General features: G+C 59.7%; 53 protein-coding genes (2 of these 53 running past the window's edge). 18 read left to right on the plus strand and 35 right to left on the minus strand.

Annotated elements, in window-relative coordinates; genetic code table 11:
* From ispH to ACWGKN_RS06710, 13 genes are all read right to left on the minus strand, one after another.
* A protein-coding gene (gene ispH / locus ACWGKN_RS06650; RefSeq protein ID WP_452094909.1) for a 4-hydroxy-3-methylbut-2-enyl diphosphate reductase crosses the window boundary here: on the minus strand, positions 1–69 show its 5' end (the start). The gene continues 876 nt to the left of window position 1, outside the view; 69 of the gene's 945 nt are visible here — the first part of the coding sequence; it begins with the start codon at positions 67–69; its stop codon lies off the left edge, out of view.
* Positions 70–118: 49 nt separating this feature from the next.
* On the minus strand, positions 119–610 hold the full coding sequence (locus tag ACWGKN_RS06655) for a universal stress protein (protein WP_424253424.1): 492 nt from the start codon (positions 608–610) through the stop codon (positions 119–121).
* Between the two features lie 172 nt (positions 611–782).
* A complete protein-coding gene (locus ACWGKN_RS06660; RefSeq protein WP_035227615.1) occupies positions 783–2,138 on the minus strand; it encodes a sigma-54-dependent transcriptional regulator in 1,356 nt (451 codons plus the stop codon).
* Positions 2,139–2,141: 3 nt separating this feature from the next.
* Positions 2,142–4,022 (minus strand): sensor histidine kinase, encoded by a 1,881-nt coding sequence (locus ACWGKN_RS06665; protein ID WP_424253422.1) that lies wholly within the window; start codon positions 4,020–4,022, stop codon positions 2,142–2,144.
* A gap of 96 nt (positions 4,023–4,118) precedes the next feature.
* Positions 4,119–5,714 carry an imidazole glycerol phosphate synthase HisHF gene (locus tag ACWGKN_RS06670; protein ID WP_035227613.1) on the minus strand — a complete coding sequence of 532 codons (1,596 nt, stop codon included), beginning with the start codon at positions 5,712–5,714 and terminating at the stop codon, positions 4,119–4,121.
* Between the two features lie 82 nt (positions 5,715–5,796).
* Positions 5,797–6,390 carry an FmdE family protein gene (locus ACWGKN_RS06675; RefSeq protein ID WP_035227612.1) on the minus strand — a complete coding sequence of 198 codons (594 nt, stop codon included), beginning with the start codon at positions 6,388–6,390 and terminating at the stop codon, positions 5,797–5,799.
* A 54-nt stretch (positions 6,391–6,444) separates the two neighbouring features.
* Positions 6,445–6,966, minus strand: coding sequence for a cob(I)yrinic acid a,c-diamide adenosyltransferase (gene cobO, locus ACWGKN_RS06680; protein ID WP_424253419.1), 522 nt, complete (start codon positions 6,964–6,966; stop codon positions 6,445–6,447).
* Positions 6,959–7,738 (minus strand): precorrin-4 C(11)-methyltransferase, encoded by a 780-nt coding sequence (gene cobM / locus ACWGKN_RS06685; RefSeq protein ID WP_035227610.1) that lies wholly within the window; start codon positions 7,736–7,738, stop codon positions 6,959–6,961. Before cobM ends, cobO begins: the two co-directional genes overlap by 8 nt.
* Positions 7,738–8,982 carry a precorrin-6y C5,15-methyltransferase (decarboxylating) subunit CbiE gene (cbiE, locus tag ACWGKN_RS06690; RefSeq protein WP_452094910.1) on the minus strand — a complete coding sequence of 415 codons (1,245 nt, stop codon included), beginning with the start codon at positions 8,980–8,982 and terminating at the stop codon, positions 7,738–7,740. The genes cobM and cbiE overlap by 1 nt, the downstream gene beginning before the upstream one ends.
* Before the next feature lie 6 nt (positions 8,983–8,988).
* Positions 8,989–10,080 carry a cobalt-precorrin-5B (C(1))-methyltransferase CbiD gene (cbiD, locus tag ACWGKN_RS06695; protein WP_035227604.1) on the minus strand — a complete coding sequence of 364 codons (1,092 nt, stop codon included), beginning with the start codon at positions 10,078–10,080 and terminating at the stop codon, positions 8,989–8,991.
* Between the two features lie 219 nt (positions 10,081–10,299).
* Positions 10,300–10,572 carry an HU family DNA-binding protein gene (locus ACWGKN_RS06700; RefSeq protein ID WP_424253415.1) on the minus strand — a complete coding sequence of 91 codons (273 nt, stop codon included), beginning with the start codon at positions 10,570–10,572 and terminating at the stop codon, positions 10,300–10,302.
* 267 nt (positions 10,573–10,839) lie between these two features.
* Entirely contained in the window at positions 10,840–11,646 is an 807-nt protein-coding gene (locus ACWGKN_RS06705; RefSeq protein WP_452094911.1) for an ATP-dependent sacrificial sulfur transferase LarE, read from the minus strand.
* Positions 11,633–12,808: a homocysteine biosynthesis protein gene (locus ACWGKN_RS06710; protein WP_035227599.1), complete on the minus strand. Its 1,176-nt coding sequence runs from the start codon at positions 12,806–12,808 to the stop codon at positions 11,633–11,635. The genes ACWGKN_RS06705 and ACWGKN_RS06710 overlap by 14 nt, the downstream gene beginning before the upstream one ends.
* Positions 12,809–13,021: 213 nt before the next feature.
* Between ACWGKN_RS06710 and pheA the strand changes: the two genes are divergently transcribed.
* Entirely contained in the window at positions 13,022–14,122 is a 1,101-nt protein-coding gene (gene pheA, locus ACWGKN_RS06715; RefSeq protein WP_035227597.1) for a prephenate dehydratase, read from the plus strand.
* On the opposite strand, the gene moaA is transcribed toward pheA, so the two are convergent.
* On the minus strand, positions 14,105–15,151 hold the full coding sequence (moaA, locus tag ACWGKN_RS06720; protein ID WP_035227595.1) for a GTP 3',8-cyclase MoaA: 1,047 nt from the start codon (positions 15,149–15,151) through the stop codon (positions 14,105–14,107). The two genes, pheA and moaA, sit on opposite strands and share 18 nt — an antisense overlap.
* Before the next feature lie 172 nt (positions 15,152–15,323).
* On the opposite strand from moaA, the gene tsaD reads away from it, so the two are divergent.
* Genes tsaD through rsmA form a run of 3 tightly spaced genes read left to right on the plus strand, consistent with a single transcriptional unit; the run spans position 15,324 to position 17,784 of the window.
* Complete coding sequence (gene tsaD, locus ACWGKN_RS06725; protein WP_452094912.1) at positions 15,324–16,328, plus strand: tRNA (adenosine(37)-N6)-threonylcarbamoyltransferase complex transferase subunit TsaD; 1,005 nt, start codon at positions 15,324–15,326, stop codon at positions 16,326–16,328.
* An 11-nt stretch (positions 16,329–16,339) separates the two neighbouring features.
* Positions 16,340–16,840 (plus strand): DUF2062 domain-containing protein, encoded by a 501-nt coding sequence (locus tag ACWGKN_RS06730; protein ID WP_452094913.1) that lies wholly within the window; start codon positions 16,340–16,342, stop codon positions 16,838–16,840.
* A gap of 47 nt (positions 16,841–16,887) precedes the next feature.
* On the plus strand, positions 16,888–17,784 hold the full coding sequence (gene rsmA, locus ACWGKN_RS06735; protein ID WP_424253408.1) for a 16S rRNA (adenine(1518)-N(6)/adenine(1519)-N(6))-dimethyltransferase RsmA: 897 nt from the start codon (positions 16,888–16,890) through the stop codon (positions 17,782–17,784).
* A gap of 282 nt (positions 17,785–18,066) precedes the next feature.
* Here rsmA and ACWGKN_RS06740 read toward each other — a convergent pair whose 3' ends face one another.
* From ACWGKN_RS06740 to ACWGKN_RS06750, 3 genes are all read right to left on the minus strand, one after another.
* Positions 18,067–18,438, minus strand: a complete 372-nt coding sequence (locus ACWGKN_RS06740) for a hypothetical protein (protein WP_052159746.1) — start codon at positions 18,436–18,438, stop codon at positions 18,067–18,069.
* Positions 18,439–18,570: 132 nt separating this feature from the next.
* Positions 18,571–19,086 carry a nitroreductase family protein gene (locus ACWGKN_RS06745; protein WP_035227587.1) on the minus strand — a complete coding sequence of 172 codons (516 nt, stop codon included), beginning with the start codon at positions 19,084–19,086 and terminating at the stop codon, positions 18,571–18,573.
* Between the two features lie 149 nt (positions 19,087–19,235).
* A complete protein-coding gene (locus tag ACWGKN_RS06750) occupies positions 19,236–20,687 on the minus strand; it encodes an NAD-dependent succinate-semialdehyde dehydrogenase (protein ID WP_452094914.1) in 1,452 nt (483 codons plus the stop codon).
* Positions 20,688–20,857: 170 nt separating this feature from the next.
* On the opposite strand from ACWGKN_RS06750, the gene ACWGKN_RS06755 reads away from it, so the two are divergent.
* On the plus strand, positions 20,858–21,088 hold the full coding sequence (locus tag ACWGKN_RS06755; protein WP_035227584.1) for an RNA-binding S4 domain-containing protein: 231 nt from the start codon (positions 20,858–20,860) through the stop codon (positions 21,086–21,088).
* A gap of 293 nt (positions 21,089–21,381) precedes the next feature.
* Entirely contained in the window at positions 21,382–22,410 is a 1,029-nt protein-coding gene (locus ACWGKN_RS06760) for a hypothetical protein (protein WP_452094915.1), read from the plus strand.
* Positions 22,411–22,501: 91 nt separating this feature from the next.
* On the opposite strand, the gene ACWGKN_RS06765 is transcribed toward ACWGKN_RS06760, so the two are convergent.
* Positions 22,502–23,431 (minus strand): manganese-dependent inorganic pyrophosphatase, encoded by a 930-nt coding sequence (locus ACWGKN_RS06765; RefSeq protein ID WP_035227580.1) that lies wholly within the window; start codon positions 23,429–23,431, stop codon positions 22,502–22,504.
* Between the two features lie 297 nt (positions 23,432–23,728).
* On the opposite strand from ACWGKN_RS06765, the gene ACWGKN_RS06770 reads away from it, so the two are divergent.
* The 4 genes from ACWGKN_RS06770 (at position 23,729) to ettA (ending at position 29,157) form a co-directional block, all read left to right on the plus strand.
* On the plus strand, positions 23,729–24,727 hold the full coding sequence (locus ACWGKN_RS06770; RefSeq protein WP_452094916.1) for a hypothetical protein: 999 nt from the start codon (positions 23,729–23,731) through the stop codon (positions 24,725–24,727).
* Positions 24,728–24,763: 36 nt separating this feature from the next.
* Positions 24,764–25,771 carry a TIGR00266 family protein gene (locus tag ACWGKN_RS06775; protein ID WP_452094917.1) on the plus strand — a complete coding sequence of 336 codons (1,008 nt, stop codon included), beginning with the start codon at positions 24,764–24,766 and terminating at the stop codon, positions 25,769–25,771.
* A 150-nt stretch (positions 25,772–25,921) separates the two neighbouring features.
* Positions 25,922–27,232, plus strand: a complete 1,311-nt coding sequence (locus ACWGKN_RS06780) for a M18 family aminopeptidase (protein ID WP_452094918.1) — start codon at positions 25,922–25,924, stop codon at positions 27,230–27,232.
* Positions 27,233–27,471: 239 nt separating this feature from the next.
* Entirely contained in the window at positions 27,472–29,157 is a 1,686-nt protein-coding gene (gene ettA, locus ACWGKN_RS06785) for an energy-dependent translational throttle protein EttA (RefSeq protein ID WP_452094919.1), read from the plus strand.
* Between the two features lie 7 nt (positions 29,158–29,164).
* On the opposite strand, the gene ACWGKN_RS06790 is transcribed toward ettA, so the two are convergent.
* Together ACWGKN_RS06790 and purD are read right to left on the minus strand one after the other, a co-directional pair.
* Positions 29,165–29,800, minus strand: coding sequence for an L-threonylcarbamoyladenylate synthase (locus ACWGKN_RS06790; RefSeq protein WP_424253787.1), 636 nt, complete (start codon positions 29,798–29,800; stop codon positions 29,165–29,167).
* Positions 29,769–31,544, minus strand: a complete 1,776-nt coding sequence (gene purD, locus ACWGKN_RS06795; protein ID WP_035227570.1) for a phosphoribosylamine--glycine ligase — start codon at positions 31,542–31,544, stop codon at positions 29,769–29,771. The genes ACWGKN_RS06790 and purD overlap by 32 nt, the downstream gene beginning before the upstream one ends.
* Before the next feature lie 188 nt (positions 31,545–31,732).
* Here purD and ACWGKN_RS06800 point away from each other — a divergent pair, with 188 nt between their 5' ends.
* Positions 31,733–32,365: a TetR/AcrR family transcriptional regulator C-terminal domain-containing protein gene (locus ACWGKN_RS06800; protein WP_052159745.1), complete on the plus strand. Its 633-nt coding sequence runs from the start codon at positions 31,733–31,735 to the stop codon at positions 32,363–32,365.
* A gap of 112 nt (positions 32,366–32,477) precedes the next feature.
* On the opposite strand, the gene greA is transcribed toward ACWGKN_RS06800, so the two are convergent.
* The 4 genes from greA to ACWGKN_RS06820 form a co-directional block, all read right to left on the minus strand.
* Positions 32,478–32,963 carry a transcription elongation factor GreA gene (greA, locus tag ACWGKN_RS06805; RefSeq protein ID WP_035227703.1) on the minus strand — a complete coding sequence of 162 codons (486 nt, stop codon included), beginning with the start codon at positions 32,961–32,963 and terminating at the stop codon, positions 32,478–32,480.
* Positions 32,964–33,034: 71 nt separating this feature from the next.
* Positions 33,035–37,054 (minus strand): tetratricopeptide repeat protein, encoded by a 4,020-nt coding sequence (locus ACWGKN_RS06810; RefSeq protein ID WP_424253781.1) that lies wholly within the window; start codon positions 37,052–37,054, stop codon positions 33,035–33,037.
* Positions 37,055–37,123: 69 nt separating this feature from the next.
* Positions 37,124–38,308, minus strand: a complete 1,185-nt coding sequence (locus tag ACWGKN_RS06815) for a DegT/DnrJ/EryC1/StrS family aminotransferase (RefSeq protein ID WP_452094920.1) — start codon at positions 38,306–38,308, stop codon at positions 37,124–37,126.
* Positions 38,309–38,372: 64 nt separating this feature from the next.
* On the minus strand, positions 38,373–39,368 hold the full coding sequence (locus ACWGKN_RS06820; RefSeq protein ID WP_035227565.1) for a sigma-70 family RNA polymerase sigma factor: 996 nt from the start codon (positions 39,366–39,368) through the stop codon (positions 38,373–38,375).
* A 265-nt stretch (positions 39,369–39,633) separates the two neighbouring features.
* Here ACWGKN_RS06820 and lepA point away from each other — a divergent pair, with 265 nt between their 5' ends.
* Together lepA and ACWGKN_RS06830 are read left to right on the plus strand one after the other, a co-directional pair.
* Complete coding sequence (lepA, locus tag ACWGKN_RS06825) at positions 39,634–41,430, plus strand: translation elongation factor 4 (RefSeq protein WP_035227563.1); 1,797 nt, start codon at positions 39,634–39,636, stop codon at positions 41,428–41,430.
* 120 nt (positions 41,431–41,550) lie between these two features.
* Positions 41,551–41,715 carry a helix-hairpin-helix domain-containing protein gene (locus ACWGKN_RS06830; RefSeq protein WP_424253776.1) on the plus strand — a complete coding sequence of 55 codons (165 nt, stop codon included), beginning with the start codon at positions 41,551–41,553 and terminating at the stop codon, positions 41,713–41,715.
* A gap of 66 nt (positions 41,716–41,781) precedes the next feature.
* On the opposite strand, the gene ACWGKN_RS06835 is transcribed toward ACWGKN_RS06830, so the two are convergent.
* Positions 41,782–42,693, minus strand: coding sequence for a DMT family transporter (locus ACWGKN_RS06835; RefSeq protein ID WP_035227561.1), 912 nt, complete (start codon positions 42,691–42,693; stop codon positions 41,782–41,784).
* Positions 42,690–43,589 carry a DMT family transporter gene (locus tag ACWGKN_RS06840; protein ID WP_052159744.1) on the minus strand — a complete coding sequence of 300 codons (900 nt, stop codon included), beginning with the start codon at positions 43,587–43,589 and terminating at the stop codon, positions 42,690–42,692. Before ACWGKN_RS06840 ends, ACWGKN_RS06835 begins: the two co-directional genes overlap by 4 nt.
* 331 nt (positions 43,590–43,920) lie before the next feature.
* Here ACWGKN_RS06840 and ACWGKN_RS06845 point away from each other — a divergent pair, with 331 nt between their 5' ends.
* Entirely contained in the window at positions 43,921–46,629 is a 2,709-nt protein-coding gene (locus ACWGKN_RS06845; protein ID WP_035227558.1) for a cation-translocating P-type ATPase, read from the plus strand.
* A 70-nt stretch (positions 46,630–46,699) separates the two neighbouring features.
* Here the strand turns inward: ACWGKN_RS06845 and ACWGKN_RS06850 are convergent, their stop codons facing one another.
* Genes ACWGKN_RS06850 through ACWGKN_RS06860 form a run of 3 tightly spaced genes read right to left on the minus strand, consistent with a single transcriptional unit; the run spans position 46,700 to position 48,128 of the window.
* Positions 46,700–47,341 carry a LysE family translocator gene (locus ACWGKN_RS06850; protein WP_035227700.1) on the minus strand — a complete coding sequence of 214 codons (642 nt, stop codon included), beginning with the start codon at positions 47,339–47,341 and terminating at the stop codon, positions 46,700–46,702.
* Positions 47,342–47,343: 2 nt separating this feature from the next.
* Entirely contained in the window at positions 47,344–47,712 is a 369-nt protein-coding gene (locus ACWGKN_RS06855; RefSeq protein WP_424254043.1) for a translation initiation factor Sui1, read from the minus strand.
* A 44-nt stretch (positions 47,713–47,756) separates the two neighbouring features.
* A complete protein-coding gene (locus tag ACWGKN_RS06860) occupies positions 47,757–48,128 on the minus strand; it encodes a 5-carboxymethyl-2-hydroxymuconate Delta-isomerase (RefSeq protein WP_035227554.1) in 372 nt (123 codons plus the stop codon).
* A gap of 296 nt (positions 48,129–48,424) precedes the next feature.
* Between ACWGKN_RS06860 and nadA the strand changes: the two genes are divergently transcribed.
* The 4 genes from nadA to ACWGKN_RS06880 all read left to right on the plus strand — a co-directional run bounded on the left by nadA (position 48,425) and on the right by ACWGKN_RS06880 (position 51,349).
* Positions 48,425–49,483, plus strand: coding sequence for a quinolinate synthase NadA (gene nadA, locus ACWGKN_RS06865; RefSeq protein WP_035227552.1), 1,059 nt, complete (start codon positions 48,425–48,427; stop codon positions 49,481–49,483).
* A gap of 135 nt (positions 49,484–49,618) precedes the next feature.
* Complete coding sequence (locus ACWGKN_RS06870; protein WP_424254048.1) at positions 49,619–49,756, plus strand: hypothetical protein; 138 nt, start codon at positions 49,619–49,621, stop codon at positions 49,754–49,756.
* 270 nt (positions 49,757–50,026) lie between these two features.
* A complete protein-coding gene (locus ACWGKN_RS06875) occupies positions 50,027–50,845 on the plus strand; it encodes a pyruvate, water dikinase regulatory protein (protein ID WP_035227551.1) in 819 nt (272 codons plus the stop codon).
* The gene (locus tag ACWGKN_RS06880) at positions 50,846–51,349 is read left to right on the plus strand and encodes a YchJ family protein (RefSeq protein ID WP_452094921.1); all 504 of its coding nucleotides are present in this window, start codon (positions 50,846–50,848) and stop codon (positions 51,347–51,349) included.
* 24 nt (positions 51,350–51,373) lie between these two features.
* Here ACWGKN_RS06880 and coaBC read toward each other — a convergent pair whose 3' ends face one another.
* From coaBC to ACWGKN_RS06910, 6 genes are all read right to left on the minus strand, one after another.
* The gene (coaBC, locus tag ACWGKN_RS06885) at positions 51,374–52,603 is read right to left on the minus strand and encodes a bifunctional phosphopantothenoylcysteine decarboxylase/phosphopantothenate--cysteine ligase CoaBC (protein WP_452094922.1); all 1,230 of its coding nucleotides are present in this window, start codon (positions 52,601–52,603) and stop codon (positions 51,374–51,376) included.
* Between the two features lie 102 nt (positions 52,604–52,705).
* Positions 52,706–53,413 carry a Bax inhibitor-1/YccA family protein gene (locus tag ACWGKN_RS06890; protein WP_035227547.1) on the minus strand — a complete coding sequence of 236 codons (708 nt, stop codon included), beginning with the start codon at positions 53,411–53,413 and terminating at the stop codon, positions 52,706–52,708.
* Between the two features lie 111 nt (positions 53,414–53,524).
* Positions 53,525–54,934, minus strand: a complete 1,410-nt coding sequence (locus ACWGKN_RS06895) for a sugar transferase (protein ID WP_452094923.1) — start codon at positions 54,932–54,934, stop codon at positions 53,525–53,527.
* 33 nt (positions 54,935–54,967) lie between these two features.
* Positions 54,968–55,942, minus strand: a complete 975-nt coding sequence (locus tag ACWGKN_RS06900; RefSeq protein WP_035227545.1) for a glycosyltransferase family 2 protein — start codon at positions 55,940–55,942, stop codon at positions 54,968–54,970.
* A gap of 27 nt (positions 55,943–55,969) precedes the next feature.
* Positions 55,970–56,794, minus strand: a complete 825-nt coding sequence (locus ACWGKN_RS06905) for a glycosyltransferase (RefSeq protein WP_052159743.1) — start codon at positions 56,792–56,794, stop codon at positions 55,970–55,972.
* A 10-nt stretch (positions 56,795–56,804) separates the two neighbouring features.
* A protein-coding gene (locus ACWGKN_RS06910) for a glycosyltransferase family 2 protein (RefSeq protein ID WP_452094924.1) crosses the window boundary here: on the minus strand, positions 56,805–57,310 show its 3' end. 541 nt of this gene lie beyond the right edge of the window; the window shows 506 of its 1,047 coding nt (coding positions 542–1,047); its start codon lies beyond the right edge, outside the window — the gene reads right to left on this strand; the stop codon is at positions 56,805–56,807.

Genomic DNA, 57,310 nt, shown 5'->3' on the forward strand with positions numbered 1-57,310 from the left:
CTCGACCCCGGCGCAGAAGCCACGGGGTTGAGCGAGGATGATCTCTATCGGGCCGGTTGATCCGTTCATTGCAATCGCCCCATTTCCGGTCGGGATCCTGGAGCAGCCATCACTGCCATCAGATATTCGGGACGATGAGGATCGGCACCTTGGTCAGACGGGCCACCCGTCTGGCCGAAGAACCCATGACCTTGCTCCCCATGACCTTTTTCGACGACTGGCCCATGACGATCATGTCGGCATTGTATTTTTCGGCCGCCAGCAGGATCTCCTCGCTCGGTCGTCCGGCAACAACAATGATATCCTGCAGCGGAATCTGTTCCCATCCCGCTCCATCGCACTCCTCGTCACAGAATTTTTTCACCCGCTCCTTCATCGTGGCGATGATGTTCTTCATCCCGTCCTTCTGTATCTCTTCGATCGCCGTTTCCGGCATATACCCGGCGATGATGGCCCTGGCGGTCTCGGTCAGCGGTTCGACGACATTGAGCATGATGATCTTGGCCTTATGGACGTTGGCATGGGCGATTGCCTGTCTGAATACCGGTCTGGTAAACTTACCGAGATCGGTCGCGTACAGAATTGTCTTGATCTGCGGGATGTTGTTCATCGTGATGCTCCTGTTCATTGAGGTATGGGGGAACTGCCTGCTGCAATGGCGTGTTCATGCGTCAACGCTGCGTACGAACAATATTGTATGGCCGGATTGGCGAAAAAACCATACCCTGATGAGCAAAATCCGTTAAAAACCCGAAAGATTCTGAAGCGAAAGTCGATGCCGCTCACTTATAGTCCCTTTTCTCCAGCCCGTGCTTGCGCATCTTGTCGTAGAGGGTCTTGCGCGGAATCGCCAGGGCCTCCATGACATCCTTGATGCTGCCGTTGCTTGCAACCAGGGCCTGTTCGATGAGACTGCGCTCGAAACAGTCCACCTGCTGCGGCAGGCTCCTTTTCTGGCCGATCTCGATCCCGGAAAGCAGTTTCTCCAGCGACCATTCATACTGGCTCCCCAAAAGGACATACCTCTCCGCCAGATTACGCAGTTCACGGACATTACCGGGCCACGAATAGGCCATCAGGGAATTGAGCTGGGACGCCACCGGCAGCGGCACTTCCTGCTGATACCGATGACCGGCGACGAGCAGGAAGTGATGAAACAGCAGTGGGATGTCCTCCCGCCGCTCCCGCAAGGGCGGGATCTCGAGGCACACCACGCCGAGGCGATAGTACAGGTCCTTCCTGAACTCCCCCGCCTCCGCCAGCTGGCGGAGATCGACCTTGGCGGCGGCCACGATCCGCAGGTCGAGGGGGATCAGTTCGTTCGAGCCGAGTCGCTCCAGCGACCGCTCCTGCAGCACCCGGAGCAGATGGATCTGGATCCGCAGCGGCATCGACTCGATTTCATCCAGCAGCAGCGTCCCGCCGTTGGCATGTTCGAACTTGCCGATCCGCCGGGTTCTGGCGTCGGTAAAGGCGCCGGCCTCGTGGCCGAAGAGCTCGCTCTCGATCATCGTCTCCGAGACGGCGCCGCAGTTGACGGCGACAAAATTGCGAGTCCGCCGCTTGCTGTGCTCGTGCAGCGAGCGGGCCACCAGTTCCTTGCCGGTCCCGGTCTCGCCCATGATGAGCACATCGGCGCCGGTATCGGCGACCTGGGCGATCATCGACCGCAGGTGTTCCATGGTCGGCGTCTTGCCGAGTATCCGGGGACCCGGGGCGCTGTGGGCCTCGAGTTCGCGCCGCAGGCTGCGGTTTTCCAGGGTCAGGGCCCGTTTCTCCAAGGCTCGCTGGACCGTCTTGACGAGCCGTTCCGAGGAATACGGTTTTTCGATGAAGTCATAGGCGCCGTCGCGCATGGCCTGAACCGCCGTCGAGATATCGCCATGACCGGTGATCAGGATGACGGGGAGGTTGGGATCGATCTTCTGGGCCCGGACGAGAAATTCCAGGCCATCCATGTTCGGCAGCCGGATATCGCAGACCACCACCCCCGGCCATTCGGTGGACAGGACCGGCAGGGCGTCTTCGGCGCAATCATGACAGGTTACCGCCAGATCCGCCAACTCCAGGGTCTGCTTGTTGGCCTGGCGGATATGCTTTTCATCATCGATGAAGACAACCTGGTTCAATGCTTCCATGTTTCAGGCCTTCTCGAGGGTAATTTGGAATCGTGCGCCGCGCCGGGTGTTGACCGCGGTAATCTTGCCATTCATATCAAGCAGGATCCGGTCGCTGATGGTCAGTCCCAGCCCCAGACCCTGGCCTGATTTTTTGGTCGTATAGAATGGTTCGAAGATGTGGGGGAGATGCTCCGGCGGAATCCCGGCACCGCAGTCCTCGAACACGATCGTGACCATAGCCGCTTCGAGTTTCGCCTCGATGGTGATCTCTTTCCTGTCGCCCTCCTCCATCGCCTGGATGCCGTTGCTGATGACATTGACCAGCACCTGCTGGAGCAGGACATTGTTGGCCTTCACCCGCAGATCCTCGGGAACGATCCGCACCTGGACCGTGACCCCCGATTTCTTGATCGCCGGGCCGAGAATCTCCAGGGTCCCATCCATCACCCCATGGACCGGCACCACGGTCATCTGCCCGCTCGACTTCCGCGAAAACAGCTTGAGCTGATTGCCGATCTGGGCCATTCTCTCGGTGAGTTCCCCGATCTGCTCGAGATTCCATCGGGTATCGGCAAGCCGCCCCTTGTCGAGCAGCTGGCAGCCGTTTTCGGCATAGCTGCGGATGGCGGCGAGCGGCTGGTTGATCTCGTGATTGATTCCGGCCGACATCTGCCCGAGGGCGGCCAGTTTGGCCGCATGGATCAGCTCGGAACGGGTTTTTTTGAGGGCGATTTCAGTCTTCTGCCTGTCGGCTATCTCCTTGCGCAGCAGCAGGTTGGTCTCGGTCAACTCCCGGGTCCGGTCGAGAACGCGCGATTCCAGCTGCTCGTTGGCCTCTTCCAGATTCCGGCGGGCAGCCTCCTCAATCCGGTTCAGTTCCCGCAGGCGATGCTGCCGTTGCGAGAACAGCAGGAGCAGAAAAAAGGCCAGGAACAGACCGGAACAGGCAAGAATGTTGTTGATCAGGATGTCCCGCTTCAAGCTTTGGATATCAGTGAGAATGTTGACATTCCATTGCGCTTCCGGCATGAAGTGGAATTGCCGCAGATACGTTTTGGGCTCACTCTCCTGGGGCGGAGTGAGCCTGATGATCTGGCGGCTCTTTTCGATCACCCCCCGGTCAGTACTCAGCGCCTCGAAGCGGGTGTTGGGGTAACGTTTGCTCTCGATGATCTTTTTCTGTACCGCCGGTTCAAGCGGATCGATGGTCCGATAGCGCCACTCGGGGGTCGAGGTGATGAAGATCACCCCGTCGGGATCGGATATGAGGTAGCTTTCATCGCGATGGGCCCAGTTCCGCTCCACCGTGTCGATATTGACCTTGACCGCAACCACGCCGAGTATCCTGATTTTGTCCCGCACCGGAAAGGCAAAATAATAGCCGCGCTTGGACGAGGTCGTGCCGAGGGCGTAATATCGGCCGAGGCGGCCCTTCATCGCCTCCTGGAAATACGGGCGATAACTGAAGTTGTTGCCGATGAACGGATTGTTGTCCTTCCAGTTGCTGGCGGCAATCGTCAAGCCGTTCTTGTCCATCAGGTAGATATCGGCCGTGTCACTGATGCTGTTGATGGCCTCGAGATAGCGGTTGAGGGTTTCAACCTGGTGATAATCGCCGGGATCCTGCAAAGTGGCCACCAGCAGACGATCGGTTGCCAGCAGTTCCGGCAGGCTCTCGTATTTTTCCAGAACCCCCGAGAGGTAGGTAATATAGAGTTCAAGCTTGACCTTGCCCTGGTCGGCAAGCTTGTCGAACCCTCGCCCGTAGGTCCATCTGCTGGTCAGGTAGACCACGGCGCCAAGGAGAAGGATAAAGAGCAGTACCCCCTTGAGGATGGAAAAATGCCAGGGGCTGATTCCCTTCACACCTGGCTTCGTCTCGGTCGGTACAGCCTGATCCATCGCGTTTCTTCGCTGAAAAAGCAGCATTCCGCAGCAGCCTGCAGTTTCACCCGCTCAAGAGACAGTTCGGCCTGTGTCATCCAGGGACCAGGCGAACTACCGCCGTACCTCGATCCCGGCAGCGGCGACGGCCTGCTTGACCTCGTCGATTCCCACCTCGCGTCGATGGAAGATGCCGGCGGCCAGCGCCGCATCGGCATTCGTCGCCGTGAAGACCTCGACGAAGTGGTCGGCCTTGCCGGCCCCACTGGAGGCGATGACCGGGATGTGAACCGCCTTCTTCACCCGGGCGATCAACTCCAGGTCAAAGCCGCTGTTGGTGCCGTCCCGGTCGATGCAGTTGAGCAGGATCTCGCCGGCGCCGAGCAGTTCGCACACCTGCGCCAGTTGGACCACGTCGATGTCCCTCCCCTCCCGGCCCCCCTGCACCGTGCACTGGTACCAGCAGTACCGTTCCCCGTTCGGACCGGGAAATTGGGTAGCGATGGTCGCATGCGGGGTGGCGTCAGGCGATGCGACATAGACCCGTCGCGGATCGATGGAGATGACGACGGCCTGGGCACCGTAGACGATCGAGATCTGTTCGATGGCGCTGTTCCCCGTCCTGACGCCCTCTGCCAGATAGCGCTCGACCTCGTACACGGCATCGCTGCCGATCGAAATCTTGTCGGCTCCGGAACGGAAATATTCCGAGGCGACATCGAGGGCGGTGTAGTGCCGGCCGTCGGAGGCGGTGAACGAGCGGATCCCGCCGCCGATCGTCAGCGGGACGAAGACGTTCTCCGAGGTCCGTTTCAGGACCTCGAGCATCGGCTGATCCTCGAGGGGGAAGTCACGGAAGCCGGTGATATTGAGAAAGGTGATCTCGTCCGCCCCCTCCTCGTAATACCGCCGCGCCAGGTCAACCGGTTTGCCGAGATTGCGGACCTCGCCCCGATCCCGGACATCGTACTGGTCGCCCTTGGTGACGACCAGATCTCCGGCGTCGTTGCTGCGGACATCGAGACAGGCGATGATCCTCTTGGCGAGGCTGGTCGTACCGCCCTTGGCCACACGGGAAGGGACCCCGGAGACGGCGAGCCCCTCCTGTCGACGGAGGAAATTGTCGAGGATGGCCAGGCCCGCCCGGCCGCTCTTTTCCGGGTGGAACTGAAAGGCGGTGACGTTGCCCTTCTCCACCGCCGAGACAAACTCGCCGCCGTAGCAGGTCGTGGCCAGGAGCCAGTCGTCGCACCGGTCGTCGACGACCGCATGGTAGGAGTGGACGAAATACAGTTTTTCGCCGTTATAATCAACCAGCAGCGGGGATTCTTTTTTGGGCAGGATGCCGTTCCAGCCGATCTGCGGGACCGACAGGCCGGGGGTGGCAAACCTCCGGATCATCCCCGGGATCACGCCCAGCCCCGGGACCCCGGGGGATTCTTCGCTGCCGTCGAAGAGGGCCTGGAGGGCGACACAGATCCCGAGCAGCGGCCGGTCCAGGCGAATCCGTTCCTGCAGCGCCTTGTCGTAACCGTCCCGGATCAGTCGTTCCATGACCGTCCCGAAGCTGCCGACACCGGGAAAAACCAGTTTGTCGGCGGTCACGATGTCTTCGGGACAGCCGACATCCTGTACGGTGAAACCGAGTTTTCTGATGGCGTTGCGGACGCTGCGGACATTGCCGGCGCCATAATCGAGAAGTGTTATCATCGTTTTGACTCGTATTGTTCCAGACCGGTGCCGCATCCGCCCATGTTCCCATCACCTGGGCATCGGGCCGGCCGCCGGTATATCATTCCGCGGTCTCAACCATCCGGTAGTATCTGCCGAAGGCACAGCTGCGGCAGAGCAGTTCCCCGTCCCGATCGACCTCCCGGCCGTCCTGCACCCAGTCGTGGCAATTGCTGCACTGTACCCGTTTCAGCGGTCGCCCGGGGAGATTGACCGCGGGGATATCCACGGCCACATCCTGCACCAGGAACAGCTCGTCCTCCGCCATCACCTTGTAGGCCTCGAGCTGGCGGCTGTACTTGTCGCCACCCTGGCGGCAGTACCTGTCGGCCAGGTCCCTGGCCTCTTCCCGTGCCGTGACCCTGACCGCCCTGCCGGTCTCGAGATTGACGAAGGTGGCCGCCATGACGCCGAGGTCGTGAAAATACATCGAGCGCTTGCCCAGGCTGCAGCCGGTCACCGACTGGATGGCGTCCGTGGCGCAGCGGTCGATTTCGACCAGCACATAGAGTTTCTTGCGATCGGCTCCCCGCGGATCGTCGATACCGATCCGCTGCAGGGCCAGCATCGACATCCGGACCCCGATGACCTGGCCGGCGCAGATGTGACCGTGAACCGTGACCGATTCGGCCAGCAATGCCTCAAAATCTTTCATAGCTTCGCTTCTCGAGTGAATTGTACCGGTATTGCGGCAAACCAACGACGATCGTCAGAATTCAAAACCCTTCTGGGCGGCTATGCCGTTGGCATAGGGATGCTTGATCTCGATCATCTCGGTGACCAGATCCGCCATCTCGATCAATCTGTCGCTGGCGTGCCTGCCCGTCACCACCACATGCATTTCGGGCGGACGGCGCTGCAGCACCTGGAGCACCTCCTCTTCGGCAACCATATTATACCTGATCAGGTAGGTGAGTTCATCCAGGATTACGAGGTGGTGCCGGTTGCCGTCGATGGTCTCGACGGCGAGCTCCCATCCTTTCCGGGCGAGAGCCGTATCCTCGGCGAGATTCTCGGATTTCCAGGTAAACCCTTTGCCCATGACGTGAAATTCGATGAGAGGGGAGATATTTTTGGCGAACAGATGCTCGCCGCTGGTCCAGTTGCCTTTGATGAACTGGATCACGCTGACCTTGTGCCCATGCCCGAGCGCCCTGAAGGCAAGGCCGAGGGCGGATGTCGTCTTGCCCTTGCCGTTGCCGGTGAACACCGCCAGAAGTCCTCTAGTCATCCTTCGCCTCTCTCGTTCCATGACTGAAATGCCGATCGTATAATTTAGACACCGCCTCCGGCGGTTGCCGGTCGAAGACCCGGCCCACGCAGATCATCGCCGTCTTTCTGATCTGTTGTGCCGCCGCAGCCGCACAAATGGTCGCCAGCGTGCCCCGGACAATTTTCTCGTTTTCCCAACTCGCTCGCTCGACGATCACCACCGGGGTATCGCCGGGATAGCCGCCGGTCCGGAGTTCTTCGACGACGGTGGCGAGAAGGCCGGCCGACAGGAAAATCAGCATGGTGGTCTGGTGACTGGCCAGCAGGCTGAGCTTTTCCCGGGCCGGTACCGGGGTCCGTCCTTCCTGACGGGTGATGATCACCGTCTGAGCGACCTCCGGCAGGGTCAGCTCGGCCTTCAGGCTGGCGGCGGCGGCAAAGGCGGAACTGACGCCGGGTATCACCTCGCAGGGAATGGAGGCGGCCTCGAGCCGCACCATCTGTTCCCGGATCGCTCCGTAGATCGACGGGTCCCCGGTATGCAGGCGAACGACGCGCAACCCTTTCTGCCAGGCTGCAACCATCAGCTCGACGATCTCATCGAGGTTGAGTCCGGAGGAATCGTGAATGTCGGCCGTGCAGCCGTCGAGCAGTTCCCGATTGACCAGGCTGCCGGCATGGATGATGACGTCGGCGGCGTCAAGAAGCCGTCGCCCCTTGACGGTAATGAGTTCGACGTCGCCCGGCCCTGCACCGACAAATGAAACGGTAAATCTGTTAATTGGAGTCATTATTTACGAATCCACATTAATTTTTTTTGGCCGACAATCAGAGAGATCGGGTTGAGACCGGCTATTTGACGATCGGGAAAGGTCTGGCGCTCAACCGACAGGGTCGTTATCTCCACGGCCAGCCCTTGGGAATACAGCAATCCTGGTGCGGCGTCGCGGGTCGTGCCAAGTACTGCACTGATCACGATCCGGCCGCCATCCCTCAGGCTGCGGCAGGTGGAGGCGACGATATCCGCCAATCTTCCGCCGTTGCCGCCGATGAACACCCGATCCGGCGGCGGGAGCTCTTCCAGGACCGTCGGCGCCTCGCCTGGAACGATCTCGATGTTCCAGGCCCGGAACCTCCCCCGGTTCCAGGCAATATGCTCGAGCTGTTCCCCGTTCTTCTCCACGGCAAAGACCCGCAATCCCTTGGCCAGACGGCCGCTTTCGATGCTGACCGAGCCGGAGCCGGCGCCGATATCCCAGAAAATCCCGTGCGCAGGCAGCCTCAAGGCATGGATGACAGCGGCCCGGATCTCGTTCTTGGTGATCAGCCCTCGGCTGTGCTCGATTTCCTGCTCCCCGAGGCCAAAGACCGGGTAGCCGGTCTCCTCGGTCCAATCCTGCAGGATAACAACCGTATTCGGTTGCGCAAACTGCCTGTCGGCAATCTCCTCCAGCGATCCGGCGCTTATCCGTTCCCCAGCCACCCCGAGATGTTCTCCGACGAACAGCGAAAAACAGGGTCGCCGCCGGGGCGAGATATGGCGCAGTATCGCGGCGGCTATGAACGCGGGATTGTTCTCTCCGTCGGTCAACAGGCACACCTTGGGATGCGCGAGGATCTCCGCCATCTGCAGCCCGGCCTTGCGGCCATGAAGACTGATGAAACGCGCATCGTGCCAGGGGATTTTCAGGCGGGAAAAGAGGAACTGCATCGCCGAGACGGCGGGATGGACGATGATTTTGTCCGAGCCGAACTGTCGCCCCAGCACCTCGCCGATCCCGAAGAACAGCGGGTCCCCGCTGGCGAGAACGGCGATATTTCCCTGATCGGCGTGCGCCGCGATGGTCTGTAGCGCCGCCGACAACGGGGTTAGCGCCACTATCTGCGATCGAGGGTAGTCCGGCAGCTGTTGCCGCAGCAACGACTCCATTGAAGCGGCAGCGACGATCAGCCGGCAGTCGGCCAGCATCGCCACCCGGCGTGGATCGATTGTTCCTTCGGCGATGCCGACGATATGGATCTTGAAATCGTTCATCGTGGCTCAGACCGTCTCAATGATTCTCCCGGTGGCGAGGACGAGATAGACACTGACCGGCAGACCGGATACGGACTGGCAGTAATCCCGGGCGGCAAGGCAGGCTCTCCGTATGACCGCATCAGCACCGTGCCGCTGCAGGCGGTCGAGGATCTCCCGAGCGGTGTTCGACCCATGGAGATAGTCGAGGTTTGTCTTCCTGCCGGTAAGATTTTCGAGAAAGGAAACGGCACTCTCGGCATCAAGGGCCCCGTGCCGGACATGGGTCTGGGGAATCGCCATCGCGGCCTTGAGAATCTTGGCCCACATCCCGCCGAGATGGATCCGGGCAAAGTGGTGTGCCGAGGCTTCCAGGAGCGAGAACTCGAGGTAGTCACCCATCATCACATGGGCCTCCTCAGGCAAGCGGCAGCGCTCCTCCATCGCCTTTTCCGAGGTGCGCCCGGTGGACAGGACGATCTCGCGCACCCTCATTTCCCTCGCCACATCCATCGAGGCGGTAATGGTGGCGGTCCAGGCCTCGGAAGAGATCGGCACGACGACGCCGGTCGTGCCGAGTATCGATAATCCGCCGATAATTCCCAGCCTCTTGTTCAGTGTATGTCGGGCCAGAACTTCCCCGTTCGGGATGGAGATCTCGACCTGAACGCTATATTTCCCGATCTTTTGCCCCGATGCAGCGAAGGCCTCTTCTACCGCTTTCCTGATCATGGCACGAGGGACCGGATTGATGGCATGGCTGCCGATCGGGAGGGCGAGACCCGGCTTGGTGACCATCCCGATGCCCGGCCCGCCGGTGATGATGATGGCGCCTGCATCTCCGGCATTCGCTTCGACAATCACCACTTCGGCAACGATTTCCGCACCATTGGTCACATCAGGGTCGTCGCCTGCGTCCTTGATCACCGAACATACGGCCGACCGCCAGGTCCCGTCGACAGGTCGACACCCGGCAAGGTCAAAATCGATATTTCTCCCGTCGGGAAAAGGGATGGCGATCCGCGATACCGGTTCTCCGGTGAGGGCGGTCAGGGCCGCACCCTTGGCTGCCGCCGCCGCACAGGCCCCGGTAGTATATCCAGATCTGAGTCGTTTCATGAATAAAAAAAGGCCGCCCCTTACAAGGAACGGCCCTTAGACAAATTTTTTCCAGGCATATCTTCTCCGGTGTTTCAATCTCTCCGGTTTATATGAAAAGAAAGCCTTCCATTCCCCTGTTATGCACGGTCAAATCGTCTTTGTTAGCAGCAGAGTGACAACCACACCTGCACATATCGGCCGGATACGCAGAGCCGGTGCGTAGATCTACACCAGGAATTAATTGACAGCCTCGGACAATTTGCTGCCTGCTTTGAATTTGGCAACCTTTTTCCCTGGAATCTTGATGGCCTTTCCTGTCTGGGGGTTTCTTCCCTGGCGAGCTTCGCGTTTGGATACGGAGAATGTTCCGAAACCGACCAGAGTCACCTTGTCACCTTCCTTCAACGCCTCAGCAATTGCGGACAGCGTACCGTTCAATGCTTTTTCGGCAGCAGCCTTGCTTATATCTGCAGCACCTGAAATGCTCTCAATAAGTTCCTTCTTGTTCATGTAATCCTCCCTGCTAAGATCTTACGTTACTTAGTATCAGGACTCTGTGTCCCTTCTCCTGTGTTGATGCTTTAATCAACCTGGTTTCAATTGTCAAAAGAAAAAGTGGCGCAATTATCTTTTGCCCGAAGGTGGCTCAATATCCTACAACCCTTTAGATTCGGGGTATTGCGGCTTCTCGTGTGCACAATAATTGAATCGGTCTTCAGACGCAAGCACTAAATCGAAATCATTGATAAAATTTGAACAGTGAAAATAATCATCATATTATCGGCATGTTACATTATTGAAATTAAAGCCATAACCGAGGTCGGAAACATAGGTCTGGAAGGCGCTGCGGATATCCTCACGTTGGAAACGTTCCATCTCTTCATGACGGATCTCGAGGTGAATATCATTCTGTACCAGCCTGAACCGTGATCCCGGATAACCTGATCGATGGAGAAAGGCCTCCGCCATGTCGATGTGCTGCAACAGGCGGGCCTCAATCCTCCGGCCTGACCCGACTCTTGTTGCCAGGCAGGAATTGGCGGGCAGGGCATGATTCGGCAATCCAGCCTGCTGTGCCAGCAATCTGATGTCCATCTTGCTCAGCCCGGCATCGAGCAACGGCGTCATCACCTCCAGTTCCCGAATCGCCTGCATCCCCGGCCGGTGCTGGAGCACATCGTCGGCATTGGTGCCATCAAGCAGTCGCCGTGCCGTGTCTTCGGAAAATTCGTCCGAAAAGCGCCGGTACAGCCGTTTCTTGCAGAAGTAGCACCGCTGGTCGGTATTTTCGACAAACTCTTCCCACCCCAACGGATCGACAGTGATCCGCCGCAGCTCAACACCGTCGGGAAAAAGGGTACCGAACAGGGCGAGCGCCTGTTCCCGTTGGATGGCTCCGTTCAGACAGGACACGGCATGCACGGCGATCACCCGGTCCGGACCGAGGGCCTGGACTGCGGCATGGAGCAGCAGCGTCGAATCGACCCCGCCGGAGTAGGCAACCGCGACCCGCTCCAATTTCCTGAGTGAGGCATGGAGCAGGGCCAGCTTGCCCGTCATCAACCCGGAGCTATTCAGATCCATCCGGCAGCGTCTCGGCAGGACGGCTCAGCAGAAATCGGCCGGAGGAAATCCAGTCCTTGAGAATAGTGGCGATTTCCCTGGCCTTGACGACACTGGAGAGCGGCGCCGTCTGGACCTCCTTGCCGTTGACGATGATGGACCCGGATTTCAGCTGGGCATAACTCACTTCGCCGTAACTCCTGACAATGCCGTTGGTATAATCATGGCCATAGTCGACTATCTGGGTATAGATATCCTTGTCCGAGACCCCGGTAAAGGCTGCCATCTCGCCGTTGAGGATGGGGATGGGAATGCCGAGACCGACTGCCAGACTGTTGCCGTACCCCAGGATGGAAACTCCTCTCAGCCAGTCAGGGGACATCTGTTTCAGGTCACCCTGGACCATCAAGGTCCCGGCCGCCTTGCGCGGCACCCCTCCCGGGGTCCGCGGTGCGGTGGGCTTGTGCTGGGTGCCGTGCCAGGTTACATAGCCGATACCGCCACCGAGGAAGATCCTGGTGCCGATGCCGATGGTCCTGTACAACGGATCGTTCAGCAATGGACTCAGTTCGCCGGCGCTGCAGTAGTTGGCGTTGCGGCAATGCGGTTTCAGCATTCCCATATAGGTATAGACCGCCCGGTCCGTCAGATTCACCGCACAGTTGTAATTCTGATAGCCATTGCGCGGGTTGCAGAGGAGGGCCGTGGGGAGGTCGTCGAGGCCGACCTCTTTCTTCATCTTTCGGGCGGCGTAGCAATCGGTGCCGTAGGCCTTGGCCTCAAGCAGGACCTTTTTGCCGCGGAGGAGGTCCTCGATGACATGCCCCCCGCCATAGCGGAATTCGCCAGGATAAATCTTGTTGAGCGGATCATCCTCGCATGGTTCGGTTGCACCGATATAGGCATCGACCGCGGCGAGCCCGGCATAGGCCGGAACTTTGTTGACCCAGACCCGGGAGGCCTTGATGGTCGGGACCATCTGACCGAAATTGAAGAACATGCCGGAAGAGCACATCGGGGCGAAGGTGCCGGTGGTCACCACATCGACTTCTCTTGCCGCCTGCTCGGCCCCCTTTTTCCGGACAATCCCCACCATCTCCTCGGCGGTAACCACAACGGCCTCTCCGGCCTTGATGCGGGCGTTGATTTCCTCATAGGTCTTGCTTATTTTCTGTTTTGTCATGAATGTAGTCGTATTATTCAAATGTTAGAATGAAACCGTCGCAACTGCAGACAAGGCCCCGAACAAACGAGAGTGGAAAGGGACGTTGTCGTCTGGCCGGATTTTTTCCGCCTTGACAGAGTTTTTTCTTTTTCCTAAGCTGATGATCCCCTAGCGGAACAGGCTGATCTGTTGTCTTTCCTTGCATTCCGCATGAATCTAACAGGACAAACCATGGTTGACGAGCAGAAAAACGAAATTCACCACATACGGAAAAATATTGATTCGATCGACAGTGAGATTCTCACCCTGCTCAAACGACGGATCACTTTTGCCCGGGATATCGGACGGCTCAAGGACGAAAACAATCGCGCCAAGTGGGATCCGCTGCGTGAGAGACAGATATACGAGCGCCTGCTCAAAGAAAATGGCACCACCTTTCCGGAGGACTCGCTGCGGACCATCTTCCATGAGATCATTACCGCCTGCCGACTGTCCCAGCGAAATATCGAGGTTGCCTATCTCGGTCCCGAGGCCACCTTCTCGCACCTTGCCGGCGTCAAGTACTTCGGCCACTCGGCAACCTACAAACCGCAGGAATCCATCGACGATGTCTTCTCCGAGGTTGAAAAAGGGCGCACCCGCTACGGGATCGTGCCGGTCGAGAATTCGATCGAAGGCTCCGTGGTCTCCACGCTCGATTCCTTCATGAAATATAAGGTCCAGATCTGCGGCGAGGTCCAGCTTGAAATCAGCCACAACCTGGTCTGCCGGTCCGGCAATATCGAGGATATCCAGACGGTGGCCTCCCACGCCCAACCTCTGGCCCAGTGTCGGGAGTGGCTGCGGAAACATCTGCCGAATATCCCGACGCTGCCGGTGCTGTCCACCGGCGCCGCCGCCCAGATGGCGGCCAACAACCCCAATATTGGTGCCATCGCCTCGTCCCTGGCGATCAAGCGCTACGAACTCCAGGTCGTCGTCAAGGGCATCGAGGATTATCGCGGCAACACCACCCGTTTCCTGGTCATCGGCAAGAGATCGCCATCGGCCAGCGGTCAGGATCGCACCTCGCTGCTGGTCGGCACCATGGACCGACCGGGGGCGCTCAATGAAATCCTGACCGTGCTGTCGGAAGAGGAGATCAACCTGACCAAACTCGAGTCGCGGCCGATCAAGGGCAAGCAGTGGAAATACTTGTTCTTCCTTGATATGATCGGTCACATTGAGGATGAGAAGATTTTCAGGGGCTGCGAGCGCCTGCGGCCGCTCTGTTCGTATTTCGAATGGCTCGGCTCCTACCCGCAGAGCAACTACCTACCCTCCGATGCGTGACATCTGCCCCGGACACTGCATGGCTTGACCATTGTCAAGGCGCTGCTGCAACTGGTGACCCTTCGGCTTGTCCAGAACGGTATCGCGGATCGCCCTCATCAGCTCCTCGTCTGTCGCCCCACCACGCAGCAGGGTCTTGATATCCCGTTCGTTGTCGTTGAGCAGACAGGAACGCAATTTCCCTTCGGCGGTCAGGCGCAGCCGGTTGCACTGGTCGCAGAAGTGATGGCTTATCGGGCTGATGAAACCGACGGTCCCCTGCCGGCCGTCACGGGCCTGGAGATGGTAGACCCTCGCCGGGCCGTCGATTCTCTGGGATTGGCGGGGGATGAACTCCCCCATATCGGTCAGCATGGCCATGATATCCGCCGCCCTGATGAACTGCTCCAACTGCCAGCTGCTCTTTTCCCCGACCGGCATGAATTCGATGAACCGGACCTGGAAGGGCTGATGAAGGGCCAGAGCGGCGAAATCGCCGAATTCGTCATCGTTGATCCCCTTCATCGCCACGACATTGATCTTGATGCGGAAACCGAGATCTCTGGCCGCCATGATTCCCCGCCAGACCTGATCAAAGCAATCCCGACCGGTGATCCGGGCAAATCTGTGCGCCTGCAGGCTGTCGAGCGAAATATTGAGCTGCCTGATGCCGGAGTCGTACAGTGACTGCGCGTACTCCTCGAGCAGGACGCCGTTGGTCGTCAGCCGGACCTCATGCAGTCCTTCGATCCTGGTCAGTCTGGCGATGAACCGGAGGATATCCTTGCGCACCAATGGCTCGCCCCCGGTCAGGCGGATCTTGTTCATTCCCAGCTGAATCGCCAGGCAGACCACCCGCAGCAGTTCTTCGTAGGTCAACAGGTCGACATGCGGCAGGATCACGCTGTTTTTTCTCCGGCATCCGGTGTCGCCGTCAGTTTCCGGCATGCAGTACATGCAACGGAGGTTGCAGCGGTCGGTCACGGAGAGGCGGAGATAGGAGATGGTCCTCGAGAAATTATCAACGAGAGGGGTTTTGTCGGCTCTCAAAGGGGCTGTCTTCGACACGGCTTTCAGCAACTGTTGGAGGAAGGAGTACTGAGAAGGGGCAGTCATTGACTTTAACCCCATGGACATATATATTCTAACACTCTTAACCGAAAACACTACACCGTGACAATCGAAAATCTGTCGTTCCCCCTTTACCATCCCGCTGACTTCAATGCTGATCCTCGGAATTGAGAGTTCCTGCGATGACACCGCCGCGGCCATCCTGGAAGACGACCGTACCCTGCATGCGAGCGTGTTGAGCAGCCAGGACGGCATCCATCGCCCCTTCGGCGGGGTTGTGCCGGAACTTGCCTCAAGAAAGCATCTTGAATCGGTCTACCCTGTTGTCGCCGAGGCATTGCAGCGGGCTGAAATCACCCTTGACGATATCGATCTGATCGCCGTGACCCAGGGGCCGGGGTTGATCGGTTCCCTCCTCGTCGGATTTTCCTTTGCCAAGGCCATTTCGGCAGTAACCGGCATTCCCTTCCGGGGGGTTGATCACATGGCCGGCCACATCCTCTCCGTCTTTCTGGAGGAAGAAAGGCCGACCTTTCCCTATATCGCCCTGATCGCCTCGGGGGGGACCACCTCGTTGTACCTCGCCGAGGGCCATACCACGTTTTCCCCTCTCGGCAGGACCCGGGACGACGCGGCCGGAGAGGCCTTCGACAAGGTCGCCAAACTCCTCGACCTGCCGTACCCGGGAGGGCCGCAGGTTGCCCGCCGGGCCGCCGGGTGGGATGGCGATCTCATCAGGTTCCCCAGGGCCTGGCTCGATGAGCAATCCCTCGACTTCAGTTTCAGCGGCCTCAAGACGGCGGTGCTCAACCACTGCCGCCAGCAGAGTCAGGCGGGGTCGCAGGTGGCCGTCGGTCAGGTCTGCGCCTCCTTCCAGGAGGCGGTGGTCGATGTCCTGGTCGAAAAGACGCTGCGCGCCGCCCGCCGGCACGGAATCGACACGGTCGTCCTCGGCGGGGGCGTTTCCGCCAACGAGCGATTACGTCAGGTGCTGGCCGCCCGAGCCGGCGAACATGGGGTGAAATGCTACGTGCCGCGACCGGCCTTCAGCACCGACAACGCCGCGATGATCGCCCTGGCCGGATACCATCGCTTCAATGAATCCGGCCCTTCTCCAATCGACAGCGATGTCTACTCGAGATCCTCTCTCGGATAATCGACCTTCGCATGAAACTTGACCGGATCAGGAAATACTACTATCTCCGCTTCATCCGCCTCAAGGGGGACCCGCGGTCGCTGGCCCTGGGCACCGCCATCGGAGTTTTTGTCGGTTTGACCCCGACGATGCCGCTGCACACGATCATCATTCTCCTCCTCGCTTTTCTCACCAGGACCTCGGCGATAGCCGGCATACTCGTCAGCATGATCGTCTGCAATCCCCTGACCTATATCCCGATCTATTATCTTTCGACCATCATCGGCAATACCATAACTCCATATGAACTGAACTGGGAAAAAGTCCAGGCGGTCGTCGACGGGCTTTCCTCGTCGCAGGGGTTTGTCCACTCCTTCGACCTCCTTGCCGGACTCGGCCAGGAGACCGTTGTCGTGCTTCTTGTCGGCGGCGTCATCTTCGCCTTCCCTTTTGCCGTCGTCAGCTATTACCTTGCCCTGCGCATTTTTGTCAAAATCAGGGCCAAACGGCAGGCAAAGCACATCCTCAACTGACCCCAGACAGGGCCGGGACTCCCCTCCACCATTCACCGGGCATAACCATGTCAGTCTACGGCAAGACCAGATCCGCGCTGCAGGAACACCATCTCGCCCCGAAGAAGAAATTCGGTCAGAACTTCCTGGTCCACCGCCATACCGCCGAGGCCATCGTCCGTGCCGGGGAGATCGGCCCCGATGACGTCATCGTCGAGGTCGGTGTCGGGCTGGCGGCCTTGACGATTCCTCTTGCAAGAACGGCCCGCCAGGTCGTGGGGATAGAGATCGACAGCGGCATCATCAGGTTCCATGAACAGGAACACGACCTGCCGGACAATGTCACCCTGCTCCATCAGGACATCCTCAAGACCGATTTTGACGAACTCGAAAGGCGGTGCGGCGGAAGATTGAAGATCATGGCCAACCTGCCCTATTCGATCTCCAACCCATTCATCTTCAAACTGATCGACAACCGCCGCCATGTTGAAAAGGCTACGGTCATGCTGCAGAAAGAGGTGGCCGACAGGCTGCTCGCCGGCCCCGGGTCCAAGGACTACGGCATTCCATCAGTGCTGCTGCAGCATTGCGCCCGTGTCAGAAAGATGATGACCCTCAGTCCGGCCGAGTTCCACCCCCAACCCAAGATCGATTCGGTCGTTATCCGGATCTCTTTCCCTCTGGATCAGGACCGACCTCGAACCCTTTCTTCCGAGGAGTCGGAACTGTTCACCAGAATTGTCAGGGCGGCCTTCAGCCAGCGGCGCAAGACCATTCTCAACACCCTGACCTCGGCCATTTTTTTTCCAGCCCTGCCCGACCGCAACGATGTCAAGAAGATGACCGAGGACGCCATCATCGCCGCCGGCCTCTCTCCTCGAGTCCGGCCTGAGACCCTTCCGATCGCGGCGTTTGAAGAACTGAGCCGGTCATTTCACCGATGTCTGGCTGACACCGGACGCTGATTTCGGGGTTCCCCCGGGATTGTCGTTGCAGTCAATCCGCGGTTGGCGGGCAGTCTGAATGCTGAACATGCAGAGACAAACTGCCGGCATCGCAAACATGAACGTCATGACACGGGCCCGCCTCCGGCGCCTCCGCGTCGAAGGCCACGGCGCACCACAACACACGCGGAATACTTACAAGGAAAAGGACAGCGTGGCGGAATGAAACCGGACGGTCAAGGTCCGCCACGCAGTTGGAAAGGATGATCGAACAGGCTTCAGCGGGACAATTTAACGGTTGATCTACTGCATCGTTGATTCGCCAAAGGGATTGACGTTGCCCGAGGAACTGAGATCAGCCGTCACATACAGGGTGGCATGCGTCTTGCCAAGAGAGCCGCCCAGACCTTCGGCCAGAACGACCATACAGGTCTTGTTCGGCTTGGTAAAGGCGAGCAGGGTATAGTCATAGGACGCCTCACCGACCAGTTTCCATTTGTTGTTGCGCATCGAGGCAACGATGAAATCCTTCAGCGAATTTAATTCGACCCTGCCGGCGTAATGAAGGATGCCGCCTTTGAACGATTCGGTATTGATCGACATTGTCTTGTTCTGATCAAGTTTCATTTCGACCGGGAGTTCGAGGTCGCCGAAACTGCCGACGGAGTTTGCCAACGGAGGAAGCTCGCCGGTTCCGATTGCCGATTGATTCTGACTCTTGCCGGAACAACCACCTATAACCAGTGCGAATGATGCAATAACAACGAGTGTCGATATTCGCTTGACGATAAAAGCCGTATTCATTGTTCATCCTCCAATTTTTTTTAAAATGAAATCGTGCACATTCTTTCTGTGCGATTTCTGATTTCGATGCGCCGGGTAGCCAACCGCAATCACCGCCATGAGATCGTATCTTGCGCTGATGCCCAATTCGGCATTGACTTCATGCTTGTTTTTGAGAATCTGACCGAGCCAGACTGCCCCCAGGCCTAAAGATTCCGCTGTCAGCAGGATATTCTGGATAGCGGCGCCGGCCGACTGGAGATCCTTGACTTCATCATATATGGCCTCGGTGTCGAGGAACACAACGATCAGACTGTTGCAATTGGCGACAATATGACGATAGAGGGTCAGATCGGCAATATGGTTCCGTACCTCTTGGTCGGTCAGGATCACAAAGCGCCACGGTTGATTATTCTTGCCGGAAGGAGCCCAGATCGCCGCTTCCACCAGGGTCACCAGATCTTTCTCAGCAACAGTTTCGGTGGTAAATTCACGAATGCTCCGCCGTTCTTTTATTGCCTTCAATATACTGTTTTCCATATCACTTCAGCATAAATACGTGCAACCGCACATCATCTGTCGAAAAAACGTGATTCGTGGTGTCCCGCCAAGCATCAAGCAACTACTCATAAACTAGTTTAATTTTAAATGGTTGTCGAGAACAAATGCACCCTGCCTGAACAGACTTCCTAGTCAAGTCCACCTAGACACATATATTTTATCTCCAGATATTCGTCCATTCCGTATTTCGACCCTTCTCTGCCAAGCCCGGAATCCTTCCTGCCGCCGAAGGGAGCGGCCTCGGAGGAAAGGATGCCGGTATTGACGCCGACCATGCCATATTCGAGATTTTCGGTGACCTTCCAGGCCCGCGTCAAGTCATTTGTAAAAAAATATGCCGCCAGGCCATATTCCGTGTTATTTGCGATCCGCAGGGCCTCCTCTTCGTCTCGGAAATGGAAAAGCGGCGCAACCGGGCCAAAGGTCTCCTCATGGGCGATCAGCATCTCACCGGTGACATCGAGCAGGACTGTCGGCTCAAAGAAAAACCCTTCCCCCGCCCTCCTTTTGCCGCCGGTAGCAACGCGCGCCCCTTTGGCCAGGGCATCTTCGATCTGCCGTTCCACCTTGACGATCGCCTTGTCATCGATCAGCGGCCCCATATTGCAATCGGCACAGGACCCCGGTCCGAGAACAAACCGGCGTTTGACCTCGTCAACCAATCGCGCCGCGAATTGTTCATAGATTTCCTCCTGGACGAGAAAACGATTGGCGCACACGCACGTCTGGCCGGAATTACGGAATTTCGAGGTCATCGCCTCCTCCACCGCGAGGTCGAGATCGGCGTCGCCAAAGACGATGAACGGGGCATGCCCGCCCAATTCGAGAGACAGTTTCTTCAGTGAATCACCGCACTCCCGCATCAGCGCCTTTCCGACCTCCGTCGATCCGGTGAAACTGATCTTCCTGACGAGCCGACTGTGCGACAGCAAGCGGCCGATCCGTTCGGCCTGACCGGTAATGACGTTGAACACTCCGGGCGGCAGGCCGGCCTTGTCGGCCAGCACCGCCAGGGCCAGGGCCGAAAACGGCGTGTACGAGGAGGGTTTCACGAGCACCGTGCAGCCGCAGGCCATCGCCGGGGCCGCCTTCCTGGTGATGGTCGAGAGAGGAAAATTCCACGGCGTTATCGCCGCACACACTCCGACCGGCTCTTTCAGGACGATGATGCGTTTGCCCTTCTGGGACATCGGAATCGTGTCGCCATAGACCCGTTTCGCTTCCTCTGCATACCATTCGACATAGGAGGCGCAGGAGGCGACTTCGCGCATCGCCTCCTCCAGGGGTTTGCCCTGCTCCCGCGTCATGATTGCCGCGAGATCGGACTGATGTTCCAGAATCAGATTATGCCAGCGCCGCAGCAGGTTTGATCGTTCTTTGGCAGTCAGATTCTTCCACAGCGGGAAAGCCGTGTGCGCCGATGCAATTGCCGCCAGTATCTCCTCTTCGCCTAAAGAAGGGACATGACCTACCAGTTGCTGCGTCGAGGGGTCCACGACATCGAAGCTCTCGGCCGAAGTTATCCATTGTCCATCGATATAGCACTGCTGCTTGAACAGTTCCGAATCCTGAATTCCCACGTCTTCCCTCATAGCATAGAATAAAAAAAGCCCTGTTGTGCATGCAGCACACAACGCGAGCTCTCTTTTCAGCCTTGCATCCAGATACGCAGGTACTATACTCGAATTCTTTACCGAATGTCAGAAAAACCATGCACGGATGTGATCAAACTTTCCCAATCAGAGGTAGAATGCAACGCGAAATTACCGACGTACCTGTTGTGCGAACACCGATCCGCCTCGGCCAGTTTCTCAAACTCGCCAATCTGGTTCAGGACGGCGTTGAAGCCAAGATCCGTATTCAACACGGCGAGGTTCAGGTCAACGGTGTCCAGGAGACCCGACGCGGCCGACAGCTGGGCATTGACGATGTGATCGAAATGAACGGACTCGCCTGCAGGGTGATCGTGCAGCAAGAATGACGGATGCAGATGCACCCGCCCGTCGCTGAGAGCGGCGGACGATAAGATATTTGTTAATATATATCCGGATGTTAAACTCATTAGACGGCAATTTTCCGGGTTCAACCTTAGAGGTCACGATGACGCACACCCCTTTTCATATCGGATCGATGCTTCTCGCACTGATGGTCCAGATCTTGCTGATCAGTTCGGCACCGGCTGCCGACACGCCCACGCGGCATAGGGTTCTCCTCTTTTATTCCGCCAATACCCTCGGTGAGATGGAACCGTGCGGTGGCTGAGGAGCAAACCGGTTGGGCGGTCTGTCCAAAAAAGCGTTTCAGATTTCAGCTCTTTCAGCGCAAATCGATGCACCATCCGTCATCCTCGATGCCGGCAATCTTCTTTTCAAGCCAAAGGCGGCCCCTGTCACAGTCGACGAAAAGATCACCGCCGCCGGCATCATGGACATACAGCAACTGATGGCCATCGATGCAGTCGCCGTTGGCCCGCACGACCTGGCCGCGGGGATCGATTTTCTCCTCGCCTCCCGCCGCCGGGGATTTCCCTGGCTGTCAGCCAATATTGTGGACCGGAACCGGTCGCCGCTCTTCGCTCCTTCACTGATGATCACCAGATCCGGGCTTGATATCGGAATCATCGGCCTTACCGGCTCCGGCGCCAGTCTGCCGCAGGGAACACATCTTGCCGATTGGAGGGAGGTTCTCCCCCGGCAGCTGCAGCGTCTCGACCGCTCCCCCGACATGGTCATCATCCTGTCCTCCCTTTCGGCATCCGAGAATGTCGAAATGATCAAACAGCATCCGGAAATCGATATCCTCATTACCGCCGACCACATCCAGGGCAATATTGCGCCGAAGATTACCGGCCGGACCCTGATGACCCAGACGCAGAGCCAGGGCAAATTTCTCGGGCAACTGGTTGTCGACTGGCTGCCCGGACATCCCTGGGCCCATGACCAATCGCAGCATCAGATCAGATTACGGCAACGATTGGAGAACATCGATCGACGCCTGTTGCATCTGGGGCAGGAACAGCGGCAAAACCGCTCGGGCAATTCCGATTCCGAGTACGTTCGTCGTCTAGGACAGGAGCGGGAGGACATCATGCGACAACTCGGCGGTATTCTTGCACAACAGGAGAAAATGAAGACGGGTGAGATCGCGGCCAGCCGGTATACGCACGCGTTTATCGGGTTGAACAGCAACCTTCAGAGTGACCCCCGGGTCTCCGAGAAAATCAGCCGGATCAAAGAGAGTGTTGCGGAAAGTCATCTCCGCCCTCAAGCCGGAGAAGCCCCGATCTGCAGCGGAAAACAGTGAGCTGTTGACAAAAAAAAAGCGGGTCCGGCATCCCGGACCCGCTCATCTATGACGCTGCGGCATTGACCGCAGCGCATTTTCTTTTTACCTCTCAGCAGCCGAAAGCCTTCTGCAGATTGGGAATGGTCTGTTTCTTACGGCTCATCATGCCGTCAACCCACATTGAAGAACCCTGGAGCTTGCCGTTGAAGGCCTTCTCGATCAGGGCCGGGTCGTCGGAGAGTACAACCAGGTCGGTTCCTTCCTTGACGACATCGGTGAGCATGAGCAGGACCGAATGACGGCCATCGGCCTTCACGTCGGCCATCGCCTTGAGGAGATCGGCACGGACAGCGGCAACCTGATCGAGGGTGGCGAGTTCGAGCTGGCCGACGCCGACCTTGTTGCCCTTCATATCGAAATCCTTGTAATCGCGGAACAGCAGGTCCTTGGCCGGAATGCCGGCCACGGAGGACTTGGCCTTCAGCATTTCCATGAACAGGTCGTCGGTGTTGGCGACGCCGGCAATCCCCTTCAGATCGGCAACAGCGGCCTTGTCGTCATCGGTGCAGGTCGGCGACTTGAAGTTGACGGTGTCGCTGAGGATCGCTGCCAGCATGCCGCAGGCGATGTTTTTCGGGATGGCGACTCCGGCGTCCTTGAACATCTTGTTCAGAACGGTGCCGGTACAGCCGACGGGCTCGGCGCGGAACAGGATCGGGTTGTTGGTGGTGACATCACCGATCTTGTGGTGATCGACGATCATGACCACGTTGGCGGAGGCCAGATTGCCAGGCCCCTGGGCGAGATCACTGAAATCGACGAGGGCGATATCCTTGCCGGCGGCGTCGGTCAGCAGTTCGGGGGCGGTGAGACCGAACTGGCCCAGCAGCATCTTGGATTCCGGATTCAGCGCATCGGCGGTGGTCTGCATGCAGGCCTTGGCATCCTTACCCTGGGCCTTCAACAGAGCGGCCAGAGCGATTGACGACATAACAGAATCGGTATCCGGGTTTGAATGTCCAACCACACAAATTGTCATCGTAAATCCTCCATTAAATAAGTGTATGATGTAAAATGGTTAACTCCTGGAAAACCAGTTGGTCCCTCTCATCTTTTTCGTTCGAAAATTAACGAGGTAGCATAGTGTCTTCAAGTATCCGCGTCAAGCAGAAAAAGCTGCCTCACCTATCCGATCCTGATCCCGAATGGCTTCGCTGTCCCGCTCCAAAATTCTTCAGCCGTGACAATATGCTGACCCTGCAGTATAATTCGAAAATCTACATATCCGTCAGGCTCCATCCATGCTGCCACCCTCATTAACCGCAAGGCAAAGAATATGGATCATACCGAAAACGACCCCGCCCCCCGCCCTCGTCGCAGGAAACGATCGAAGGCCAAATATCTGCTCCTCTTGATCGCTGTCCTCCTGGTCGCCGCCTTCGCCTTTCTGACCCGCAACGATCCCCGCTTCTCCCTCGAGCGACTGATCGGCCAGGGCGGTCGGCAGACCTCATCGCCGACCACTCAGCCGCCTTCTGCCGATACGGCCAAAACAGTCATCATTCCGAGTCAGGCGCCGCCGGCAAAGGACACACCGGCCACTGCCGAAACTCCTGAAGTACCAGGCGAAGACAAACAGGGTCAGGCTACCGCCGAAACAGACGATGCTGCAGGCGAGGATACCGTGTTGACCGGGGAAGAGCTGTGTTCCCGGGACAGCATGAAGCTCGAGGCCTTTTACGCCCATCTCGATCAGCAGCCATACATCAGATCATTCAATCTCCCGCAATCGAGCGGGGAGCATTTCTCCGGCCTGTTCCGGAAATTGGCCGCCCAGCCTCCGATTGTCACCCGCGAAACCGACGACCTGTTCACGATCCTCAAGAACACCGCCCACTTCTTCAGGGTGATCGGCAAAGACAACATTCTCCTGATCAAGGGGATACTCGATCAGGAGAAGGAATCCTATGAGGACATCGTCGCTGCCCTCTTCCGCCTGACCAATCAGCCGGACTGTCTGAAGAGCCGACTGGGCCTTCATATCCCGGAGTCGGTCTACTACGACTACTCCGGGTTCTTTCTCAACACCATGGGGGGACGGCTGTATCTCTTCCGGCGCGATTCGAAATCACGGATGATCGTCAATTACTATGCCATTCTCCTCGTTGACCGCGCCAATCAAAACGGGACGAACAGTCATGGAATTGACCTCAAGCAGGCGATATCGTCGCTGATTTCCGAGATCGAGAGCGGCGGCGGCCACCTCAAGTTACGGGAAACCTATCTGGATCAGCTCTACGCCCTGAAGGAAAAATATCCGGAACCGGCTCAGTAAACTTCACTTCATTCATCCAATACAAAGGTTATTCCTATGGACATCTGGTATGTGGCGGTCAACGGTCAGCAGCAAGGCCCGTTTTCTCAGGAATATCTGCGGCAATCACTGGCGGCGGGCTCCTACTCGCACGACACTCTGGTCTGGCGGCAGGGTTTCGATGCCTGGCGACCGATAGCCCGGGTCCCGGAGCTGCTTGCCCCGGCGGCGTCCTTCTCGCCGCCGCTCCCGCCCGCCGCCGGGGCCACGGCCCATGAGATCGATTATCAGATCTTCGGCAACGAGATGCAGTTTGTCGAGATCGAACTCGACAGTCAGGAGAGCACGGTGGCCGAGGCCGGCTCGATGATGTACATGTCGAACTTTATCAGGATGGAGACTGTCTTCGGTGACGGCAGCTCCGCCGACGCGGGGGGCGGATTGCTGGACAAGATGCTCGGGGCCGGCAAGCGCCTGATCACCGGAGAGAGCCTGTTCACCACCGTCTTTACCAACGCCGGCAGCGGCAAGGGCAAGGTGGCCTTCGCCGCCCCCTATCCCGGCAAGATCATCCCCCTGGAGTTGAAACAGTACGGCCAGAAGCTGGTGTGCCAGAAGGATGCCTTTCTGTGCGCCGCCAAAGGGGTCGCCATCGGCGTTGAATTCCAGAAAAAGATCGGCGTCGCCCTGTTCGGCGGCGAAGGTTTCATCATGCAGAAACTCGAAGGCACCGGCATGGTGTTCATCCATGCCGGCGGGACCATCGTCGAGAAAGAACTGCAGGCGGGAGAGATGCTGCGGGTCGATACCGGCTGCCTCGTCGCCCTGACCCAGACGGTGCACTACGACATCGAATTCGTCGGCGGGGTCAAGTCCGCCCTGTTCGGCGGCGAGGGTTTCTTTTTCGCCACCCTGCAGGGACCGGGACATGTGTGGCTGCAGTCCCTGCCCTTCTCGCGACTCGCCGGACGCATCCACGAAGCGGCGCCGCAGAACAACGCCGGCTATTCGACCAGCGGCGAGGGCTCGATTCTCGGGGGGCTCGGAAACCTGTTCGAACGCTGAGCGGGACAGGTCAGAAGTCTGTCCCTCGGACAGCCGGCGCGACACGCTCAAGGAGGACTTCCGTATCCTGACGGAAGTCCTTCGGTGCCGTTTTTTCAGGTATTCCCAGGTTTATGCCGCTTGCCGTCCTCAACCAACACACGCGATCCGATGAACGAAACTCAGCTTAACGCCTCCCTGTTTCAATTCCTGCGCGCCGCAACCTCGTCGTACCATGCGGTCGCCTCGCTGGCCGACCTGCTGCAGCAGGCCGGTTTCATCCGGTTGCGGGAGGATCAGCGCTGGTCCCTGGCCGCCGGCAATTCCTATTTTCTGGTGCGCGACGATGCCGGCCTGATCGCCTTCAGGCTGGGGGAAGGCAATACCCCGGAAGACGGGTTCAGGATGCTGGCGACCCACAGCGACAGCCCCGGCCTGCAGCTCAAGCCGCGAGCCGACAGGCAGAGCGGGAAATACCTGCAGCTGGGGGTGGAGGTGTATGGCGGCCCGCTCCTCAATCCCTGGTTCGACCGCGACCTGTCGCTGGCCGGCCGGGTCTGTTGCACCATGGCCGACGGCGGGCTGCAGACCCTGCTGGTCGACTTTGCCCGCCCGCTGCTGGTCATTCCCAGCCTGGCGCTGCATTTCGATCGTTCCGCCAACGACAGCAGGAGCGTCAATCCCCAGACCCACCTGGCGCCGATCATCGCCCAGACCCTGACCGATCAGCTCCCCGCCTTCCGCGACATCCTGCTCGAACAACTCGGCCGCCAGTACCCCGCCCTGCAGATCGCCGATATATCGGGCTTCGACCTGTTCTGCTACGATACCCAGGGGCCGGCCTTCACCGGGGTGAACGGCGAATTCATCTCCGCCGGCCGGCTTGACAACCTCCTCAGCTGCCACGTGGCGACCATGGCCCTCACCGCTGCCGATCTGTCCCACAACTGCCTGCTGTTCTGCGCCAATCATGAGGAAAACGGCTCGGTGTCGTCATCCGGGGCCCGGGGGGCGTTTCTCGATGCCACCCTGGACCGACTCCTGCCGGAGCCGCAGTCCCGCCGGATAGCCCTCGCTCGATCCTTCCTGCTGTCGATCGACAACGCCCATGCCGTCCACCCCAATTTCAAGGACAGCTCCGACCCCCAGCATGAGGTACTGCTCAACGGCGGGCCGGTCATCAAGATCAACGCCAACCAGCGCTATGCCACAAACTGCGTCAGTGCTTCGATCTTCAAACGCTTTACCCGCGAGGCCGATGTCCCGCTGCAGGAGTTCGTCATGCGCAGCGACCTGCCCTGCGGTTCGACGATCGGACCGTTGACTGCTGCCAGGATCGGCGTGCCGACGGTTGACATCGGTGCCGCTACCCTGGCGATGCACAGCATTCGCGAACTGGCCGGGAGCAAGGACCCGCACCTGCTCTATCGGACTATCCACCGGTTCCTGACCTCACCCACAGGGGTGGCGCCAAATAACTGAGGCGGCCGGCATCGGTCCGGCGAAGACCAGGGTCCGGCCGGATCGATCACCCTGCCCCGGCGGCCCGGGAAGCAGGAGGGTAACCTCTGCAGGTTGAAATATTCGGGGCGGCCACTGTTGTGTTTGGTTTATCGCCTCAATTCAGGTATCATCCCGGCGTTACGCCGAAGCGGCATTTTCCGCGGGAAGAAGGTCACGCACGACCTCCCGGCCAAGACTTCATCAATCACAAGGAATCTATGAGTACCGATGACAAGAAGATCATCTATTCGATGATCAAGGTAAGCAAATACTACGACACCAAGCCGGTATTGAAGAATATTTCCCTGTCGTACTTCTACGGCGCCAAGATCGGGGTGCTCGGCCTCAACGGCTCGGGCAAGAGTACGCTGCTGCGGATCCTGGCCGGCATCGACAAGGAATTCAACGGCGAGACCATCCTCTCCCCCGGCCTGACGATCGACTATCTTGACCAGGAACCGCGGCTCGACCCCGACAGGACGGTGCGCCAGATCGTCGAGGAGGGGGTCCAGGGGACGGTCGACCTGATCGCCGAATTCAACCGGATCAACGAGCGATTCGCCGAACCGATGACGGATGATGAGATGCAGGACCTGATCGATCGCCAGGCGGCGGTGCAGGAACAACTCGACCACCTGTCGGCCTGGGACCTCGACAGCCGCCTGGAAATGGCGATGGATGCGCTGCGCTGCCCGCCGTCGGAAAGCAAATGCGGCATCCTCTCCGGGGGGGAGCAGCGCCGGGTCGCCCTCTGCCGGATCCTCCTGAAACAGCCGGATATCCTGCTGCTCGACGAGCCGACCAACCACCTTGACGCCGAATCGGTCGCCTGGCTCGAGCACCACCTGCAGGGCTATGCCGGAACGGTCATCGCCGTTACCCACGACCGCTATTTCCTCGACAACGTCGCCGGCTGGATCCTGGAGCTCGACCGCGGCGTCGGCATCCCGTGGAAGGGTAACTATTCCTCCTGGCTGGAGCAGAAGGAAAAGCGTCTGGCCATGGAGGAGAAAAAGGAGAGCGACAGGCGCAAGACCCTGCAGCGCGAGCTGGAATGGATCAGGATGTCGCCCAAGGGGCGGCGCAGCAAATCGAAGGCCCGCATCAGCTCCTATGAGCAGCTGATGTCGCAGGAGGCCGAGAAACTGGCCCGCGACCTCGAGATCTTCATCCCCCCCGGCCCCCGTCTCGGCAAGGTGGTCATCGAGGCCGACCAGGTGCGCAAGTGCTACGGCGATCGGATCCTGGTCGACGACATGAGCTTCTCTCTGCCCCCCGGCGGCATCATCGGCGTTATCGGCCCCAACGGCGCCGGCAAGACGACGCTGTTCAGGATGATCACCGGCCAGGAGCAACCGGACAGCGGCACGATCCGCGTCGGCGAGACGGTCAAGCTGTGCTATGTCGACCAGACCCGCGACGCCCTCGATCCGGAGCAGACGATCTGGCAAGCCATTTCCGACAACCAGGAGACGATCTGGCTCGGGACCAGGGAGGTGAACAGCCGGGCCTATGTCGGCAAGTTCAATTTTTCCGGCCAGGAGCAGCAGAAAAAGGTCGGTCTGCTCTCCGGCGGGCAGCGCAACCGGGTCCACCTGGCCAAGATGCTCAAGGAAGGGGGCAATGTCCTGCTGCTGGACGAGCCGACCAACGATCTCGATGTCAACACCCTGCGGGCACTGGAAGAGGCGCTGGAAAACTTCGGCGGCTGTGCCGTCGTCATCAGCCACGATCGCTGGTTCCTCGACCGGATCGCCACCCATATCCTCGCCTTCGAGGGCGATTCCCGGGTGGTGTGGTTCGAGGGGAACTATTCCGATTACGAAAAAGACCGCAAGGCCAGACTGGGGACCGATGCCGACCAGCCGCACCGCATCCGCTACCGCCAGATGACCCGGGCCTGAGGGGGCCTCAGCCGGCGGCCGGATCGATGGCGGCGGCACCGGAACGGACCAGGTGCAACACCCCGCCGCGCTCGCCGATGATGGTTGAGCAGCAGTCGGTCGGGGTCCTGCCGCCATCGACGATCAGGTCGACCGTGGCGCCGAACGCGGCCCGGACCTCGGCGGCGCTGCAGGCCGGCTGCTGGTCGGACAGGTTGGCGCTGGTCGCGGTGATCGCCCGGCCGAAGGCCTTGCCCAACGCCCGGGCGACCGGATGTGGCGAGATCCTGACCCCGATGGTCCCGGTCCCGCCGGTCAACAGAAACGGGAGATCGGCACGGGCCGGGAAGATGAGGGTGAGGGGACCCGGCCAGTGTCGGGCGATGAGCGGCGCATAGACCTCGGGGACGGCGGTGACGAGCGACTCGAGCAGCGCCAGGTCATGGATCAGCAGCAGCACCGGTTTGTCGACCGGCCGGTGCTTGATCTGAAACAACCGCTCCAGTGCCCGGTCGTTGAAGGGATCGACGGCCAGCCCGTAGCAGGTCTCGGTGGGAAAGGCAACGACGCCTCCCCCAGCGAGCACGGTGACGGCCCTGTCGATAGCCGCCGCATCGATCCCGCCGTTACCCTCAGCCGATAAAGCGGCTGGCCTTTTCTTCAATCTCTTGCACCATTTCCTGCCGAAACTCGACCAGTCTGGCGACCAGGCCGGGATCATTCAGGGCCAGGATCCGCACCGCCAGGACCCCGGCATTTTTTGAGCCGGCCTTGCCGATGGCCATGGTCGCGACCGGGATGCCCGGGGGCATCTGAACGGTCGCCAGCAGCGCATCCATCCCCTGCAACGGCGACGCGTCGAGCGGCACGCCGATGACCGGGAGATCGGTATGGGCGGCGATTACACCGGCCAGGTGTGCCGCCATTCCGGCGCCGGCGATGATGATCCGCAGTCCTCGCTCCCGGGCGGTTTTCGCCCACTGGGCCGCCCGCTCCGGTGTCCGGTGGGCGGAAGCGACGGTCATCTCGTAGGCTACTCCCATCCTGTCGAGAAAGTCGGCGGCGGCCTTCATGACCGGCAGATCGGAGTCGCTGCCCATGACGATGCCGACGACCGCTTTGTTGCCCGCCCCGGCCAGCCGCTTGAGGGCCTTGCCGCCGATGTCCCGGCGAAAATAGCAGCCGGGAAAGTGAATTCTTTCCACCCCGAGGTAGGCCCTGTCGATCGCCTCGGCCAGGTTGGCGCCGATCGCGGTCACTCCCAGGACCCGGCCGCCGCTCGTGACGACCTTGCCGCCGACCCGTCTGGTTCCGGCATGGAAGACCTCGACCCCCTCCAGCTGCGCCGCCTTCTTCAGACCCTTGATCGCCTTGCCGGTGGCGTAGGCGCCGGGATAACCGGCCGACGCCATCACCACGCAGACGGTCGGGCGCGGGTCGACCCGGATCTCGACCTGCTCGAGGGTGCCGTCGATACAGGCCTCGAAGATGTCGACGATGTCGGACTCGATCCGCATCAGCAGCGGCTGGGCCTCGGGGTCGCCGAAACGGCAGTTGAATTCGAGGACATTGATCTTCCCGCCGTCGATCATCAGTCCGGCATAGAGAATTCCCTTGTACGGCCGGCCTTCCGCCGCCATTCCCTCGACCGTCGGCTTCAGTATCCTGTCGATGACATACTCGGTCATGGCGGGGGTGACGACCGGGGCGGGAGAATAGGCCCCCATACCCCCGGTGTTCGGCCCCTTGTCGCCATCGAAGATCGCCTTGTGATCCTGAGAGGTCGGAAGCGCCCTGATCGTTTTGCCATCGGTGAAGGCGAGAAACGAGGCCTCTTCCCCGACCAGACAGTCCTCGATGATGATGGTATCGCCGGCAGCGCCAAAGGCATTGCCCTTCATGATGAGGTCGACCGCATCCCGGGCCTCCTCGATCGTTGCGGCGACGATGACCCCCTTGCCCGCCGCCAGACCATCGGCCTTGACGACGATCGGCGGACTGCAGGTTTCAAGGTATTTTCTGGCCTCCTTGATTTTTCTGAAGGCCTTGAACGGTGCCGTCGGAATGGCGTATTTCGTCAGGAATTCCTTGGTGAATACCTTGCTTCCCTCGAGAATGGCGGCTCTTTTCGAGGGACCGAAGATCCGCAGCCTGCTGGCTTCGAAGGCGTCGACAAGCCCCTCGACCAGAGAGGATTCCGGTCCGACGACTGTCAGATCAATCTTCTCTGCCAAGGCGAAGGCCAATAGACCATCGATATCGGTCGCCGAGATATCGACGCATTCGGCGATTCCCTGCATGCCTGCGTTTCCCGGTGCGCAATAGATCCTTTCGACTTTAGCACTCTGGCCGATCTTCCAGACCATCGCATGCTCCCGGCCTCCCGAACCGACAACGAGTATTTTCATTATTCTTCTCCGATAAATAAACGATTTGAAGTAAGTCTCTTTTTCTTCAGGGGAAAAGGATACGATTTTTGATCACGTTATCCTGTTGACAATGTCAAAAAAGAACATACACTATCAGTGAATGAATGGCCATTCATCGTAAACTGCGTTCTTTCCCACTTAAATGATTCAGCTTTCCGACCAATAAGATGAAAGATTTGAACAAACGCTCCAAGATAATTGCGGCGGCGACCAAGGTTTTCGCCAAAAAAGGATTTTTCACCGCAAGAATATCCGATATAGCCAAGGAAGCCAAGGTCGCTGATGGCACCATCTATCTTTACTTCAACAATAAATACGACATCCTGATCTCGGTCTTCGAGGAAGAGATCGGGAAAATCATCGACCAGATACGAAAGATACTGGCGACGGAAACGGATCCGAAGAAGATGCTGGAGATGTATGTCACCAGACACCTCCAGACGATGAAAAAAAACAGGAACCTGGCCGAGGTGATTCAGATAGAACTTCGCCAGACCAACAAGCTGATAAAGGAATACCGCAACACCAAGTTCATCGAATACACCGACATGATGGCCGATATTGTCCGCCTCGGCCAGAGTCAGGGGTTATTCCGTGCCGATATCGAACCGGATATTGCCAAACGTTTCTTTTTCGGGGCCCTCGATGAAGTGTCACGCATCTGGAACACCTCTGCCGAAGGCCGATATTCAGTGGAAGAGATTGCCGGTCAGCTACTGAAGATCATTCTCTCCGGCATTTCGGCGCCAAACGGCGGGTTGGCCGACCCTGACGGCTATCCTGCGCACATGCCGGCATAAAACACGGGGGCTTGCTGCGGTCGGCGGCCCATGTCAGCCGGGCCGGGTCAAGAGTGGCTATCGTGTTGAGCTCAAATGCGGCACCTGATGACGAACAGTCACCGACTGAGCATCAGGAAAATGTTGAAGGTTGAATATCGATGATCTCGAACTCTCGCGTCCCTCCCGGGGTCTTGGCCAGCACCTCCTCACCGACCGCCTTGCCGAGCATGCTCCGACCGAGAGGAGAAAGAACGGAGATCGAACCTTTTTTGACATCGGCTTCTTCCGGACCAAGCAGTTGATAGGACACCTGATCGTCATTATCCAGATCGAGCAGTTTGACCACGGTGCCAAATACCGCTGACTTTGTCGAGACTTTCAGGCAATCGATAACCTCGGCGCGCGCCAGTTTATCCTTGAGCTCGAGAATACGCCCCTCGATATGCCCCTGTCGCTCTTTGGCGGCGTGGTATTCGGCATTCTCCTTGAGGTCACCATGCTCCCGGGCCGTCTCGATCGCCTTCACCACTTCGACCCTCTCTACCCGCTCCAGGCGCGCAAGCTCTTCTCTCAACTTCTGGTTCCCGGTCTTCGACATGGGAATACGTACGACCATCTTGTCCTCCATAAAAAAATTCCTGTCAGGATATCTCGAATCAGAATCCTGACAGGAAATGGTGTTTGAAATTACCAGCGATACATCAGTGAAAGCAGAGCACCCTGCTGTTCGTACTCATCTGAGGTCGCAAACGACAGATTCCCTTTTAATAGGAAATGGGGGCTCATTTCAAGCAAAATCTCGAATCCGATCTTATGGGTGAAGTTTTGTCCCGATTCGAAGCCCATCGAATAGTCGAGTGAATAGTAGCTTGGGGTGCCCCGGGTGAGACTGTAGGCCTTGAGCAGGTGCTGGAAGCTGATGGTGCCGAGATGCTCCCAATACTCGTCGGGGCTCCAGTACAGCGGGGTATCCACAGCCTCTTCGTCCGTCGCTGCAGGAAAAAAGATAGTGCTGGCCTCACTGTTGTCAATGAGCCGGTAATCGTATTGAAGCTTGAAAGTAGTCGCCTCGGCGTAGATCGCATAGCCCGACCACAGATGAAACTGGTTCTGCGAGTTGTCGTCACTGTAACGGCGGCGGCGGTAGTCGGCACCCAGGGCGATACCCTTCGGTGTCTCGACGATCAGTCCGGCTTCGTAATCCTGGAGATATATCCCCTGTCGCAGGGCGGCAAGCGTATCGTAGACCGCGTTCTGATCGAAGAGGACGTAGCCCTTGACATATTCGTCCAACCGGCTGTTCAACCGGGCTCCGGCGATGGCGGTCGTTTCGAAGTCATCGAGACTTTCTGCACCGGCCCGCAGCTGCAGATCGAAATCGGCCGGGAGATCCCGGGAATACGACCCTTCCCCCCTGTGGCCGCGGATCGTGTCGACATCCTTGCTGTCGGTATAGCTGTTTCGCCGGTATTCCAGAGAAATCTCCTTGTTGAAATCCGGCATCATCCACAGTGTTCCCCCCTGGCTGGTTCGCAGGGTGTCGATATAGCCGTTCCGCCCTTCTTTTTCCACGATCTCGGTATCCGCGGACAGCCGCGGTTTCCGCAGCACCTCGTTGCGCTTGATCGCCTCCTTGAGTTCCGGATAATCCGGACCATAACGTCGGATGGTCTGGTACAGTTCCGCCTCCTTGCCGTACTCGCCAAGGCGTCCGTAGATCTGGGCCAGATCGTACAGCCCCTCTACCGATACATCCTGCGCGACGAGCTGCTTGTACTGTCGTTCCGCGGCCAGGAGATCCTGTTTCCGTTCGGCCTTTCGCGCCAGGTATTCGTTCTGAATCAGCCGCTGCCAACGATATTTTTCATACATCCGGGAGGTTATACTATCAACCGGTTGGCCGAGGTGATGGCCGACATACTCCGGGGCCATGTAATGGGCCAGCGGATCGCTTGTCTGCGGCGCATCGAGGGACAGCATCTGCCAGATCCCCTTCTTCAACGGGGGGTGGAATATTTTGATTTTTTCGGCAGCCATTGCCGACCGGAAATCATGCTCTACCGGATCATCGAGAAGATGCTCATAGACCTCGATCGCCGCATCCCATTGCCGATCCGTCCACAGGGCCCTCGCGAGCAGCAGCCTCCGCCAATAATCGGGGATCGGCTTCAACCCGGACGTACCATCCTCCCCCCTGTGCTGCTGTGCCACTTCCACGGCGGACTCCTCGACCACCTTATCGAGGTTGCCGAGCCTGAGTTCGAGTTCGAGGATCCGATTTCTGATAATCTCCTGTTCCCCGACCTTTCCGATCAGAGCCCGATAACACTGCAGGGATTCGGCGGAATTACCGTTCATCAGCAGCAATTCGGCCTTGAGGGCCTGGGCCCTCACCGAATCGGGAACGAGCTGCAGGATGAGATCGAGATGATGCAATCCCGCCTCGAACTCGCCGTATTCTTTTTCGACGACCACTGCATTGAAAAGTCGCACCGGAGACAACTGACCGGCCCCTTTCAGCATCTGGTCGATTTCCTTGAAGGCCTTTGCTGATTTGCCTTTGCGTTTGTTGATCTGGAACCACAGGACCGCCATTTCGATGGATTCTTCCTGATGCTCCCGCAGCTGCCCGAGAATTTTGAGGCATTTGTCGTATTCTTTCTGGTGATACAGCGCCCGGCATTCCTCAATCTCCATCTCCAGTTGAAAACTGGCGACTTCCTGATTGTCAGGCTTTCCTGGCAATCTATGCCGCATTTCTTGTAGATCGGCGACAACCCGTTCAAACCGGCCCTCCGCCATCAAAATAGCGATATGCAAACGATACAGGTTACGTCCATTCCGGTCCTTGCAGGCCCGCCAGTCATTATTTTTCAGCCGCTTCTCGAGGACGACGAACCACGCCCTGGCCGATTTCGTATCTTTGACCTTCAAGGCCAGGTAGCCAAGCTGCAGGATGATCTTATCCGAGGCCTCGTTTCTGACCAGCAATTCCCGCAAGACCTGTTCCGCCAGGAAGTCCTGACGGGAGGCCAGCAATGCCTCGGCCTTGTGCCGCAGGATTTTCCTTTCCAGCTCGGCCTTCTCTCCATGCGCCCGCAGTAACCGGCCATAGAGGTCCCAGGCCTCATCAAAGAGAAGATTTTCCTTCAATCCATCGAGGTAGTGCAGCGACAGCTCAAGATCCTTGCCGAGTTCACCCTCACCGCCACCCTGCCGGTACAGTTTTTCAAGGTCGTCGACCAGGCCGATCCGACCCGCCAGCAGGATCGCCCTGGATCGTACAGCCGTATCCCGGGGGGTCTTTTCGAGTATTGCCGAATAGTGCCGCAATGCTTCGAGATCCTTACCAAGCCTTTCTTCCGTTCTGGCCCTGAGAATGAGGTACTGGTTGCCGGTGGTCACTTTTCCTGTCATTTTCTGCTGAAAATCCAGTGACTCCTGGTAATCTCCCAACCTGAAATAGATCCGGGCGATCTTGAACATATTGTCCTGATCGTCAGGATGATTCTGGTGGATCACCAGAAGAATCTTCAGGAGATCTTTCCATCTGCCCTTCTGTTCGAGTTTCTCCGCTATCTTCAGGTAAATCGCCTCACGATTGGGGGTTATCTTGACGAGATCATCCCACAGCATCCGAACGCCATCATTCTCGACTATGGAGATGAAATCTTCGGCGAGCAGCGTTCTGATCTTCTGGATCTCAAATCCTGTGGCGATATCCTCGGGATGTTTTTCCACATATTGTTCCAGGTACTGGAGCGCCTTGTCGGGCCTGCCCTCGTCGTGGAGCAGGATCCTGCCCGCAACCAGCAGGAGGTCGTCGTCTTCCACACCTTTTTCGATCATGTACAGGATATGGGGCAGGGCTGACCTGGACTTCCCGATCAGCATGTAATAATCTGCGATTTTCTTATGAAAAGGGATATATCCGGGGTGCTTCTCGAGATATTTTTCCCATATCGCCAGGGCATCCTTTTCGGCCCCCGACTTTTCAAACGCCGATGATGCCCGCATCAGCGTCGATTCATCGGTACTGAACTGACCGACCAGGGCCGCATAATACTCCTTGGCCTTCGCCAGATCCCCCAGGTCCTGGGCGGTTCCGGCTAGTTTCTGCAGCAATTCCTTGTCATTTGGTGTTCTCTGGTACAGCCGCTCCATCAATGGGAAGGCTGCATCCTTTTTCCCAAACCCCTCGAGCCCGTCGATCAGTCCCTTGAGAGCGGTGATCGAGAGGGGACCGGTTGGGTCGGCGTCATATACCCGGCTATAGTACTCGACCGCTCTCTTGTACTCCTTGTTCTCGACGGAGATTTTCCCGGCCAGGAGGAGGTAATCATCACGGCTGTCATCGGTCTCCAGCAGATTTTCGATGAGTTCCGAGGCCGAAATCCAGTCATTCAACTCGACCAGAACGTTGCAGTATTCCCATCGGATCTCCTCGACCAGGGGCTTTAGCTTGAGGAGTTCGGCGTAGGTTTTGGCGGCGAGGATGTAATCCCGGCGGTGGACGAATTCCCGCGCGTCATCCCACAGGATCTTCCATGCGGGGAGCGAAGGGGTATCGAGGATGATGATATTGTCGCGCGGTTGAGCAGTCGCGGCGGAGATAAATTCTGTCGGGAAAGTAACCGTAACGCAGAGCACCGCGCTCCAGAAAAGAGCGGGTGCCGCCTGCCGGTACCATCTATTCAGGAACGTCATCGAGCTTCAACCGGCTGAGGTGGGAGACAATGCCGCCGCACGGGAGAAGGCGGCGGCGTTGCGTTCATGCTACCTGTTCATATAGAATTGCGCAATGGTTGAGACGACGTATTCCTGCATCTCCACCGTCAGTTCCGGGTATATGGGCAGGGCGAGGGTTTCGTCGGCAGCCTTTTCGGCGACGGGCAGGGAGATGCCCTCATACCCAGCGCCAAGGCACTTCTGCCGGTGCAGGGCGACTGGGTAATAGATCTCGCAGCCGATGTCGTTGGCAAGCAGCCAGTCCCGCAGGCCGTCGCGGTGCTCCGCGCGAATGACATACTGGTTGTAGATGTGGTAGTTGTCGGCGCCGCTGTCGCCGTCGCCGGACCTGTAGACCGCGGTCGGGGTGACGACCGATCCCCGCTCGACCAGCCCCGTCGCCTGGAACAGCCGGTCGTATACGCCTGCGTTTTCGCTCCGTTGTTTATGCCAGCCGTCGAGGTAGGGCAATTTAACCCGCAGGGCCGCTGCCTGGATCGGATCGAGGCGGAAATTGCCCCCCACCATGGAGTGATAATATTTGGGGTAGGCCCCATGATTCCGCAGCAGATTGACCTTCTCGGCGAATTCCTTATCCCGGCTGACAACCATGCCGCCATCGCCTATCCCGCCGAGATTCTTGCTGGGAAAAAAGGAGAAACAGCCGCTCAATCCCATCGCCCCGGCCCGCAGGATCCGGGTCCCCTGCCCCGTCGCCAGCGGATATTCGGCCCCGATCGCCTGGGCGGCATCCTCGATCACCGGCAGGCCGTAGCGCTCGGCCAGGGCCAGAATACCCTTCATGTCGGCGCACTGGCCATAGAGATGAACGGGGATGATCGCCTTGATCCGCCGTTCCTTGTCGGCGTCGAGGATCTCCTCCATCCGCCGTGGATCGATGTTGTAGCTGACCGGATCGATATCGGCGAACACCGGTCGGGCGCCCAGCCGCAGCACCACCCCCATCGTCGCAAAGAACGAGTAGGGGGTCGTCAGCACCAGGTCGCCGTGGCCGATGCCAAGTGCCATCAGGGAGACCAGCAGGGCATCGGTGCCGGAGGACACCCCGACCCCATAGGCGACACCCGAGTATTCTGCCACCTCGTGTTCCAGCGCCTCGACCTCCGGTCCCTGGATATAGCGGGTTGAATCGAGGACCTTGAGGACTGCGGCCTGCAGCCCGTCCTTGAGATATGCCAGTTGCGCCTGCAGATCAAGCAAAGGTACTTTCATGATTTCCTGTAGATTGTAGATACGTGATGAATTAAGACGGGACGGCAGCGGCCTCGGCGGCCGCTCAGTCCCTGGAGTTGGAATTGACGGCGATTTTCTCGCCGTCGAAGAAGTCGACGATATCCGGCATCTCTTCCTCGAGATACTTGCGCATCTTCTTGAGCAGATTGACCTCGATCTGGCGGACCCGCTCCCGGGAGATGACGAACATGTCGGCGATATTCTGCAGCGTCATCGGTTCATCGGTCAGGAGCCTCTTCTCCAGAATCATCTTTTCCTTGTCGTTGAGCTTGTCCTTCAACTGTTCGAGCAGCTCGTGCAGCCGCAGCCGCATCTCCTTGCCGGCGACCATCGACTCGATCCCCGGACCGTTGCTCGGGATGAAGCTTTTCTGCTCATCCTCGGAATCGGAACGAACGGGACTTTCCAGCGAGACATCCCAGTTGTCCATGCGCTGGCTCATCTCGATCACTTCCCGTTCCTTGACGTTGAGTCGATCCGCAAGCAGTTTGGTTTCCGCTGTAAATCCTTGTGATTCTAAAAGCTTGCGTTCTTTATTGAGACTGAAGAAAAGCTTCCGCTGGGCCTGGGTGGTGCCGATCTTCACCAGCCGCCAGTTGTCCATGATGAATTTGAGGACATAGGCGCGGATCCAGTAGGCGGCGTAATAGGAGAACTTGACCCCCCGATACGGATCGAATTTCTTGGTGGCCTGGACGAGACCGACATTCCCCTCCTGGATCAGGTCCATGAAATTCTGCATCCAGTATTTCTGAAAGTCCATCGCCACCTTGACCACCAGGCGAAGATTCGATGATACCAGGCGGTAAGCGGCCTCCTGGTTGCCTGTTTCCCGGAAGCGGGATGCCAGTTCATCGGTTTCCTCTCTCGACAGGAGTTCATACTGGCTGATCTCCTGGAGATATCTGTGCAGGGCTGGGTTGCTGAGAACCGGCAGATTTTCATCTTCCGGTACGGCGACCAGGGGCTGTTCCTGTATTTCCTCTTCGAAATACTCGTCCCCGAGATCGGCATCCAGATCGATATCGTCTTTATTCATTCACCTCAGTCTCCCGGCTGAACCGTCGTTTCCTTTCGAAAGATTAGAGATTCTACAGCACTTCAATGAAAGTGCAATCGCAAAGTAGTTCGGCCACAGGGGCATTTGCCCGTCATTGCACGACTAATCTATAATATCACAGTCTTCTCCGGGTGGAAAATTGTATTTGATTTATCTTTGCTTTATGCTACATATCAGGGCTCTCCCGCATCTTGCCCACTCGAACCGTTTCCTCTCGCCCGAATCTCAACAACCAGTCCTGGAAATGAAACATATACGCAATTTCAGCATCATAGCCCATATTGATCATGGCAAATCGACCCTTGCCGACCGGATGATCCAGAAATGCAATCTGATCACCGATCGCGAATTCAAGGACCAGCTCCTCGACAATATGGATATCGAGCGGGAACGGGGCATCACCATCAAGAGCCAGGCGATAAGCCTGCCCTACCTGGCCAAGGATGGTCAACTCTACTCGCTCAACCTGGTCGACACCCCGGGTCACGTCGACTTCAGTTACGAGGTATCACGGGCCCTGACGTCCTGCGAAGGCGCCCTGCTGCTGATCGACGCCGCCCAGGGGGTTGAGGCCCAGACCCTGGCCAACCTCTATCTGGCGATGGAAAACGACCTCGAGATCATCCCGGTGATCAACAAGATCGATCTCCCCTCCGCCGAACCGGAGAAGGTGGCCCAGCAGATCGAAGAGGATCTGGGACTCGACGGGTCACTCATCCGCTACTGCTCGGCCAAGAGCGGCCAGGGGGTCGACGAGATCCTCGAGACCATCGTCAAGCACCTCCCCCCGCCCAAGGGCGACCCGGGCCAGGAGCTCCAGGCCCTGATCTTCGATGCCACCTACGACGCCTTCCGCGGCACCATCATCTCCGTCCGCATCATCAACGGGACGGTGCGGAGCGGCGACGTCATCAAGTTCATGGCCACCGGGGCCGAATACAAGGTCGAAGAGGTCGGCCTCTTCAGGTTCCGCCGGGAGGCCCAGAAACAGCTGTCGGCCGGGCAGGTCGGCTACATCCTGGCCGGCGTCAAGACCGTCCGGGACACGAGGCCCGGCGACACCATCACCCATCGCGACCGGCCGTGCGCCGAACCCCTGCCCGGCTTCAAGGAGGTGCAGCAGGTCGTCTTCTCGTCCCTCTACCCGATCACCACCGACGATTACGAGGACCTGGCCGCCGCCCTGGAAAAACTGCAGCTCAACGATGCCGCCCTCAGCTTCCAGAAGGACTCGTCGACGGCCCTCGGCTTCGGTTTCCGCTGCGGCTTTCTCGGACTGCTCCACCTCGAGGTGGTGCAGGAACGACTGGAACGGGAGTTCGATGTCTCGTTGATCCTCACGGTGCCGTCCGTCAAATATATCTTTTATCTCTCCGACGGTACCAAAAAAGAAGTCGACAATCCGGCCCATTTTCCCGACCCGGCCAAGATCCAGCGGGTCGAGGAGCCCTTCATCCGGGCGACCATCCTCATCCCCGAACGCTACATGGGGGCGGTGATGACCCTGTGCATGGAGCGACGGGGCGAAAACACCAGCTATCATTATCCGATGCCGGGCCGGATCGAGTTCACCTGCGAACTGCCGCTGGCCGAGGTGATCTACGATTTCTACGACCGGCTCAAATCGATCACCCAGGGCTACGGCTCCTTCGACTACGAGATGCTCGACTACCGTCTCAGCGACCTGGTCAAACTCGACATCCTCGTCAACGGCGAGATCGTCGACGCCCTGTCGCAACTGGTGCATCGCAACAACGCCCGGGCCCGGGGACTGCACGCCTGCGAGATGCTGAAAGAGGAAATCCCCCGCCAGATGTTCAAGATCGCGATCCAGGCGGCGATCGGCGGCACGGTCATCGCCCGCACCAATGTCTCGGCGCTGCGCAAGGACGTCACGGCCAAATGTTACGGCGGCGATATCAGCCGCAAGCGAAAGCTGCTGGAAAAGCAGAAGGAGGGGAAAAAACGGATGAAAACGGTCGGCAACGTCGATATCCCCCAGACCGCCTTCCTCGCCGTGCTGCGATCCGAACAGAAGTAACCGACCACCGGCTTCCATCGATGAAAACCAAGCCCACCGGGAACGAACCCAAAATTGTCAGGCTGACCGATATCCCCAACATCGGGCCGGCGATGGCCCGGGATCTCGACCTCCTCGGGATTGAGCGGCCGCATCACCGGCAAGCGCCAGGACCCCTGCGTCCTCGATGTGTTCATCGCCACCGTCCGGTTCATCGAAGGCGCACCGGCCCGGCCCTGGTGGCATTACACCGCCGAGCGCAAGGCGACGCTGCTGCAGCAAAGATCGACGGACCAATCCCGCTGAAATTCCCCGTTCTGTCGGTGGCTCTCCTCTCCCCTGTGCTTCACCGCCCCTCCCGCTTTCCCTGCCTCAAGGTTGCTCCCCATCCCTGTCCCGACCGCCGCTCCTGCCCTGCAGAACCAGACCGGCGACGATGAAGAGCAGGCCGATGAAGGTCGCCGGCAGGATCTGTTCGCCGACCAGAAAATGAATGAAGATCAGGGACAGGAACGGGCAGATGAAGATGAGGTTGGCGATCCGGGCGGTATCGGTCGACAGTTTCATCGCCTTGAGCCAGAAGACATAGGCGATGCCCATCTCGAATACCCCGATATAGGCGGCACCGAGCAGACCGGCCGGCTCGACCGGCCTCAGTCCGTGCACCAGCACGAGATAGCCGCCGGTCAGCGGCAGCGAACAGCAGAAATTGAGGAACAGCCCGATGACCGGTTCCCGGCGGTCCCGGGTCGAAAACACCCAGTACAGGGACCAGATGACGGTGGAAAACAGGGCCAGCCCAACCCCGGCCGGGCTGTCGAAATGCAGCGACAGGACCTCGCCGTGGGTCGAGATGATCAGGACCCCGATATAGCTGATGCCGATCGCCAGGAACTGCCGGCGATCGATCTTCTGCCTGAGCAACGGAATCGACAGCAGGGTCAGGGTGATCGCCCAGGTATGATTGATGGGCTGGGCCTGCTGGGCCGGCAGCAGCTCATAGGCCCTGAACAGGACAAGATAATAGAGGAAGGGATTGAGGGCCCCGAACCCGATCGAGGCCAGCCAGTCCTGCCGTTGCAGCCGCCGCAGCTCCCCCCCCTTGCCCTGCCACAGGATCACCGCCAGCAGGACGCCGCAGGACACGATGGAGGCATAAAACAGCAGCTCCGCCGGCTGCAGGTAGCGGAGCGACAGCTTGAAGGCGCTGGCGACCGTCGACCAGAGGCCGACGGTCAGGAGGGCGAAGACATGGGCCAGGCGCTGATTCTTCGGCTCCGTCACCGTGGTCCCTCCGCACGTCCGGGAACAATCAGCAGCAACAGGGCCGAGAGGATCAGCACCAGGCCGAGCGTCGATACCGCATTGATCCTCTCGCCGACGACCACGATGCCGAGGATCGCCGCCGTCAGGGGTTCGGCCAGCGACAGCGTCACCGCCGTCGAAGCGGCGACGGTCTTCAGGCCGCTGGCGAAGAACCAGTAGGACAGGGCGGTGGCGACGAGCCCGAGATGGAGCATCAGCAGCCAGCCGTTGACCAGCCCCAGCCAGGCGAGATCGGCGGTAAACAGCAGCGGCGACAGGAAAATGGCGCCGAGGCAGAAGATCACCGCCGTGACATCCTCGGGCGATCGGCCCGGCAGCAGCAGCTTGATCGCCAGGGCATAGGCGGCGTAAGAGAATCCGGCGGCGAGGGCCAGGACAACCCCGACGATGTCTATCCGGATGTCCCCGGACTGCAGCAGCAGCAGCAGGCAGCCGAACACGGCGACACCGGTCGAGAAATACCAGCGCCGCGCCGGTCGGCGTTTTCTGACGAGATACTCGAGAATGCCGGCGAACATCGGGGCCGAGCCGATGCCGACGATCGTCCCCACCGCCACCCCGGTCTTCAGCACCGCCGAAAAGAAGGTGACCTGATAGAGGGCGACGAAGGCCCCGGCGGCAATGGTCAGCAACGGCGGCCAGGAGAGGTTCCGCAACCCGCCGCGGAGCCAGGCGGAAAGGGCGAGGGCGGAACCGCCGATGGCGAGGCGGAGGGCGCCGATGGCCTGCGGCGAGCTACCCGCCGGGGCCAGGGCCTGCGCCGTTCCCGTCGTCCCCCAGAGCACCGCTGCGGCGAGGATGAGCCAGATTCCCGTGTTCCTGAGTCTTTGCGGACTGCCGACTGATTCAGACATGACGTTGCGTGGCGAATTTGCCGACGGACATCGGCGTCAGTTTTCCCCTCAATTCGATAAGGGCTGAATCAAGGTAGGTTTCTTGATCCTTTTCAACTCGATAGACTGTCATAAGGGCAACCGCCCCACGGGGGTGGCGTACACGACCGCCGGCGCAGCGCACTTCCTGAAAGTGAGGGAGAATACCCTCTCTGAACCAACTTTGCCAGTTGGAATACCATCCCGGCGCAGCCCGGATCGTTGCCGTGAAGTTTTTGCCGGAGCGGCGCCGAGTGTGCTATGATAGGCCAGTGACCAGCCTCGCCTGCAACCCGAAAGGATACCGATAAGCATGTCCGTTCATCCGCCCGAAACTCCTGCCTTCCATGGCCTGCCGAACGACGCCGTGCTGGCCGCCCTCGACACCTCCCTTTCCGGCCTCGACAGCCGGGAGGCCGCCCGGCGGCTGGCCGAGTACGGCCCCAATCAACTGGAGACCGCCCATACCGTCTCCGCCCTCGCCATTTTTGCCGAACAATTCAAGAATATCCTCATCCTCATCCTCTTGACCGCCACGGTCGTTTCCGCCTTCCTCGGCCATGCCATCGAGGCGACGGCGATCATCGTCATCACCCTCTTCGCCGTGCTCTTCGGCTTTTTTCAGGATTATCGCGCCGAACGGGCGATCGAGGCCCTGCGCCACATGGCTGCGCCGCAGGCCACCGTTCTCCGTGATAATGAAGAGATCGACATCGCCGCCCGTGATCTGGTGCCGGGAGATCTTCTCGTCCTCCATGCCGGCAACCGGATTGCCGGCGATGCCCGACTGATCGAGGCCATCCAGATCGAGGCCCAGGAAGCGGCCTTGACCGGCGAATCGGTCCCGGTCGAAAAACACTGTGCTCCCCTTGCCGACCCCGATCCGCCCCTGGCCGAGCGGCACAACATGGTCTACGCCGGGACCAGCATCAGCCGCGGCCGCGGGCGGGCGGTGGTCGTCGCCACCGGGATGCGCACCGAATTCGGCCGGATCGCCCGGATGCTCCAGACCGTCGATTCCAGCCGCACCCCGCTCCAGCTCAACCTCGACCGGCTGGGCAAGGTGCTGGCCAACGTCGCCCTGGTCATCGTCGCCGGCATCGTCGGCATCGGCCTGGTGCGCGGTCAACCCTTCGTCGAAATGCTGGTCTTCGGCATCGCCCTGGCCGTCGCTGTCGTTCCCGAGGCCCTGCCGGCGGTGGTCACCATCTCTCTGGCAATCGGGGTCCAGCGCCTGGTGAAGAAGAACTCGCTGATGCGCCGCCTCGCCGCCGTCGAGACATTGGGCAGCACCTCGGTGATCTGTTCCGACAAGACCGGGACACTGACCCGGGACCAGATGACCGCCCGGGTCCTCTTCGTCGACGGGCGGTGGATCGAAATCTCAGGCAGCGGCTATCAGCCGTCCGGCGAATTCATGGTCGGTGGCGAAACGCTCGATCTCCGCCATCCGGCCGAAAATTCAGGCTCCGCCCTGGTACTGCAGTTGCTCCGGGCCGGAGCCCTGGTCTCCGATGCCACGATCGAAAGGACCAACGGCGTCTGGGGGATCAAGGGCGATCCGACCGAGGGGGCGCTGGTGGTGGCGGCGGCCAAGGCCGGTCTGGTCAAGGAGGAACTCGAGACGCGGTGGCCGCGCCTGGCCGAGATCCCCTTTTCTTCCGAGGCCAAACGGATGACCAGCCTCCATCGCACCGCGGACGGCCTGGTCGCCTACTCCAAGGGGGCGCCGGAGGTGATGCTGTCGGCCTGCACCCGGCAACTGACGAGCCAAGGGGAGAAGTCGCTCGATGACGTCGCCCGGGCCGGGATCATCGACAAGGCAAGGGAAATGGCGGACTCCGCCCTGCGGGTGCTGGCGATTGCGATGCGTCCCCAGGCTGAGCTGGAGATCGTCGACCACGACATGACGTTTCTCGGGCTGGTCGGCATGATCGACCCGCCGCGGCCCGAGGCCCGGGCGGCGATAGCGACCTGCACGGCGGCCGGGATCCGGGTGATCATGATCACCGGCGATCATCCCCTCACCGCCCGGGCGGTGGGCCGGGAACTGGGGCTGGCGGACGCCGATTCGCCGCTGACCGGGGCGGAGCTGGCGCGGATGGACGACGACGACCTGACGGCGGCGATCGCCCGCACCTCGATCTTCGCCCGGGTCGAACCCGAGCACAAGCTGCGGATCGTCTCCGCCCTCCAGCGAGACGGTCACGTTGTCGCCATGACCGGCGACGGCGTCAACGACGCGCCGGCCCTGAAGAAGGCGGATATCGGGGTCGCCATGGGCATCAGCGGCACCGACGTCGCCAAGGATGCGGCGGCGATGACGCTGCTCGACGACAACTTCTCCTCGATCGTCGCCGCCGTCGAAGAGGGGCGCGGCATCTTCGAAAACATCAAGAAATACCTGGCCTTCGTCCTGTCGTGCAATATCGGCGAGATCGGCCTGATGGCGGCGGTCGCCCTCATCGGCCTGCCGATGCCCCTGACCTCCGTCCAGATTCTCTACGTCAACCTGGCGACCGACGGCCTCATCGCCCTGGCCCTGGCCGTCGACCCCTACGAGCCCGACCTGATGCGGCTGCAGCCGCGCAATCCGCGAACGGGGGTTCTGTCGTTCCCGGTCATAACACTGATGCTGGCCGGCGGCATCTGGTCGATGATCGTCAATCTCGCCGTCTTCATCTGGATGCTCAATTCAGCGCGGTCACTGACCGAGTCGATGACCGTGACCTTCGTCACCCTGGTGCTGATCCAGTTCATCAAGGCCTACAATTTCCGGTCGTACCGGCTGTCCGCCCTGAAGCGGCCCTTCGCCAATCACTGGCTCAACCTCGCCGTCCTGTGGGAGATGATCCTGCTCCTGGTCGTGGTCTATCTCCCCTTCCTGCAGCTGCCGTTCGGCACGGTCAACCTGACGGCGGCCGACTGGGTCGTCATCACCGGGGCGGCGCTGACGGTCGCGCCTCTCCTCGAGCTGGTGAAATGGCTGATCAGGCGGGGCAGACTCGGCGTTACCGCCTGATATTCGCCGGGCCACCCTCGAAACCTTTGTCCTTCTCCGGCCCGGTGACGGACCGGTGGGAAGACCAGGATTATTTCTGGGCGGTCATCGCCAGGCGGATGCCGAGACCGACAAAGAGAAGCGCGGCGGCGGCTTTGCACAGCCTGGCCAGGACGGCGGACTGCCTGAAGCGCACGGCTATCTGCGACGAGAGGAGGGCAAAGGCGACATTGACAACCGTGCCGTTGAAGTTGAACACCGCACCGAGGAACAGGAAGGCGAGGGACGGATGGCTCGCCGCCGGTGACACGAACTGCGGCAGCAGGGCCATGAAAAAGAGCGCGACCTTGGGGTTGAGGGCGTTGATCAGCATCGCCTGCCGGAAGATCCTGGCAGGGGCGAGCGGTGCCGCATCTCCGGCTGCCACCCGGGTCCCGGCGCCTATGGAGAGAAACGATGCGATCCCGAGGGAGATCAGATAGACCGCCCCGGCATATTTGACCACGGTGAAGGCCAGGGCCGAGGTTGCCAGCACCACCGACAGGCCGAGGGCGGCACCGAGGATATGGACGAGGCAGCCGGCCCCGATCCCCAGCGCCGCGACGATCCCGGCCCGTGGCCCCTGGGCGGCGCTGCGGCTGGCGATGAACAGCATATCGGCGCCGGGGGTGATATTGAGGAGCAGCCCGGCGGCGATAAACATCCCGAGATTTTCCGTGCCCAGTACCGCCATGCTCATCCTCCGCTCCGTTTGACCTTCCAGCCGCGTTTGGTCAGCTCCGCCACCATCAGCTCGCGCTGGTCGCCCTGGATCTCCAGCCGGCCCTCCTTGACGGTGCCGCCGGAGCCGCAGCGTCTCTTCAATTCCCTGGCAAGATCAAGCAGGCCGGCCTGATCGAGAGGGATGCCGGTGATGATCGTCACCCCCGCGCCCTTGCGCCCTTTGGTCTCCCGGCTGACCCGAACGACCCCGTCCCCAGGCCCCGGACGAGGCTGTTGCCGGCTGCAGACGCATTCCTTCACCGGCCTGGCACAGGCAGGGCACATCCTCCCCCGTTCGGTCGAGTAGACCGGTGCGTGCGGTTGCGATTTTCGTAAAACCATGGGTAATGCCGGTCCTGTTGCCAGCCCTGGAGATGCGATCTTCGTTAAATTTCGTAGTTGATCCGTCGACTGAAGCTCGGGCCGTTGATATCGACGATCTGTACAGTGATGGTGGCCTGAAGCTCATCCAGCATTCGCGGAAAATGACTCACCAGGATCTTCAGGCAGCTCTCGGAAATGCTCTTCTTCAGGCTGTCGCTTCGGCCGGCGAGGATCTGGATGGTGAGCAGGACGAAGGCCTGATCGGGACTGCCGTTGCCGACACAGTAATTCGTCAGCTTCACCGCCTTGCTCTTGATCTCGGCGCTGTGCCACTCGCCGGTGGCGATCAGGACTGCGTGGATCTCCCGGTACAGGTCCTGCCAATTCGGTGCGTCGCCAATATTGTCGGTATATTCAAAGTGACATTGCGGCATGGACTAGCTCCGACGAAGAGTGAATTGATCTTGAACTCCCTTGCCTCTGACCGCATGATGACACAATGCGGATGTCCCGACAATCCCTTACGTACGTTTTTTGAATTGTCATTGCGGTGAAATCGCGGTTTCATTATTTTTCCATGCACGTTAAAGTCGGAATTCGTCCCTTGTGATACACTGCGCGATGCATATATTTTTTTCGATACCTCCATCCGCTCGATGCCCATCGGCTCGCCGAGAATCCGGCGGGTCGCTCTTTCCACTCCTCGACGAACACTATTCCAGGATTGACCATGCCACTCGATAATTCAGTGAAGGAAGCCGCTGTCGCCATTCCAGTTATTCGCGTGCCCGACCTGCCGCAATGGCCGGTACTGACGCCAGCCGAACAGGAGCGACTGAAGCAGGAGATCAAGGAGATGCTGCGCCGGCAGAATGCCGTCCTGGTCGCCCACTACTACACTGACGGCGCCCTGCAGGACCTGGCGGAGGAAACGGGCGGCTGCGTCGCCGACTCACTGGAGATGGCCCGGTTCGGCACCGAGCATCCGGCCACGACACTGGTGGTTGCCGGCGTTCGGTTCATGGGGGAAACGTCGAAGATTCTGAACAATGAAAAACGGGTCCTGATGCCGGATCTGGCGGCGACATGCTCTCTGGACGAAGGTTGTCCCGCCGATCTCTTTTCGGCCTGCTGTGACGAGCACCCCGACTACACCGTTGTCGTCTACGCCAATACCAGCGCCGAGGTCAAGGCCCGGTCCGATTGGGTAGTGACCTCGGGGATCGCCCTTCCGATCATCCGCCATCTGGCCCGGGCGGGGGAAAAGGTGCTGTGGGCCCCCGACCGCCATCTCGGTCAGTACGTTCAGAAACAGACCGGCGCCGAGATGATCTACTGGCCGGGATCCTGCATCGTCCATGAGCGCTTCCGCGCCGAAGCGCTGGCCGAGATGCGTTCGCGTCATCCGCAGGCCGCGGTCCTGGTGCATCCGGAATCGCCGGAAGAGGTGGTTGCCCTGGCCGATGTCGTCGGCTCGACCACGGCGCTGATCCAGGCGGTCGCCACCATGCCGAATCCGGAATTCATTGTCGCCACCGATGCCGGGATCATGCATAAGATGCAGCAGCTGGCCCCCGGCAAAAGACTGATCGAGGCGCCGACGCTGGGCGATGGGGCAACGTGTCAGAGTTGCGCCCGTTGTCCCTGGATGGGGATGAATTCCCTGCAGAACCTGGCGGAGGTGTTGAAGACCGGTAAAAACGAGGTCTTCGTTTCGGCCGACCTGGCCCGCAAGGCGGCGATCCCGATCAGGAGGATGCTCGATTTCGCCCGCACCATGCGCAAGTGACCGGAAGATCGACTCTTCCTCCCAGGTCTTCTTTCTCAGTGAGGAACGGATCTGGCCGGCAATTGCATCGGCGCTGAGGCCGGCAACGTCGGGCTCGCTATCGGCCACCCGCCGATAGTGTGGAATCCGCTCGGCATGGCGCCCAATGTCCTTGATCTTCATCTTGGTCAGGCTCTCGATCAGGTCGTCGCAGTCAACGGCGAACACCCCCGTCATCGCCGCCGGCGTTCCGGCCGTTCGTCCCTTGCCAACCTCGACGAATCCTATCTGTAGATATTATCCTTCAGCCGCGTTGCTATCGTTCACGGTCCATGCCAAGTCAAACCAGCCGTGTCTCCGACCGTTCCCGGCGAGGGCCGGGAAAAATTACGGCGCCGGGCATGACAGCGGCAAGGGAAATTTAATTAAGCCACGCTAATACAGAACATAAGTGATTCTTAAGCATACGATTTTTTTCCGTTGTCGGCGCACCCATTCCGCGGTACATTGCCGATAATTGCATTATGCACCCTCAAATCAAGACGATACAGTACTGGAGATCGTATGTGGAAGTCGAAAGATGTCTATTATATTTCCGGCAACACAGGCATTCTTGCCAAGGATATGGGAAAGGCGCTGCTCTGCCAGTTTCCCGAGATCAGCTTCAACGAGGAACTGATACCCTTCATCCGGAGTGAAAGCCAGGCGCGCAGGGCGCTCGACAAGATCCTCGCGCAATCGAACGGCCGGTACCCGCTGGTGTTCTCCACCCTCCTCAGCATCAAACTCAATCAGATCTTCGATACCCCCGAGGTCGAATTTCTCAATATCATCGACCATTTCCTGGTAACGCTGGAGGATCTGCTCGAGGCCAAGGCGATCCGCGAACCCGGCACATCCAGACTTCTCGACGACAACTCGATGACCCGGCGGGTCAACGCCATCCACTATTCCATCGCCCACGATGACGGGACCGGGACCAAGGATTATGACGAGGCCGACCTGATCATTGTCGGGGTCTCCCGTTCCGGCAAGACCCCGGTCTCGGTGTTCATCGCCACCCAGATGGGGCTCAAGGCCGCCAACTATCCGCTGGTGCAGGATGACCTGACCTCGGTCCGCCTCCCCTCCGAGCTCGTCCGCAACAAGAAGCGCGTCGTCGGGCTTTCCACCTCGCCGCAGATGCTGCACGCCTTCAGGGAAAAACGCTATCCCGGCAGCACCTACGCCAATCTCGCGACCTGTGAGCAGGAACTGCAGCAATCCGACCAGATCTTTCTCAAGTACCAGATTCCGGTAGTCTTTTCCGATGGCCGGTCGATCGAGGAGACCGCGACCCAGGTCGCCCAGGAACTCGATCTGAAGCGGCAGCCGGGATTCTGAGTGGCGGCCGATCCAACAGCGATGGCCGACGGCAGGGCCGCCGAACCGGCCCCCTGTCCCTGCGGCAGCGGCGGCACATACACCGCCTGCTGCCGGCCGCTGATCACCGGCGAGATCGTGGCGGGCAGCGCCCTGGCGCTGATGCGTTCGCGCTATTGCGCCTATTGTCTCGGAGAAACCGACTATATCCTTTCCACCTGGGCCCCGGCCACCCGTCCGGCGGCGATCGGGCCGGAGCAGGCCAAGGTTCGATGGCTGGGCCTCGAGATCCACGGCTGCCGCGAGGGAACGGGGGCTGACGACCGCGGCGAGGTCGAGTTTTCCGCCACCTACCGCGTCGACGGCCACTGCTTCACCCTCCGCGAGACCAGCCGCTTCATCCGCTCGGCCGGCAGGTGGTTCTACCTCGACGGCACATGCGGGACGACCCGCGCGAAGCCGGCAAGGAACAAGCCCTGCCCCTGCGGCTCAGGCAAAAAATACAAGCACTGCTGCCACCGTTGACGGGCCGGTGCTGTTGGCGGCAGCTTACCGCCCGCCGCCGCTCATCTCCTGCCGTTGCCGGCGCAATTCGACCACCCGGTCCCAGATCATGTCGGCCGTCTGCTCCTTGCCGGTCATCGGCAGGAGGACCTCCCGCTCCCGATCGATCAGCAGTATCTGGTTGGTATCGCACTCGAAGCCGGTTGAATCGGAGCAGATATTGTTGACCGCGATCAGATCGAGGTTCTTGGTCGCCAGTTTCTTCCGGCCTTCGGCCTCGAGATTGGAACTCTCGGCGGCAAAGCCGACCAGGATCTGCCCTTCTTTCTTTGTCTGGCCGAGTTCATGGAGGATATCCGGGTTGCGGCTCAATTCCAGGCTGAGTCCGGCCCGGTCCTTCTTGACCTTCTCCCGTTCCTCGACCGCCGGGCGGAAATCGGCCACCGCCGCAGCCTTGACGATGACCGAAGCCGCATCGGCCAACTGCGATACCGCGGCATGCATCTCCCTGGCGGTCTGGATCGAAACCCGCCGCACCCCGGCCGGACAGGGCAGCGCCACCGGCCCGCTGACCAGGTGCACCTCGGCGCCGCGGCGGAAGGCGGTCCGGGCCAGCGCATACCCCATCTTGCCGGACGACCGGTTGCTGAGAAAGCGGGCGGGGTCGAGCGGCTCCCGCGTCGGCCCGGCGGTGATCAGCACCCGTTCACCCACCAGATCCTGCTCCGTCACCGCCCTGAGGAGGATCTCCTGGACATCCTCCCACTCCGGCAGCCTGCCCGGGCCTTCCTCGCGGCAGGCCATCATCCCCGCCGCCGGGGTCAGAACCTGATAGCCGAATTTCTTCAAGCGACCGATATTGTCCTGGGTGGCGGGATGGAGGTACATCCGGCTGTTCATCGCCGGACAGACGACCACCGGCGCCCGGGCGGCAAGGACGGTCGTCGTCAGCAGATCATCGGCCAGGCCGCCGGCAAGCCGGGCAATGGTGTCGGCGGTCGCCGGCGCAACGAGCACGAGGTCGGCATCCCGCCCGAGGGCGATGTGGTCCATCCGTTCGGCCCGGACCGGATCGAACATCTCGCCATGCACCGGATTGCCGGACAGGGCGGCGAAGGTCAGCGGTGCGATGAATTCCCGCGCCGACCGGGTCATGATGACCGAGACCTGGGCCTCTTCCTTGGCCAGGGTGCTGACCCAGCCCGCCACCTTGAAGGCGGCGATGCTGCCTGTGACCCCGACGACGATGTTTTTTCCGGCAAAGGACGATCTCATCCCCTATCTCCTGCAGTCAATCGCTGCTCCTAAATAGAAAAAGCACACCCCCGAGGGCATGCTTTTTCATCATCGGCCAAGTACTTCAACTTCAAGCCGCCATCAATCCCGGCTGCCGCCAAAGAACCTGAGCAGCATCAGGAACAGGTTGATGAAGTCGAGATAGAGTGCCAGGGCGCCGATGATCGAACCCTTCCTGACCGCCGCCTCACCCTGCTCCAGGATCCCCTCTTCGCCCATCGTCTTGATCTTCTGGACGTCATAGGCCGTCAGGCCGGTGAAGATGAAGACGCCGAGCACGGAGATCATCCAGCCGAGGCCGCTGCTGCCCAGGAAGATATTGACGACCGAGGCGATGACGATGCCGATCAGGCCCATGAACAGGAAGGATCCGAGTCCGGACAGATCGCGCTTGGTCACCATGCCGTAGAGGGCCATGGCCCCGAACATCCCGGCCGTGATGAAAAAGGTCCCGGCAATCGAGGAACTGGTATAGGCCAGGAAGATCGCCGACAGGGTCAGACCGTTCAGGACCGCATAGCCGATGAACAGACCGGCGGCCGTCGACGCCTGGATCTTGTCGATCCGGGCCGAGAGGAAGAAGACCAGACCGAGTTCGGCGAAGAGCAGGATCATGAACAGCGGGCTGGCGACAATCGCCCGGGCCAGGCCGCTGCTGGCGGTGAGATAGGCGATGATGCCGGTCAATCCGAGGCCCATGGCCATCCAGTTGAAGACCTTGGCGAGGAAGATGCTCGAGGCCTCCTGGCGCGCCTGGGTGATGGTGATCTGCCTGGTGTTTTCGTACATTGGATGCTCCTGAAGTGGTGGTAATTGGTACGGTTGGTTTTTCATCAGCTCAAAAGTTAATCATTGCAGCCGGGTATGCAAGCAAAACCGTGATCCCGCTGCCGAATCGGCTCAGTACGCCCCGTTGCCCCTGATCATCGACACGATCGTCTTGCCGATGATCTTGATATCGTTCCATAACGAGTAGTTGAGGATGTACCAGTCGTCCATCTCGACCCGCTCGGTGTAGTCTTCGACGTCGGACCGCCGGCCGACCTGCCATGGACCGGTAATCCCCGGCTTCATCGAACAGTAGCGGCCGGCGCTCTCCTTGTAGAAATCCTTGAGTTCGCGGCCGACGATCGGTCTGGCCCCGACCACGCTCATATCCCCCTTGAGGACATTGAGGAACTGCGGAAATTCGTCGAGGCTGGTGCGGCGGAGAAAACGGCCGATCCGGGTCACCCGGGGATCGTTCTTCAATTTGAAATGGGCCTCCCATTCCTTTTTCAACTCCGGGTTGTCGGCCAGCAGGTGGTGCAGTTCATGGTCGGCGCCGACCCGCATCGTTCGGAACTTGAGACAGTCGAATTCCTTGCCGGTGGCGGTGATCCGTTTATGGCGGTAGAACACCGGACCGCCGTCGTCGAGTTTGATCAGCAGGGCGATGACGAGCGACAGGGGCAGGGTGCAGATCAGGACGCAGAGCGAGAAAATGACGTCGAAGCCCCTCTTCCACTCGGTATGGGGGTTGAAATTGAGAATGAGGAGTTTGCCCAGGGACTGGATCTCGGCATGGTGCAGACCGTAGACGTAGAGGTCGGGGATGAGGTAGATCCGCGCCCCCAGCGACCGGCACTCCCGGAGAATGGCGAAGATCTTCTTCTCGGCGCGCATCGGCAGGGCGATATAAACGTAATCGATGTCATTCTTGCTGAGATAGGACTTGATACTGGCGATATTGCCGAGAATCGGCTTTCCCATGACCTGATCGAGATTTTCCTCGTCGACCTTGTCATCGAAGAAACCGAGGATCTCGATGCCCGCCCAGGGCATCTGCTCGATTTCCCTGACGACGTTCATCCCGAGGTCGCCGGCCCCGGCGATAACGGCCCGGCGGACATTTTTGCCCTGGGAGCGGATGATGCTGAGCATCCTCCGGGCAACGACATGGACGGCGAACAGCAGCAGAGGGGTGGTCGTCGACCAGATCATGAAGACCACCCGGGAATAGGCGTGGGAAATCTTGAAGATGAAGAAGTAGAACAACAGCAGGCCGACCACCGTGATCCATGCCCGCAGGATATAGAGAAATTCGATATAGAACCGCCACCCCCGCCATGACCGGTAGAGCTGAAACGACTGGAAGGCGATGAGGCAGAGGACGAAGGTGATGATCTCCAGCCGGGTGTAATACGGGCTCCAGGGGACGCGGTACCACACGACAAGCAGCCACAGATAGCCGATGACCAGCAGACAGTCAAGAAGATGAAAACATCTGACGATAAAGGAGCTCTGCTCACGCAGATTGGTAGAAAGCATTTTCCGGTCGATAATTGAAATGAGGCAGGCGGTTCAGGTGCCGGCGGGAGAAGATGGATCGGTCTCGGACCTTCCTTTCCACCAGGTCCTGTGCATGCTCAGGTAAGGAACATACCGGGCAGGGATCTTCCTGAATGCTCGCCCCAGGCGGTAGCCGCAGTATTTCAAGACCGACCTGACAACCACGTCGACCATCAGGGCAACCCTTCGATCGCGTCCGAGTTCGGCCAGCTGCCGGCGGACCATTGTCAGTCCGATTCCTTCCGCACGGCCATAGGTCTCCAGCAGCCAGTGTTCCGTGGCATGGAGGACACCGATATCAAACGACCGCCGGAATTCTTCCACCAACGAGTAATTATGGCTATGATAGACCCTGGCCTCGCCGGCATAGGCGATCCGGTAGCCCCGCTGCAGCAGTCGTCCTACAGTACAGGTATCCTCTCCAAAAATCAAACCGTTCTTGAAATAGCCGACCTCGGCCAGGGCCCCTCTGCGGTAGGCGGCAAACGAGTTGGAGACAAAGATCGTCTTCAGCCCATACCGGTCGCGATCGTTGAACTCGCGCAGGCAGGACTGCGGCGGATAGTTGAATTCGCGCAGCGAGGCGGCGCTCCAGGTCGCGTCCCGGTGGGGAAGCTGCCGGCCGTAGCTTACCGCGACCGCCGGATGATCGGCGAAGGGCCGGATCAACTGCGCCAACGCATCCCTCGATGCCGGAATCGCATCCTGGGTGAGGAAGATCAGCAGCTCGCCCCGGGCCGATCCGGCCATCCGGGTCCGGGTGCCGCCATGATCGAACACCTCAGGGGCGATCACCGTAACCTCGGCCTTGTAGTGCCGGGCGATCTCGACGGTCTCATCCTCCGAGGCAGAATCGACGACCAGGATCTCGTCCGGCCGAATCGTCTGGAGGGCCAGTACCGCCAGGAGCTCACCCAGGGTCGCCGCACCGTTGCGGGTGGGGATGATGACCGAGATTGCCGGGGACTGCCGATGCTCATCATTCATGCGGAAAATATCCTGTATCTGCAACCATCAGCAATGACACAATCGCACCAGGAGATATTTGCCGACCGCCCAGAGCATATAGGGTGAAGGATGTTTGCGGTACAGCAGCACCTCGCTCCTCGCCGCCGCCAGACGCAGGGCAAGCGGCACCTCCCGGCGCCTACCGCCCCATCCCCGGCAATGGAAGGCACGGACCTTCGGTTCGTACAGCAGCTTCCAGCCGTTTTTCCGCAGGCGCAACGACAGTTCGATATCCTCCTTGTAGAGGAAGAAGTCCTCATCGAACACCTGCCCGGTCGCGACTGCCGGCAAGGCCTCGAGCCGGCAGGCCATCAGCGCCCCGCAGATCGCCGGGACCGGTTCAGCCGCGCCGTACTGACCACGGTCCCGTTCGCCCTGGCCGCGATCGAACCAGCGCCCGTACCAAGTGCGAAAGATCCCGGTCGAGTCGAGCCGGCCGATGGCCTCGCCGCTGACGGGATCACACCCTGACAGCCGGCCGCCGACCACGGCGATGTCGGCACGTCGTTCCAGCGCCGCGGCGGCCTCGGCCAGGGCGTCGGGGAACAGGAAGGCATCGGGGTTCAAAAAGACCACCATCGCCGCGGCAGTGGGCGGCAGGGCCTGAAGACCGAGGTTGTTGGCCCGGGAAAAGCCGATATTGTCTTGAACGAGCAGGGTCAGATCTGTTCGTCCCGCCAGGGGCTCGAGATATTTCCGGTCCGCCGATCCGCTGTCGACGACAACAATGCGATCGGCCCGGCGGCTCTGCCCCTCGAGGGCGGCAAGGCAGTGCGGCAGGACCGGGGCCGAATCGTGGGTGACCACTATGACGTATATCGGGCAGGCCATCGATGGGCGGTTACCGCAAGAAAAGCCGGCAGTAGAGCTGAAGCAGCCCGTTGCCTTTGCCCTCGGCCCGTCGGCGGGCCATGATCGACTCGACGGCGTCCCGCTCGCCCCGGCGCAGGATGGCATCGAACTCGGTGACGGCGATCTTCGGACCAGCCGGCGCCGATCTTTTGGCCCTCATCGCAGAAAAACAGCGGCAGGCAGCGACGGCCCCCTGGAGATAGGGACGCAGCAGCCGCTTTTTGACGCAGAAACTGAACCAGGCCAGCTGGTAGATGGCGATGACCGGCAGATAGCGGAGCAACAGCGACGGCGGATAATTTTTCACCAGGACATTGACGCTGTTACGGGTCGAGAGGCGGATGGTGAGCGGGTTGAATTTCGAGCCGGAGGTGGCGCTGCCGATATGATAGACCCTGGCCCCGGCGAGGAAACGGCAGCGGCAGCCGAGCCGCCGCGCCCGCAGGTTGAGGTCCACGTCCTCGAGGTAGGCGAAGAAATCACCGTCGAACAGGC

Source organism: Desulfoprunum sp. (assembly GCF_053613775.1).

What these genes read in the sequence shown, in the direction of transcription:
- ACWGKN_RS06655 (WP_424253424.1), bottom strand. Translation starts at nt 610, where the DNA reads ATGAACAACATCCCGCAGATCAAGACAATTCTGTACGCGACCGATCTC.
- ACWGKN_RS06660 (WP_035227615.1), bottom strand. Translation starts at nt 2,138, where the DNA reads ATGGAAGCATTGAACCAGGTTGTCTTCATCGATGATGAAAAGCATATC.
- ACWGKN_RS06665 (WP_424253422.1), bottom strand. Translation starts at nt 4,022, where the DNA reads ATGGATCAGGCTGTACCGACCGAGACGAAGCCAGGTGTGAAGGGAATC.
- ACWGKN_RS06670 (WP_035227613.1), bottom strand. Translation starts at nt 5,714, where the DNA reads ATGATAACACTTCTCGATTATGGCGCCGGCAATGTCCGCAGCGTCCGC.
- ACWGKN_RS06675 (WP_035227612.1), bottom strand. Translation starts at nt 6,390, where the DNA reads ATGAAAGATTTTGAGGCATTGCTGGCCGAATCGGTCACGGTTCACGGT.
- cobO (WP_424253419.1), bottom strand. Translation starts at nt 6,966, where the DNA reads ATGACTAGAGGACTTCTGGCGGTGTTCACCGGCAACGGCAAGGGCAAG.
- cobM (WP_035227610.1), bottom strand. Translation starts at nt 7,738, where the DNA reads ATGACTCCAATTAACAGATTTACCGTTTCATTTGTCGGTGCAGGGCCG.
- cbiE (WP_452094910.1), bottom strand. Translation starts at nt 8,982, where the DNA reads ATGAACGATTTCAAGATCCATATCGTCGGCATCGCCGAAGGAACAATC.
- cbiD (WP_035227604.1), bottom strand. Translation starts at nt 10,080, where the DNA reads ATGAAACGACTCAGATCTGGATATACTACCGGGGCCTGTGCGGCGGCG.
- ACWGKN_RS06700 (WP_424253415.1), bottom strand. Translation starts at nt 10,572, where the DNA reads ATGAACAAGAAGGAACTTATTGAGAGCATTTCAGGTGCTGCAGATATA.
- ACWGKN_RS06705 (WP_452094911.1), bottom strand. Translation starts at nt 11,646, where the DNA reads ATGGATCTGAATAGCTCCGGGTTGATGACGGGCAAGCTGGCCCTGCTC.
- ACWGKN_RS06710 (WP_035227599.1), bottom strand. Translation starts at nt 12,808, where the DNA reads ATGACAAAACAGAAAATAAGCAAGACCTATGAGGAAATCAACGCCCGC.
- pheA (WP_035227597.1), top strand. Translation starts at nt 13,022, where the DNA reads ATGGTTGACGAGCAGAAAAACGAAATTCACCACATACGGAAAAATATT.
- tsaD (WP_452094912.1), top strand. Translation starts at nt 15,324, where the DNA reads ATGCTGATCCTCGGAATTGAGAGTTCCTGCGATGACACCGCCGCGGCC.
- ACWGKN_RS06730 (WP_452094913.1), top strand. Translation starts at nt 16,340, where the DNA reads ATGAAACTTGACCGGATCAGGAAATACTACTATCTCCGCTTCATCCGC.
- rsmA (WP_424253408.1), top strand. Translation starts at nt 16,888, where the DNA reads ATGTCAGTCTACGGCAAGACCAGATCCGCGCTGCAGGAACACCATCTC.
- ACWGKN_RS06745 (WP_035227587.1), bottom strand. Translation starts at nt 19,086, where the DNA reads ATGGAAAACAGTATATTGAAGGCAATAAAAGAACGGCGGAGCATTCGT.
- ACWGKN_RS06755 (WP_035227584.1), top strand. Translation starts at nt 20,858, where the DNA reads ATGCAACGCGAAATTACCGACGTACCTGTTGTGCGAACACCGATCCGC.
- ACWGKN_RS06765 (WP_035227580.1), bottom strand. Translation starts at nt 23,431, where the DNA reads ATGACAATTTGTGTGGTTGGACATTCAAACCCGGATACCGATTCTGTT.
- ACWGKN_RS06770 (WP_452094916.1), top strand. Translation starts at nt 23,729, where the DNA reads ATGGATCATACCGAAAACGACCCCGCCCCCCGCCCTCGTCGCAGGAAA.
- ACWGKN_RS06775 (WP_452094917.1), top strand. Translation starts at nt 24,764, where the DNA reads ATGGACATCTGGTATGTGGCGGTCAACGGTCAGCAGCAAGGCCCGTTT.
- ACWGKN_RS06780 (WP_452094918.1), top strand. Translation starts at nt 25,922, where the DNA reads ATGAACGAAACTCAGCTTAACGCCTCCCTGTTTCAATTCCTGCGCGCC.
- ettA (WP_452094919.1), top strand. Translation starts at nt 27,472, where the DNA reads ATGAGTACCGATGACAAGAAGATCATCTATTCGATGATCAAGGTAAGC.
- purD (WP_035227570.1), bottom strand. Translation starts at nt 31,544, where the DNA reads ATGAAAATACTCGTTGTCGGTTCGGGAGGCCGGGAGCATGCGATGGTC.
- ACWGKN_RS06800 (WP_052159745.1), top strand. Translation starts at nt 31,733, where the DNA reads ATGAAAGATTTGAACAAACGCTCCAAGATAATTGCGGCGGCGACCAAG.
- greA (WP_035227703.1), bottom strand. Translation starts at nt 32,963, where the DNA reads ATGGTCGTACGTATTCCCATGTCGAAGACCGGGAACCAGAAGTTGAGA.
- ACWGKN_RS06810 (WP_424253781.1), bottom strand. Translation starts at nt 37,054, where the DNA reads ATGACGTTCCTGAATAGATGGTACCGGCAGGCGGCACCCGCTCTTTTC.
- ACWGKN_RS06815 (WP_452094920.1), bottom strand. Translation starts at nt 38,308, where the DNA reads ATGAAAGTACCTTTGCTTGATCTGCAGGCGCAACTGGCATATCTCAAG.
- ACWGKN_RS06820 (WP_035227565.1), bottom strand. Translation starts at nt 39,368, where the DNA reads ATGAATAAAGACGATATCGATCTGGATGCCGATCTCGGGGACGAGTAT.
- lepA (WP_035227563.1), top strand. Translation starts at nt 39,634, where the DNA reads ATGAAACATATACGCAATTTCAGCATCATAGCCCATATTGATCATGGC.
- ACWGKN_RS06840 (WP_052159744.1), bottom strand. Translation starts at nt 43,589, where the DNA reads ATGTCTGAATCAGTCGGCAGTCCGCAAAGACTCAGGAACACGGGAATC.
- ACWGKN_RS06845 (WP_035227558.1), top strand. Translation starts at nt 43,921, where the DNA reads ATGTCCGTTCATCCGCCCGAAACTCCTGCCTTCCATGGCCTGCCGAAC.
- ACWGKN_RS06850 (WP_035227700.1), bottom strand. Translation starts at nt 47,341, where the DNA reads ATGGCGGTACTGGGCACGGAAAATCTCGGGATGTTTATCGCCGCCGGG.
- ACWGKN_RS06855 (WP_424254043.1), bottom strand. Translation starts at nt 47,712, where the DNA reads ATGGTTTTACGAAAATCGCAACCGCACGCACCGGTCTACTCGACCGAA.
- ACWGKN_RS06860 (WP_035227554.1), bottom strand. Translation starts at nt 48,128, where the DNA reads ATGCCGCAATGTCACTTTGAATATACCGACAATATTGGCGACGCACCG.
- nadA (WP_035227552.1), top strand. Translation starts at nt 48,425, where the DNA reads ATGCCACTCGATAATTCAGTGAAGGAAGCCGCTGTCGCCATTCCAGTT.
- ACWGKN_RS06870 (WP_424254048.1), top strand. Translation starts at nt 49,619, where the DNA reads ATGGCGCCCAATGTCCTTGATCTTCATCTTGGTCAGGCTCTCGATCAG.
- ACWGKN_RS06875 (WP_035227551.1), top strand. Translation starts at nt 50,027, where the DNA reads ATGTGGAAGTCGAAAGATGTCTATTATATTTCCGGCAACACAGGCATT.
- coaBC (WP_452094922.1), bottom strand. Translation starts at nt 52,603, where the DNA reads ATGAGATCGTCCTTTGCCGGAAAAAACATCGTCGTCGGGGTCACAGGC.
- ACWGKN_RS06890 (WP_035227547.1), bottom strand. Translation starts at nt 53,413, where the DNA reads ATGTACGAAAACACCAGGCAGATCACCATCACCCAGGCGCGCCAGGAG.
- ACWGKN_RS06895 (WP_452094923.1), bottom strand. Translation starts at nt 54,934, where the DNA reads ATGCTTTCTACCAATCTGCGTGAGCAGAGCTCCTTTATCGTCAGATGT.
- ACWGKN_RS06900 (WP_035227545.1), bottom strand. Translation starts at nt 55,942, where the DNA reads ATGAATGATGAGCATCGGCAGTCCCCGGCAATCTCGGTCATCATCCCC.
- ACWGKN_RS06905 (WP_052159743.1), bottom strand. Translation starts at nt 56,794, where the DNA reads ATGGCCTGCCCGATATACGTCATAGTGGTCACCCACGATTCGGCCCCG.